This is a genomic window from Pseudomonas sp. B6002 (genome assembly GCF_013385985.1).
Lineage (GTDB): Bacteria > Pseudomonadota > Gammaproteobacteria > Pseudomonadales > Pseudomonadaceae > Aquipseudomonas.
This window is the reverse complement of the sequence record NZ_JACAOY010000021.1, coordinates 1-57,671: the sequence shown is the minus strand read 5'-3', so window position 1 is coordinate 57,671 and position 57,671 is coordinate 1. Positions and strand designations below refer to the sequence as shown.

The following is a 57,671-nucleotide window of genomic DNA, read 5'->3' as shown; positions in this document are numbered from 1 at the left end:
GATCAGCATTGGCTGTTTCACCGCATTGATTAACCTGTTGATGCTGGTACCGTCGATTTACATGCTGCAAGTGTATGACCGCGTACTGTCCTCCCAGAATGAAACCACCCTGGTGATGTTGACGTTGATGGTCGTGGGCTTCTTTGCCTTTATTGGCACCCTGGAAGTCATCCGCAGTTTTATCGTGATCCGTATCGGCAGCCAGTTGGAGCGGCGTTTCAACTTGCGCGTCTACAAAGCCGCGTTCGAGCGCAACCTGCAACGCGGCCAGGGGCATGCCGGGCAATCCCTGGGCGACCTGACCCACTTGCGCCAGTTCATCACCGGGCCTGCGCTGTTCGCGTTCTTCGACGCGCCGTGGTTTCCCATCTACCTGTTCGTGATTTTCCTGTTCAACGTGTGGCTGGGCGTATTGGCCACGGCGGGCGCCGTGCTGCTGATCGGCCTGGCGTGCCTCAATGAATACATGACCAAGAAACCGTTGGGGGAGGCCAGTGGCTTCTCCCAGCAGTCCACGCAACTGGCCACCAGCCATTTGCACAACGCCGAGACGATCCAGGCCATGGGCATGCTCGGTGCGTTGCGCAAACGCTGGTTTGCCGTGCATTCGCAATTCCTCGGCTTGCAGAACCGGGCCAGCGATACCGGCTCGGTGATCACCTCGCTGAGCAAATCCTTGCGCCTGTGCCTGCAATCGTTGGTGCTTGGCCTGGGCGCGCTGCTGGTAATCAAGGGCGACATGACCGCCGGGATGATGATCGCCGGTTCGATCCTGATGGGGCGCGTGCTCAGCCCCATCGACCAGTTGATCGCGGTGTGGAAGCAATGGAGTTCGGCAAAGCTGGCCTACCAGCGCCTGGATGACCTGTTGCGCGAGTTTCCCCCGGAAGGTGAACAGATGGCGTTGCCGGCGCCCAAGGGGCAGGTGAGTTTCGAGCAGGTCAGTGCCGGGCCGCCCGGGCGGCGCGTGGCGACCTTGCAGCAAGTCAGCTTCAACTTGGGGGCCGGTGAAGTGCTGGGTGTGCTCGGCGCCTCGGGTTCGGGCAAGTCCACCCTGGCCCGCGTGTTGGTAGGTGTGTGGCCGACCCTGGCGGGCATCGTGCGCCTGGACGGTGCCGACATCCACCGTTGGGACCGTGACGACCTCGGCCCGCACATTGGTTACTTGCCCCAGGACATCGAACTGTTCAGCGGCAGCATCGCAGACAACATTGCGCGCTTTCGCGACGCCGACCCCGAGCAGGTGGTCAAGGCGGCTCAACAAGCCGGGGTGCATGAGCTGATCCTGCGCTTGCCCCAGGGCTACGACACCGTGTTGGGGGACAACGGTGGCGGCCTGTCGGGCGGCCAGAAACAACGGGTGGCACTCGCCCGTGCCCTGTACGGCGCGCCGCGCCTGATCGTGCTGGACGAACCCAACTCCAACCTCGACACCGTCGGCGAAGCCGCCCTGGCCAGCGCCATCGTGCAGATGAAAGCCCAGGGCAGCAGCGTGGTGCTGGTCACCCATCGCTCTTCGGCGTTGGCCCAGGCCGACAAGTTGCTGGTGCTTAACGAAGGGCGCCTGCAGGCGTTTGGGCCGAGCCAGGAGGTGCTGCGCGCCTTGTCCGGCCAGCAGGAACCCCCACGGGAAAAGGCTGGCGTAAGCCTCAGCCGTCAGTATCAAGCCGCAAGGAACCCCGGCGCATGAGCAGCCTTACTGTTGAACCGCGTTTTGAACAACGCGACGCACGCTTTTTTGTCCGCATGGGCTGGCTGCTGACCGTGGTCGGTGCGGGTGGCTTCTTTTTGTGGGCCAGCCTGGCACCGTTGGACCAGGGCATTCCGGTGCAGGGCACGGTGGTGGTCTCGGGCAAGCGCAAGGCCGTGCAAACCCTCAGCCCTGGCGTGGTCAGCCGGATCCTGGTGCGCGAAGGCGAAGCGGTGAAGCAGGGCCAGCCGCTGTTCCGGCTCGACCAGACCCAGAACCAGGCCGACGTGCAATCGCTGCAGGCCCAATACCGCATGGCCTGGGCCAGCGTCGCCCGTTGGCAGAGCGAGCGCGACAACCGTGCCAGCATTACCTTTCCCGCCGAGTTGAGTAGCGACCCCGACCCGGCGCTGGCGCTGGTGCTGGAAGGCCAGCGCCAACTGTTCAGCAGCCGTCGCGAGGCATTTGCCCGCGAGCAGGCCGGCATTCGCGCAAACATCGACGGTGCCACCGCGCAACTGGGCGGCATGCGCCGTGCGCGCAGCGACCTGACCGCCCAGGCCCAATCCCTGCGCGATCAACTGAGCAACCTGCAACCTTTGGCCGACAACGGCTACATCCCGCGCAACCGCTTGATGGAATACCAGCGCCAGCTGTCCCAGGTGCAACAGGATCTCGCACAGAACACCGGCGAAAGCGGCCGCGTGGAGCAGGGCATAGTTGAATCGCGCCTCAAGCTGCAGCAACACAGCGAGGAGTACCAGAAGGACGTGCGCAGCCAACTGGCCGACGCGCAATTGCGCAGCCTGACCCTGGAGCAGCAACTGACCTCGGCCGGCTTCGACCTGCAACACAGCGAGATCAATGCACCGGCCGACGGCATTGCGGTCAACCTGGGTGTGCACACCGAAGGCGCCGTGGTGCGCGCGGGCGAAACCTTGCTTGAAATCGTGCCCCAGGGCACACGCCTGGAAGTGGAAGGGCATTTGCCGGTGCACCTGGTGGACAAGGTGGGCACCCACTTGCCGGTGGACATTCTGTTCACCGCCTTCAACCAGAGCCGTACACCGCGCGTGCCGGGGGAGGTGAGCCTGATCTCTGCCGACCAGATGCTCGATGAAAAAACCGGTGCGCCGTATTACGTATTGCGCACCACCGTCAGCGAGGCCGCGTTGGAGAAACTCCACGGCCTGGTGATCAAGCCGGGCATGCCCGCCGAGATGTTTGTGCGCACCGGCGAGCGTTCGCTGCTCAATTACCTGTTCAAGCCGCTGCTCGATCGCGCCGGTTCTGCGTTGACCGAGGAATGAGCATGAAACCTGTGTTCTTCGCCTTATTGCTTCTGTGCTCCAGCGCCGAGGCGGCCATGGGGCCGTTTGATGTGTACGAGCAAGCCTTGCGCAACGACCCGGTGTTCCTCGGTGCCATCAAGGAGCGCGATGCCGGCCTGGAAAACCGCACAATCGGCCGGGCCGGCCTGCTGCCCAAGCTGTCCTACAACTACAACAAAGGCCGCAATAACTCCCAGGCCACCTTGCCCGACGGGCGCGGCGGCAATTACCACGATGACCGCAACTACAGCAGCTACGGGTCCACGTTCAGCCTGCAGCAGCCGTTGTTCGACTACGAAGCCTACGCCAACTACCGCAAAGGCGTAGCCCAGGCGCTGTTTGCCGACGAAAGCTTTCGCGACAAGAGCCAGGCGCTGTTGGTGCGAGTGCTGACCTATTACACCCAGGCGCTGTTTGCCCAGGACCAGATCGACATCGCCCGCGCCAAGAAGAAGGCCTTCGAGCAGCAGTTCCAGCAGAACCGTCACCTGTTCCAGCAGGGCGAGGGTACCCGCACCGACATTCTGGAAGCAGAGTCTCGCTATGAACTGGCCACCGCCGAAGAGATCCAGGCCCTGGATGAACAGGATGCATCGCTGCGCGAGCTGGGCGCGTTGATCGGTGTGCAAAGCGTGAATATCCAGGACCTGGCGCCGCTCAACCCGAGCTTTGCCGCGTTCGCCCTGGCACCGGCCAACTACGACAGCTGGCACGAGCTGGCGCTCAGTAATAACCCGACGCTGGCTTCCCAGCGCCAAGCGGTGGAGGTGGCGCATTACGAGGTGGAGCGTAACCGCGCCGGGCATTTGCCCAAGATCACTGCGTATGCCAGCTCACGCCAGCAGGAATCCGACAGCGGCAACACCTACAACCAACGCTACGACACCAACACCATCGGCGTGGAAGTCAGCATGCCGTTGTATGCCGGTGGCGGCGTTTCCGCTTCGACGCGCCAGGCCAGCCGCGCCATGGAGCAGGCCGAGTACGAGCTGGAAGGCAAGACCCGCGAAACCCTGATCGAACTGCGCCGCCAGTTCAGCGCCTGTCTGTCGGGCGTCAGCAAGTTGCGCGCCTATCAGAAGGCCCTGGCCTCGGCCGAAGCGTTGGTGGTGTCGACCAAGCAAAGCATCCTCGGTGGCGAGCGGGTCAACCTCGATGCGTTGAACGCCGAACAGCAGCTCTACAGCACCCGTCGCGACCTGGCCCAGGCGCGTTACGACTACCTGATGGCCTGGACCAAATTGCATTACTACGCCGGCAACTTGCGCGACACCGACCTGGCCAAGGTGGACGAAGCCTTCGGCCATTGATGTTCCGTAGGAGCCGGCTTGCCGGCGATAGGGTGTCCCGCACGCCGCAATCGCCAGCAAGCCGGCGCCCACAGTGGGGTTTGTACAACAACAAAAAGAGGCGCTGCGATGGGAATCTTCGACTATAAAAACCTCGGCTCCGAGGGCTCCAAAGCGTTGTTTGCCGATGCCATGGCGATCACGCTGTATTCCTACCACAACCTGGATAACGGCTTTGCCGTGGGCTACCAGCACAACGGCCTGGGGCTCGGCTTGCCGGCCACCTTGGTCGGTGCGCTGCTGGGCAGTACCGATTCCCAGGGGGTGATCCCGGGCATTCCCTGGAACCCGGACTCGGAAAAAGCTGCGTTGGAAGCCGTGCAAAAAGCCGGTTGGACGCCGATCAGTGCGAGCACCCTGGGTTACACCGGCAAGGTGGATGCGCGAGGCACGTTCTTCGGTGAAAAGGCTGGCTACACCACCGCGCAAGTCGAGGTGCTGGGCAAGTACGATGACGCCGGCAAGCTGCTGGAAATCGGCATCGGCTTTCGTGGCACCTCGGGCCCACGGGAAACCTTGATCAGCGATTCCATCGGTGACCTGGTCAGTGACCTGCTGGCGGCGCTGGGGCCCAAGGATTACGCCAAGAACTACAGCGGCGAGGCGTTTGGCAACTTGCTCAAGAACGTCGCTGACTATGCCAGCGCCCACGGCCTGAGCGGCAAGGACGTAGTCGTCAGCGGCCACAGCCTGGGCGGATTGGCCGTCAACAGCATGGCCGACTTGAGCAACAACAAGTGGTCGGGGTTCTACAAGGATGCCAACTACGTCGCCTATGCCTCGCCGACCCAGAGTGCCGGGGACAAGGTGCTCAATATCGGTTATGAAAACGACCCGGTGTTCCGTGCGCTGGATGGCTCATCGTTCAACCTGTCGTCGCTGGGCGTGCACGACAAACCCCACGAGTCGACCACCGACAACATCGTCAGCTTCAACGACCATTACGCGTCGACCTTGTGGAATGTGCTGCCATTTTCCATCGTCAACCTGCCCACCTGGATTTCCCATTTGCCTACCGGCTATGGCGATGGCATGACGCGTATTGTGGAATCCGAGTTTTACGACCAGATGACCCGCGATTCCACGGTAATCGTCGCCAACCTGTCCGATCCGGCGCGGGCCAACACCTGGGTGCAGGATCTCAACCGCAACGCCGAGCCCCATAAGGGCAATACCTTCATCATCGGCAGCGACGGCAATGACCTGATCCAGGGCGGCAAGGGCGCTGACTTCATCGAGGGCGGCAAGGGCAACGACACGATCCGCGACAACAGCGGCCACAACACCTTCCTGTTCAGCGGGCACTTTGGCAACGACCGCATCATCGGCTACCAGCCCACCGACACGCTGGTGTTCAAGGACGTGCAAGGCAGCACCGACCTGCGCGACCACGCCAAGGTGGTCGGCGCGGATACGGTGCTCACCTTTGGTAACGACTCGGTCACGCTGGTGGGCGTGGGTCATGGGGGCCTGTGGGCCGACGGTGTGGTGATCGGCTGATCAACGCCAGTGCTGCCCCCGCCAGCCACCCCAATAGGGCCGGTGGGGGTAGCCATAGCCGTAGCCGTAATAGTGATGCGGGTAGTAATAGGGCCGTGGGCCGTAACCCCAATGGCTGTAATAGACCGGTGGTGGCGGTTGCTGCACCACGATTACCCGGGGAGGTTGGCGGATGATGATGGTGTCGGCAAACGCCGGCGCGCTGGCCAGGGCCGCCAGGGTCAGGGGAATGAGTAAAAGAGCGCGTACCGTTCGGGACATGAGTGCCATGGCCGTCGTTCCTCCGTTCTGCCGCCTTCGACGTTGAAGGGGCTTACCGGTTAAACGTGGGGAGAGGGGCAAATCCTTCGGTAAATAAATCTTCACTGATCAGTGGTAAATGCACCGACGGATAACCCGGGGCTCACACGTTCAATGACTACCTGCGAGAGGTTTCGCGCGTCATGTGTGAGGAATTGAGCATGTCCCGACTTCGATTGTTACTCTGCGCCGTGGTGTTGTTGGGGTTGGGCGGGTGTGCGGTGTACCCGGCTTATCCGGGGCCATGCTGCTACCGGCCGTACTACCACTCCTACTACTACCATCCCTACTATCACCCGTATTACCACCCGTACTACCGGTATTGATCGAGATGCGCTTCAACAAAAAGCCCCGCAGATGCGGGGCTTTTTCATGTTCAGTTTTCCTTGCGGACGGTGGCGACGTCGGACGCCTTGACCCGCACGTGCTTGCCGGCGATGTCGATGAACTCATAGAAACCGTCAGCGGTGTTTGTCTTGGGCAAATCCTTGGTCAGGTACTGCGTACCGTTTTGCAGCGTCACGACGGTTTGCGTTGCGCAACCGGCCAAAACCAGAAAAGTGAGTGCAACCAGCGGCAGACCCAAATTCTTCATGCTCATAACCCTACCTTTAACCTTGAAGAGACCCGCACCAGAGGGCCGCGGGCAACAAATGTTACGCGATCAATGCTTGTATCTGATCACTTTAAAACTAAAAGTTGCGCGCGCCACTTATCTATTACCGATTGCAACAACGCCTTTGGGGCGGCAATCTGTATGCATAACCAGTGTCCGAATACCCCGTGAAATGGCCAATCCCCTCGACGATCCGCTCTATTACCTGCATAACTTCCGCCAGGTGCTGCTCTGGCTGGGGCAACGTTATGCCGATTTGCTCGCCCCTGACGAACAGCATTTCATTCAGCATTTTGACAGCTTGCCCCAGGCGTCCCAGGCGTTATTGGTGCGCATGGTGATGCGCAAGGGCATGCATTTTCGGGCGAGCAAACTCAATTACGTGGAAGTCGGCTGCACTCACGCGGCAACCGCACCGCTGGTGCAGTTGGGTTGGGTGGATGAGCACAGCCCGCTGACCTTTGAAACACTGTTCGCCTTGCTGCAAAAAGGCGAGGTCTTGGCAGCCTTCAAGCCGTGGATTGAGCAGCCCAAGGCCAACAAGGCCGATTGGCTCGAGGCCTTGGCCGCACAGTTCACCGAGCTTCGCAGCTTTACCCAGTGGTGCCCGCACACCACCGACACGCTGTACAGCCTCACCGTGATGGACCTGTGCGACCGCCTGCGCCTGATGTTCTTCGGCAACCTGCATCAGGACTGGTCCGAGTTCGTGCTGGCCGACCTGGGCATCTACACCTACGAAAAAGTCGAGTTCTGCGCCGAGTCCCGTGGCTTGCGCAGCCGTGACGACGTGCACGGCTACCTGTTCCTGCACGGGTGTCAGCAGGCGTTTGAAGCCGGGCTGGCACTCGACCAGGTGTTGGCTCACATCGCCACGCTGAACACCGACAACCCCTGGCTGGAAAAACGCCGCGCCAAGCTGTTGTTCCAGATCGGCCAGTACTGCGAACGCAGCGCCGAGTTGGACCTGGCCGAGCAGATTTACCGGCAATGCGCCTATCCCGGTGCGCGTTCGCGGCTGATCCGCGTGCTGGAGCGCCGCGAGGACTATGCCCAGGCCATGGCCCTGGCCTGTGCCGCACAGCAGGCCCCGGAAAGCGCCGCTGAACAGCAGCACCTGTTGCGCGTTTTGCCCCGGCTGCGACGCAAGCTGGGTGAGCCACCGTTACCCAAGGCCAAACCCCGGGCGGTTACCCGGCTGGATCTCGCGCTGGCGCCTCCCGATGAACTGATGTCAGTGGAATATTGCGTGCAAGCGCACCTGAACGAGCCGGACGCGCCGGTGCATTATGTCGAGAATGGCCTGATCAACTCGCTGTTCGGCCTGCTGTGCTGGGAGGCGATTTTCGCACCGTTGCCGGGTTCGTTTTTCCACCCGTTCCAACGCGGCCCGGCAGACCTGCACAGCGAAGACTTCCACCTGCGCCGCGCCGCGCTGTTCGCCGCCTGTTTCGAGCAACTGCAGGATGAACGCTACAAGGCCACCATCCGTCAGCGCTATATCGACAAGTGGGGCATCCAGTCGCCGTTCGTGTTCTGGAACCTGCTCAGCGACGAACTGCTGGAGCAAGCCCTGGCCTGTCTGCCCGCCGAGCACCTGCGCTACTGGTTCGAGCGCCTGCTGCTGGACATTCGCGCCAACCGCGCCGGCATGCCGGACCTGATCCAGTTCTGGCCGGCCCAAAAGACCTACCGCATGATCGAGGTCAAGGGCCCGGGCGACCGTCTGCAAGACAACCAACTGCGCTGGCTGGAATTCTGCGGCGAATACCAGATGCCCGTGACGGTGTGTTATGTGCGCTGGGCAGAGCCCGCTTGAGCTACAGCGTGGCGGTGCGAGCGCTGTGTGAGTTCACGGCCAAGGTGGGCGACCTGGACCTGCGCTTTACTCCGTCGCCCAGTGCCCAGGAAGGTATCGTCGGCCACCGCACCGTGGCCTCGCGGCGCAGTGCGCACTACCAGAACGAAGTGGCGCTGGAAGGCGAGTACCTGCAACTCAAGGTACGGGGCAGGGCAGACGGCTACGACCCGGACGCCAATCGCCTGGAAGAAGTGAAGACCTATCGCGGCGACCTCGACGCCCAGCCCGCCAACCACCGGCAACTGCACTGGGCCCAGGTCAAGGTGTACGGCTGGTTGATGTGCCAGAAGCTGGGGCTCGACACCATCGACCTGGCGCTGGTGTACTTCGACATCGTCGGCGAGGGCGAGACCCTGCTGAACCAGCGCTACCCGGCGGCCGAATTGGAGGTCTTCTTCAATCAGCAATGTGCGCTGTTCCTCGACTGGGCCACGCAGGAAATGCAGCATCGCGACGCACGCAACAGCGCAGCCACCACCTTGGCGTTTCCCCATGCCGCGTTCCGCCCCGGCCAGCGCGTGCTGGCCGAATCGGTCTACAAAGCCGTGAGCACCGGCCGTTGCCTGATGGCCCAGGCGCCCACGGGTATCGGCAAGACCATCGGTACGATCTTCCCGCTGCTCAAGGCCCTGGCGCCCCAGCAACTGGACAAGGTGCTGTTCCTCACCGCCAAGACCCCGGGGCGCAAGTTGGCCCTGGACGCGGCGCAGGTGCTGTACGACAGCCGCCCTGACTTGCCGCTGCGGGTGCTGGAACTGGTGGCGCGGGACAAAGCCTGCGAACACCTGGACAAGGCCTGTCACGGCGATTCCTGCCCGTTGGCCAAGGGCTTTTACGATCGCCTGCCAGCTGCCCGTGAGGCGGCTTCCCAAGTGCGCCTGCTCGACCAGCGCAACCTGCGCGAGGTGGCCCTGGCCCATGACGTCTGCCCCTATTACCTGAGCCAGGAAATGGCGCGCTGGACCGACCTGGTGGTCGCTGACTACAACTACTATTTCGACTTCGGCGCCATGCTCTTCGGCCTGGCCCAGCTCAACCAATGGCGTGTTGCCGTGCTGGTGGACGAGGCGCATAACCTGGTGGAACGTGCGCGCTCGATGTACAGCGCCAGCCTCGACCAATACAGCCTCAAGACCCTGCGTGACACCGCCCCCGAAGCGCTGAAAAAGCCCCTGCAACGCCTCAACCGCGAGTGGAACGCGTTGCACAAAGAACAACTGGCGCCGTATCAGGCCTATGCCACGCGGCCCGACAAACTCCTGCAGGCCTTGAGCCTGTGTACCAGCGCCCTGGGCGACTACTTCAACGACCATCCTGACGCCCTCACCGGCGACCTGCAGGCGTTCTATTTCGAAGCCCTGCAATTTGCCAAGGTGGCGGAGCTGTTCAACGAACACTTCATCTTTGATATCAGCAAGCGCCAGTTCAGCGGCAAGCGCAGCAGCTCGACCCTGTGCCTGCGCAACGTGGTGCCGGCTGAATTCCTGCGGCCCAGGCTGACGGCGGCGCGCAGCAGCGTGCTGTTTTCCGCCACCTTGAGCCCACGGCACTACTACGCCGACCTGCTCGGCTTGCCGCCGGACACGGCGTGGGTCGACGTGGAGTCGCCGTTCAAGGCCGAGCAACTGACGGTGCGCATTGTCGACCAAGTGTCCACACGCTTTGCACACCGTGAGGCGTCGCTGGCGCCCATCGTCGCGTTGATCGCCGCCCAGTTCGCAAAAACGCCCGGTAACTACCTGGCGTTTTTCAGCAGCTTTGATTACCTGCAACAGGTGGCGCAGTTATTGGCCGAAACGCACCCGCAAATCCCCTTGTGGCAACAATCACGCGGCATGGCCGAGGCCGAGCGTCAGGCGTTCCTCGACCAGTTCACCGAGCACAGCCAGGGCATCGGTTTTGCCGTGCTCGGTGGCGCCTTCGGTGAAGGCATCGACCTGCCAGGCGCGCGCTTGATTGGTGCCTTTGTCGCCACCCTCGGGCTGCCGCAACTGAACCCGGTCAATGAGCAAATGAAGCTGCGCATGGGTGCCATCTTCGGCGCCGGCTACGACTACACCTATTTGTACCCGGGCCTGCAGAAGGTGGTGCAGGCCGCCGGCCGGGTGATCCGCAGCCAGCAGGACGAAGGCGTGGTGATGTTGATCGATGACCGCTTTGGCGAGCCACGGGTGCGCCAGTTGTTGCCGCAGTGGTGGGCAGTCGGTTGATGTATTCCTGGCATCAATGATGCTGGCCTCGATCCACCCGATGCGCCAGGCTGTGGCAAACCCTTTGCCAGGCTAAACCCATGAGCCAGCACACCCTTCGCGTCAACGGTATCGAGCTGAGCGTACACATCGCCGGCCCTGAACACGGCCAGCCGGTGTGGTTGCTGCACGGTTTTCCTGAATGCTGGCATTCCTGGCGCGAGCAGATACCGGCGCTGGCGGCGGCGGGCTACCGGGTTTTCGCGCCGGAGATGCGCGGCTATGGTCGGTCGAGTTCGCCCGCCGAGATTGCCGATTACGACTTGCTGACGTTGTGCGGCGATATCCAGCAAGCCATGGACCATTTCGGCCACCGCGAGGTGGTGATGGTCGGCCACGACTGGGGCGCCGTTGTGGCCTGGCACCTGGCATTACTGGAGCCCGAGCGTGTCACGCGGTTGATCACGATGTCGGTGCCGTTCGCCGGGCGTGCCCGCCGGCCAGTGATCGAGATCATGCGCGAGCTGTACGCCGACCGATTCAACTACATCCTGTACTTCCAGGCGCCCGGCGTGGCCGAACGGGAATTGAATGCTGACATCGAGCGCACCCTGCGGTTGTTCATGCAGGACCAGGACGTGTTCTTGCAGAAGAAATCCCCCGATGCCACCTTGCTCGACGGTGTCTCAACCCCCGCCACGCTGCCAAACTGGTGCCGCCAGCAAGACCTCGACGTCTACGTGCAGACGTTCACCGAGCACGGCTTTCGCGGCCCGTTGAACTGGTACCGCAACTTCGAACGCAACTGGCAGCGCACCGAAGCCCTGGCGGGCCGGCAGGTGCTGCAACCGACGCTGTTCCTGATCGGCGACCGCGACCCGGTCGGCGTGTTTGAAGCCCATACGATCAAGCGCATGCCCGATTCGGTGCCCGTGCTGGAGCAACACGTGCTCGCCAACTGCGGGCACTGGATCCAGAACGAGCAGGGCGCTCAGGTCAACGCGCTGATGCTCGGGTTTCTGCGAGCGGCATTGGCAACTGACGCTGGTTGAAACGAGCAACATTTACGTACGAACTGTTCAAACGCTTTTCAGAAATGGCGCCACTTAAGTGTCGTCCATTCGAAAGGTACCTTGCCCATGCTCATTTCCCAACGGCCGTCCCTCAGCGTGCTCACTATGGGGGCCCCATCCGATGCCCTCCTCACGCTGCGTCGGGCGCCTCGATCTGCCTCCGACCCTGCGGATGAAGACACTTATTCCCGTACTGCTGGGGATAAAGTCGTTGTGTCGAATTACATCAAGGCGCTGGAAACGGCTCAGTCGAACAATGCCGAGGAGTACGAGCGCACCCCCATACCCGTTCCTGCCTACTCGACACTGGGTCAATGGTGGCGACAGTATCGCGAGGCACTGGCCAACCCGGCGTTCCTCGCTTGGGCACAAGCGCGGGGCCTGGATCCATCCAGTATGCTTCTGGAGCCTCACAGTGGTTTCCTGACAGGCTCCTTTAACGGCAAGACACTTTACCTGAGGCCGGAGTCGGACCCTGGCTGGAAAGCCATTTCGCCACCCATTCTGGAGGCGGCGAAAGTCGTGGCGCCCGTGCGGGCTGGCGACGCCCTCGTACTTGAATCCGCCGCTGAAGATATCCCCCTGGAAGTCGTGGGTAATTTTTATGGTGAAACTGCTGAACACATGACTAGAGAGCAGGCGCCGGTACGGGCTCGGGCCTTGAGCAAAACAGGTCGCTTTCCCTCCGATCTGTCGACGGATCCCCAGCGGACAGATGCCGCGCGTAGCCCTGAGAAGCTCGCCACCCAGCAACAGGTGCTGGCGGGTATTGATGACCGCTACAGCCTTATGATCGGTGGCCCCAGCCAGTCCGCACAGGCCAGGGCCGACAGGGAGCTGGCAGCGCGGTACAGCGCGTTGTTGCAAGAGGGGGCATGGGGAGAAATCCTGGGCTACGGCACACGCTTGCCGAATGTGCCAGGACATTCTTCCTTTGGTCAGTGGTGGCATTATTATTGTGAAACCTACAAAAGCCCGGATTTCCTCGCGTGGGCCGCCGCCAAAGGCCTTGATCTGTCGACCATGGTGATCAGCAAGCGGGACGGCACGATGTATGGTGAATTCAACGGCGAGTTCCAAACACTCACGCTCAAAGATGACTCGGGTTGGGCTCAAGTAGCCGAACCGATTTTGAAAGCGGGAGCTGCCATTGCTGCCAACCCTCGCTTTAATCACCTTCGTCCTCCGATTGGCTACCCGCAAGATGCGCCGCCGTTGTTATTGGTGGGGCTGTTCTACGGCGAAAACACCCGGGCATTGAGCAAAGAGCAGGCCAAACCGGACGCTCAGCGCATTGGCGCCAATCCCGCGTTGTTCAATCGGACCTTTGACGACACTGATCCGCGCTCCAGCCGGCGGCTGGCTGACCTGCAATTGTCGGCTGGCAAAGCCCAGGATCGGTTCAATCTGATCGAAGGGCTGGAGCACGTAAAGCGTGCGATAGACATGGGTGCAGGAGGAAGCACTGAAAGGCTTCTGGCTGGTATATCCATGCCGATTCACCCCCATTCTGCCTACGCTCAGGAGGCTCGCACCGCAAAACCTGCAACGGTGAGCCTCAAGCAGTTTCTGGAGGGCAGCGGGTTTGATGTGCCGACAACGCGGGCGCAACTGTTGAATCTACTCGCAGTCTTGTCCTTCACGCTGCCTGACCCGGCACCGCACGGTAATGGCTGGACATTGCTGGGCAGTGGATTGTTGAGTGCGCAGCAGCGTGCTGACATCGTTGCCCAGCTCCCGCAGGTGCTGGCGACACTGAAAATAAGTGGCCGCGTCAGTGACGCATTGGCGCCGACTGCAGGCAGCACCAAAGCCTCTCGCCAACCTGAGAACGTACTGGAAAGCATGTTGAGCGGCGCTCAGGCTCAAGCACTGGGCAAGGCACTTGAGACGACCCTCCAAGGCAAGTCAACGCCAGGCCGTGCCGCGCAGTGGGCAATGACCGCCCTGGTGCTGGATCTCGACCCCGACGCAGGCGTACTGCGTCATAAAGTGGCCGGATACGATTTGGCTCAGGAGAAGAACTGGGGGAGATCACCCGCATTAATTCTTGAAGAGCTGACTCGACATCTCGTGGCTCAAGGCAAAGTGGGCCTCTCGCAAGCCGGTGCGGCCGCAAGGTTACTTCTGGCCGGAACGGCACCGGCATTTCTTGTAAGGGAGTTGCCCTCCAATCTGATCTTTGGGTCACAACCCTGGGCGATCTTGAGCATGGCCGTGGCACGTATCGAGCAGATGGCGCCAGGCTCCTCCAGTGCGATGACGTTCACGCAAGTCATGGCCTTCAGCAACACGCAGCCGGTGACCGTCACCGAGCGTCAGGCACAAGCCAGCGCTCAGCGCGATGCTTTGGTGGATTGGGGGATCATCAATGGGGTCATATCCAGGCGCCCGGACGATGCCTACCCCAGCGAAGACATTGAGCGAGCTCGTGTCCGATTCAATGTTCAACAGGGCCAGCGGTTAGCGGCCAGCGACGCGCAACAGGCCGAGGTGCCTTCACGTCGCACCATGGCACTGGCTGAGCTAAAGGCAGCGTTGGGTGAGGGGGTCGATGTCGAGTCGTTGTCTGTCACGTCCGAGCACCCGTTCAGTATCGCCGAGTTGTTGATACCGCCGTTCGGGCTTCTGGAAAGGCTCAGTGACACGACGGCGCAACGATATTCCATCCTTGAGTTGTACATGGCAGGCGCTTTCGCACACCCGACTGTGAACTGGATCTGTAAAGACTCGAACGTACCGTTTGAGTCAATCAAGGAAAAGTTGAAAAAACTGCCCGATATCAAAAAGCGATTTCATGAAAAATTCCAGCGCTACATCGGCGGCCTGGAAGACAGTATTGCGGTCAATATCCGCAACATGATCGCTCAACTCCCTCTGGAGGATCGGAAAAATCTTGCGTTCGGGAAGCCTGAACTGTTTACGGTGCGCCAGGGGCTCTTCGTCAACCCGCGCAGCGACTATGGCAGCCAGGCCGAGGTGCGAAAGGGGTACTTTGGCGTCTTGATCCGAACCACTCGAACGTCTCCGGCCACCTGCTATGAGCTTTTTCCCGGGCGTGGGGAGTTGCGAAAAAATATCGAGTTGCCGGACCCCTTTGAGTTAGGTCCCAGTAACGCCAACGAACAGCCTATGGTTTTTCAAGGTGGAGTCACTCAGGGCGTAGAGGCTGGCTGGCCGCTGAACCTTGATTATGACGCCTATTTCAAGGGGACAACGCCTCGCGCCGGAGCCCGAAGTACGGACGTTATTATCGACAGGTTGTCGGTTTCTCCTGGGGACGTTCCGGCAGATCGTCCAAACCTGGATCAGGATAGGGTGCCCGACAGTTATTTTTCCTCGTCTACCACCACGCTGGCATCTGCCGTGGCAGGATTTCTGGTCTCCAACATCAAGGCAATGGAGACGACTGCGCAAGGCACCACCCTTTTCGAGAAAAACCAACAGTTTGAGCAGCGGGTGGAAGAAACACTGCTCAATATGCTGCCTTTTGTTTCTGCCTATAAAAAAGCCCGTGCAGGGGATACGGTTGGCGCGTTTACCGACGCCGAACTGGATGTGTTCGGCTTTCTCATGCCTGAGTTGAAAGCGCTCGATACGGGTGAGGGCGTCGTGGAGAAATGGGGAAGCAGAAACCTTGAGGCCGAAGCACTGGCGCCGGAAGCAGCCCAGGGTGACGGTTTACTGGTGATGGGCAACCGGCTAGGCGTGTTATCGGCTGCAGGCCATGGGTTGAACCGGCAGCATTTGCTCACGCCCTCGCAACTGGAAGCCCTGTCACGGCGCGAAGATATCGCGGTCGGCTCGGTACAGGTTGATTCGCGAACGCGGGAGGTCATTGCGCAATACGATGAAACCTCTGCGCAGTGGTACGCCTACGACGTCCAGGGAGGAGGATCCTACGGGTTGCCGCTGAGCAACTTCATTCCCAAAGCCTCGACAGCCTTGCGCAACGTCGTTGGCACATCGAGTGCTTTGGTCAGTCTGCTCGGTCGCCACCTGCAAGGCAGTCACCAGATCACGATGAGCACCACCATGGAGGCCATCACGCAAATCGACGGTGAACTGTATACGTTTGAAGACACTGTACAGGGCGTCAAGCGCTTGAACATATGTGCCCATGGCAAAGAGCTGGACATTCTGGAAACGTTAAAAGGGGAACGTTCGAGCGTACTGTTGAACGGGGTCGAACATTCACCCTCCGACCTTTTGGAAAAGCTCAAAGGGAAAAATATCGATCCGAGTCGTTATGACAATGTGCGCTTATTGATCTGTTATGCGGGGAATGGGCGCACGCCGTTTGCTCAAGAGTTCCAACGCCTGATCAAACGGCCGGTTCATGCGTTTGTTGGGCCTGTGACAATGACGCACGGCTCTACCACCATGGACAAGGTTTTCGCCGCGGCCAGGGCTTCCCATGGTTCCGCTGGGGAGGCGTTGGTGCGCTCGAAGTTCTCCAATGCCCAACACCGTGTGGTCAACGTCAACCCGTACTCGCTGATGAGTGAACCGGCCCAGTACCTCAAGTTCACCCATAAACCGGTGACGTTCACATAGGTCCTGCGCCGGGGCTGTGGATACCCAAGCTAAATCTAAACGTTGCGCCGCGACCAGGAGCGTCCATCAGGTGAATGTCCTGGCCGTGCAACTGAAGAATCCGATGCACGATGCGCAACCCTAGCCCGCCATCCCGGCGGGCACCGCCAATGGTGAAAGCTCGCAGGAAAAGCCCTTCCCGCAGGTCACTGTCGATCCCGGGACCGCTGTCACTGACGGTGATGTCAACGCGATCCTTCAAGGGCGTCAGCGTTACGGCTATGTCACCGTGTAAAGGCGTATGCCGCAACGCATTGTCCAGCAGATTGGTCAGCACCCGCTCGATCAGCCCTAGGTCGGCGAGCACTGTCGGAACCCTGGGGGGCAGGTTGGCGGTGAGGGTGATATTGCGTGCTTCGGCCGTTAGTTCGAACTTCTGGAATATGTCCTGCACCAGGTCGGGCAGCGAAAAGCCTTCGATCACCGGCTGCACAAAGCCATGTTCCAGGCGCACCAGCTCCAGCAATGACTGGGCGAGGCTGCCGACCTTGCGGCTCTGGTCCAGGGCGATGCCCAGGTAACGGCGGCGTTCTTCGGGGCTCAGGCTGGCGTCCTTGAGGGACAGGGTTTCCAGGTAGCCGTGCAACGACGCCAGGGGCGTGCGCAGGTCATGGGAGATGTTGGCCACCATTTCCCGGCGTTCCTGGTCCTGGTGAGTAATGGCGCGCCATTGTTCGCCCAGGCGGTTTTCCATCTGCACGAAGGCGTGGTCGAGCACAGCGATCTCATCGCCGCTGGTGAGTTCGGGCGTCAGCGGCGCGGGGGGGTTGGGCGCGCCGTTGATATCGAACTGGCCGACCTTGTCGGTCAACTGGCGCAGCGGCCGGGTGATCCAGGCGAACGCAATCAGGCCCGCCATCAGGCACAGCAGCGCGACCAGGCCGATGGACCACAGCGCGATCTTGAGTGCCATGCCGGTGGCGTCCTTGGCGTCGTACACGTCATGGGCTTCGCCCAGCAGCACCACGTAGAGGAAACCGGTTTGTTGCCCGTTGGCCTTGAGCGGTGCGGCACTGAACACTTTGCGCCCATCAACGCTGCGCGGGTCGTCGCCGAGGATCGGCAGCATGGCGCCGCTGAGGAAGCGGCGCACCGGCGTCAGGTCGACACGATCACGCAGCAAATGCCCGCTGGGCGCGGCATTACCGACCACACGGCCGTCGATGTCGAGCAGGTACACCTCGACACTCGGGTTGACCAGCATCAGTTGGCTGAACAGGTTGCGCACGGCGTCAGGCTTGAGGCCGTCGGCGTCCATCAATTGGGTGTCGCGGGCGATGTGCGCCGCCAGGTCGCGGGACAGGCCTTGCACCACTTCCAGTTCATGCATGTGGTTGGAGCGCACCTGCAACCACGCCGACGTGCCGCTGCAAATCACCAGCAACACAGCGAACACCACCGACAGGCGTTGGGTCAGGGTGAGTTTCATGGCGCGCTCTCGGCAAATTTGTAGCCACGGCCCCACACCGTGAGGATGCGTGTCGGGTTGGCCGGGTCGACTTCGACCTTGGCGCGCAGGCGGTTGATGTGGGTATTGACCGTGTGTTCATAGCCTTCGTGGCTGTAGCCCCACACGGCATTGAGCAGGTCCATGCGCGAGAACACCTTGCCGGGCTGGCGGGCGAAAAAGTACAGCAGGTCGAATTCACGCGGGGTCAGGTCCAGGCGCTGGCCCTGCAGCGTGGCATCGCGAGTCAGCGGGTTGATGAACAGCTGGCCGAGGTCGAGGCTGCCGGCGTCCATCTTCAGGTTGCGCGCCATGGCGTCCACCCGGCGCAGCAGGGCTTTGACCCGCGCGACCAGTTCCGGCATCGAGAACGGTTTGGCCAGGTAGTCGTCGGCGCCCAGTTCCAGGCCGAGGATGCGGTGCAATTCGCTGGAGCGTGCGCTGGTGATGATGATCGGCGTGTAGCGCGCCATGGCCCGGGCGCGGCGGCAGATTTCCAGGCCGTCGACGCCGGGCAGCATCAGGTCGAGGATCAATGCATCCCAGCCGCCTTGCTCCAACAGGCCCAGGCCTTCGGTGCCATCGGCGCTGTGCACCACCTCGAACTGCTCGTCCCGCAGGTGCAGGCAGATCAGGTCGGCAATATGGGCATCGTCCTCGACCACCAGGACTCGTTTTGGCTGATCCATGTAGAGAAACCTTTACGTGTAGTCCGCGCATTGTGCGGGTTTTGCCACAGTGTAGTTATCACGAATTGTTTAACTCTGCGTGAGGATTCCGCGACCGTAAAAGCCGCAGCATGGCCCCAATGCCCAATGGTAGGAGCCGGCTTGCCGGCGATAGCGATCATCCTGATAGACCGCCATCGCCGGCAAGCCGGCTCCTACAGGGGATCGCAATGGATCGAAGAGGGGAATGCCATGTATTCACGTCGACAAATACTGCTGGCCGGTGGCGGCCTGGGTGTCGCCGTCCTGGCCGGTGGCCTGCTCAAGCAACTCAACGTGGTCAGCGACGCTGAAGCCGCCGAAACCTTTGAGGTGAGCCATACCGAGGCCGAGTGGCGCAGCCTGCTGACGGCCGAGCAATTCGACGTGCTGCGCGAGGAGGGCACCGAGCGCCCTTACAGCAGCAAGCTCAACGATGAACACCGCACCGGCACCTTCGCCTGTGCCGGCTGTGCGCTGCCGCTGTTTTCCTCGACCACCAAGTTTGACAGCCACACCGGCTGGCCGAGCTTCTGGCAACCGCTGGACAACGCCGTCGCCAGCCACGTCGACACCTCCTACGGCGTGGTGCGCAAGGAAATCCACTGCCGGCGCTGCGGCGGTCACCAAGGGCACGTGTTCGACGACGGCCCGCAACCCACCGGCCTGCGCTATTGCATGAATGGCGCCGCCATGACGTTCACGGCGGCGTAAGCCGATGTCTATTCATTCGTATAAGGGACGATCCCATGTGGCTTCTGGTTCTCGCGTATCTGGGCGGCGTGCTGACGATTGTCAGTCCGTGCATCCTGCCTGTTCTGCCTTTTGTCTTCGCTCGCACCGGGCAGCCGTTTATGCGCAGTGGCTTGCCGCTGTTAGCGGGGATGGCGGTGACGTTTGCCCTGGTGGCCTCGCTGGCGGCGGTGGGCGGCGGCTGGGTGGTGCAAGTCAATCAGTACGGGCGCTGGCTCGCGTTGCTGTGCGTTGCCCTGTTCGGACTCACGCTGCTGTTGCCGCAACTGTCGGAACGGCTGACGCGCCCGTTGGTAGCGGCCGGCAGTCGCCTCTCGGAAGCCGCCGGGGCCGACGCCAAGCCGCGTCCGGGCGCTTCGTTCCTGATCGGCGTGGCCACCGGTTTGCTGTGGGCGCCGTGCGCCGGGCCAATCCTCGGCCTGGTGCTCACCGGCGCGGCGCTGCAGGGCGCCAGCATCGGCACTACCTTGCTCTTGCTGGCCTACGCCGCGGGGGCTGCCACGTCCCTGGCGTTGGCGCTGCTGGTCGGCGGTAAAGTCTTTGGCTTCATGAAAAAGTCCCTGGGTGCCGGTGAATGGCTGCGCCGTGGCCTGGGCGCGCTGATGCTGGCCGGTGTGGCGGCGATTGCGTTGGGCCTGGACACCGGCGTGCTGTCGCGTTTGTCGACGGCTTCGACCGGTGGCCTGGAACAAAGCCTGGTCGACAAGCTGAGTGCCAAGCCTGAACCGAAGGGCGGGGCGATGATGGCCGGTGGCGCGATGATGATGGCCGCCAACCACAGCGACACGCTGCCGATTGAGGGCGCGCTGCCGCCGCTGGACGGTGCGGTGCAATGGCTCAACAGCCCGCCGCTGACGGCCGAAGGCTTGAAGGGCAAGGTGGTGCTGGTGGATTTCTGGACCTACTCCTGCATCAACTGCCTGCGCACCTTGCCGTATGTGAAAGCCTGGGCCGAGAAGTACCACGACCAGGGCCTTGTGGTGATAGGCGTACATGCACCGGAATTTGCCTTTGAGCGCGACGTGAACAACGTCACCAAGGCTATGAAGGACCTGGGCATCACCTACCCGGTGGCCATCGACAACAACTACAAGATCTGGCGCGCATTCAATAACCAGTACTGGCCGGCGCATTACTTTGCCGATGCCAAGGGCCAGATCCGTTATCACCACTTTGGTGAAGGTGACTACGCCGAGTCAGAGCGTGTGATCCAGCAACTGCTGCGTGAAGCCGGGGCCAAGAATGTGGCCGGCGGGTTGATCGAGGCCGACGCCAAGGGCGTGCAACAGGCGCCGGACATGAACGAGGTGCAGTCGCCGGAAACCTACCTGGGCTTCCAGCGCGCCGAGAACTTCGTCACCACCGGCACCCTGGGCACCGACAAGGTGGTGAACTACCCGGCGGCTGGCACCCTGGCGCTGAATAACTGGACGCTGGAAGGGCAGTGGAACGTCGGCGGCCAGCAAGCCACCCTCGATCAGGCGGGTGGGCGCATCGTCTACCGCTTCCATGCCCGCGACCTGCACCTGGTGCTGGGCCCTGGCGCCGATGGCAAGCCGGTGCGGTTCAAGGTGACGGTCGACGGCCAGGCCCCGGGCGACGCCCATGGCACCGACGTGGCGCCGGATGGCAGCGGCACCGTGACCGAGCAGCGCCTGTACCAGTTGGTGCGCCAGCCAGGTGCGGTGCAGGACCGTACCTTCAGCATTGAGTTTCTGGACCCGAACGTATCGGCTTACGCCTTCACTTTCGGCTGAATTGAAAACCCAATCACTGTGGGAGCTGGCTTGCCTGCGATAGCGTCGGGCCAGCCGCTTCATCTGGCCCTGATGCACCGCCATCGCAGGCAAGCCAGCTCCCACAGTCGACCGTGTTCTAGAGTGATAGTGATGAAACGACTCAAGTTTTTACCGGTGCTCGCTTTCGCGGTTTTTGTCGGCCAAAGCTCGGCGTTCTCCTTCGGTGGTGCTGAAGACGCGGTGATGATCGCACCCCCCGCCCTGGACCTGCCTGCCACCTCCGGTAACCTGCAGACCGCCGTGTTTGCCGGTGGCTGTTTCTGGGGCGTGCAAGGGGTGTTCCAGCACGTGCAGGGCGTGAAAAACGCCGTGTCCGGCTACGACGGTGGTGCGGCGAGTACCGCGCAATACGAGAGCGTCAGCGGCGGCGATACCGGGCATGCCGAATCGGTGTCGGTGACCTATGACCCGAGCCAGGTCAGCTATGGCAAGCTGCTGCAGATCTACTTCTCGGTGGCCCACAACCCCACCGAGCTGAACCGCCAGGGCCCGGACAGCGGCACCCAATACCGTTCGGAAATCTTTGCGCAGAACGCCGAGCAGCAAAAAGTTGCCCAGGCGTATATCGCCCAGCTGGACGCGGCCAAGGCCTTCGACAAGCCGATCGTGACCAAAGTGGAAACCGGCAAGGCGTTTTACCCGGCGGAGTCCTACCATCAGGACTTTCTCACCGAGAACCCGTCTTACCCCTACATCGTGATCAATGACCTGCCGAAGGTAGCGCAGCTGAAAAAACTGTTCCCCGACCAATACCGCGCAGAACCGGTCCTGGTGAAAAACCAATAACCACCACCGCCCACCCGTAGGAGCCGGCTTGCCGGCGATAGCAATCTTTCAGCCAATTAATCACTGACTGATCAACCGCCATCGCCGGCAAGCCAGCTCCTACAGGTGGGTGTCATCAAGCCTGGGAGTTGGCCTTGGCCAGGTACGGCGCCAGGCGTCGGCCCATTTCCTCACCCAATGCCTGTAACCCGCTCAAGGGGCGGACCATCACTTCAAACTCAATGATCTGCCCTTGCTCGTTGAAGCGAATCAGGTCGATGCCCTTGAGCTGCTTGTCGCCCACCCGGGCGCTGAACTCCAACACCACGCTCAGGCCATCGCCGGTCGCCAGTTCACGGTGGTAGGTGAAGTCTTCGAACACCTTGATCACGGTGTTGAGGATCATCGACACCACGGGCGCGCCAGGGTAGGGCGTGTGGGCCATGGGCGAGCGAAACACCGCGTCGGCGGCCAGCAGCTCGGGCAGGGACTTGAGATCACGGGCGGCCAGCATGGCGTGCCAACGTCGCAAGGTTTGGGCCGCAGCGGGGGTGAGGGTCAGTTCGGACATGCTCTGTACCTGTTCTTATGGTGGGAAGGCGTTGCACCTGCCCAACATAAGAGCGGTATCAAAGAGGGGTCAATCACCCGAATTGACAGTTAAGTGCCCCAATTGCACTCACACCACTTCCAGGTAAGAGCTGTGAATGGCCCGCGCCAGTTCGCGCACGGTGTCGATAAAGTCGGTGAGGCGGCTGTGCAGGCCGTCTTCGAGGATTTCGTCGATCCCGGTGTAGCGCAGCCTCGCTTCGAACTCGGCGGCCAGGCGCTGAGCGGTGCGCCCGTAGCTGCCGGGCAGGTCGGCGAGGATGTGGCTCAACTCCTCGATGCAGGCGTGCAATGAGCGCGGCACGTCACTGCGCAGCAACAGCAACTCAGACACCGACCGCGCATTCAACGCATTCGGGTACAGCTCGGTGTAGGCCTCGAACGACGACAGCGCCCGCAGCAGCGCGCTCCACTGGTAATACCCGCGTGCCGACAGGTCGCTGACTTCTTCCGATTCCTCGCCAAACATCTCATAACGCGCATCGAGCAGGCGCAGGGTGTTGTCTGCCCGCTCGACAAAGGTGCCCAGGCGAATAAAGCGATAGGCGTCATTGCGCATGATGGTGCCGGAGGTGGCGCCGCGAAACAGATGCGAGCGTTGCTTGACCCAGTCACAGAAGTGGCTGATGCCGTGCCGCGCCAGGCCGCCGGCGGCGATGCTGCGCATTTCCAGCCAGGTGGCGTTGAGGTTTTCCCACATGTCGGCGGTGATGCGCCCGCGTACCGCATGGGCGTTGCCCCGGGCGGCGCGCAGGCAGTTGTAGATGCTGGCGGGGTTTTCTTCGTCGAGGGCGAAGAAGTGCAGCATGCGTTCGGCGTCCAGCTGCTTGTGGCGCTCCAGGTAGCTGTCCAGGGTGCCGCTGCTGAGCAACGACATCGCCAGTTCATCCAGGCCATCGCTGCGCCCGGCCTGGGGCATCAGCGACAGCGAATAACTGACTTCGAGCATGCGCGCCAGGTTCTCGGCGCGCTCCAGGTAACGGGACATCCAGTACAGATCTGCGGCGGTTCTACTCAACATGATTCAGCCCTCCACCACCCAGGTGTCCTTGGTTCCGCCGCCCTGCGACGAGTTGACGATCAACGAGCCTTCCTTCAGCGCCACGCGGGTCAGGCCGCCCGGCACCAGGCGGGTTTCCTTGCCCGACAGCACGAAGGGCCGCAGGTCGATATGCCGGGGGGCGATGCCGTTTTCGACAAAGGTAGGGCAGGTGGACAGGCTCAGGGTGGGCTGGGCGATGTACGCGTGTGGGCGCGCCTTGATGCGTTGGCGGAAGTCCTCGATCTCGGCCGCCGTGGACGCCGGGCCCACCAGCATGCCATAGCCACCGGAGCCCTGGGTTTCCTTGACCACCAGTTCCGGCAGGTGCGCCAGCACGTGGGACAGTTCATCGGGTTTGCGGCACTGGAAGGTCGGCACGTTTTGCAGTACCGGTTCTTCGTCCAGGTAGAAGCGGATCATTTCCGGCACGTACGGATAGATCGATTTGTCGTCGGCCACCCCGGTGCCAATGGCATTGGCCAGCACCACATTGCCCGCGCAATAGGCGGCGACCAGGCCGGGCACGCCGAGCATCGACTCGGGGTTGAACGCCAGCGGGTCGAGGAAGGCGTCGTCGATGCGCCGGTAGATCACGTCCACGGCCTTGGGGCCGTCGGTGGTGCGCATGAACACCTTGAGGTCCTGCACGAACAGGTCGGCGCCTTCCACCAGTTCCACGCCCATTTCCCGGGCCAGGAACGCATGTTCAAAGAACGCGCTGTTGAAACGCCCCGGCGTCAGCACTACCACGTTGGGGTTGTCCAGGCGGCTGGAACTTTTCAGGGTCTTGAGTAGCAGGTTGGGGTAGTGGTCCACCGGCGCGATGCGCTGCTTGGCGAACACTTCGGGGAACAGGCGCATCATCATCTTGCGGTCTTCGAGCATGTAGCTCACGCCGCTGGGCGTGCGCAGGTTGTCTTCGAGCACGTAGTAGGTGCCATCACCGTCACGCACCAGGTCGACGCCGGAGATGTGCGAGTAGATGTCGCGGTGCAGATCCAGGCCCACCATGGCCTTCTGGTAACCCTCGTTGCCCAGCACCTGGTCGGCGGGGATGATCCCGGCCTTGATAATGCGCTGGTCGTGGTAGATATCGGCGAGGAACATGTTCAGTGCGTTCACGCGCTGGATGCAGCCGCGTTCGATCACGGCCCATTCACTGGCGGGGATGCTGCGGGGGATGATGTCGAAGGGGATCAGGCGCTCGGTGTCTTGTTCGTCGCCATACAAGGTGAAGGTGATCCCGGCCCGATGGAACAGCAAATCGGCTTCGCGGCGCCTCTGGGCCAGCAGTTCCGGCGGCGTATTGGCCAGCCAGCGGGAGAAATCCTGATAATGCGCGCGGCATACGCCTTGCGCGTCATTCATTTCGTCAAAGAAAGATCGAGCCATTCCAGTACCTTGTCAGTGCCGAGGGAAGCCTGGGTGGCACTGCCGCTTTAAAAACCGCATTTTTTATGAGCCCGTGGCTGAGGGTGCCACTGGGCTTGGTCCTTACTTTCTTATGGGGTGGGCTCTGGGTCGGGGGGTAACGAATGCTCCTGTTTCCGGGCAGATGAATGGATAAAGCAATGCTTGTGCCGAAACGGCGTTTCAGGCGTCGTTTACCGGTTTGCGGGTGACATCGGTTGTGTAGGAGCCCGGCTTGCCGGCGATGGCGGCCGTGAGATCGCCATCGCCGGCAAGCCGGCTCCTACAGTGGGTGCATTGCAGGTATCCATAACGGCGCATCGCACGCACCACACCAGTGCACCAACTAACTTGAACTTCGCCCGGGCCCGTTTCTTCTAACGGGATTCGAACCTGTGTGGAGCACGGCCGTGCCCAGAATCATTTCCCCCCAAACGCCGGAAGCGGCATTGACAGATCACAGCGAACACACCGCCAAGATCTTCGGCTCGCCCAAGGACCGCCTGGACTTCTACCGCCGCGAGATCCAGTACGAAACCACCATCCTGGCCAACCGCACCGACGCCTACCTCACGGCGCAATCGTTCCTGGTCATCGCATTCGTATCCGGCATGGGCAACCTCAACCCGGAGTGGGGCAAGTTGTTCACGCTGGTGGTGCCGGTGTTCCTGGTGATGCTCGGCATTCTCAGCTCATTGAATGCCTGGCCGGGAATTCGCGCGGCGTACGAAATCATCGACCACTGGCACTACAAGCAAAGCGAACTGCTGCGCAGCGAGCCGGTGATGGGCCTGGCTTACGATGATTCGCCGCTGTTCTGTGAGACCGAGTCGTCGCACAAGGGCTATCGCAAGTCGCTGCTGTTTTCCATGCGTGCGCCGTGGCTGTTCATGGTGTTCTGGCTATTGCTGGGGGCCTACGCGTTCTACATCCAGGTGGATAACCCGGGGTCCTAGACAAATGGAACTTCGTCGTCGGGAACGTGACCTTAACTTTACGCAGGCAATAACGTTGCAGAGGTGAACCATGAGCACGCACAAACAACCCGCGACGGGCGCAGACGCCCCCAAAGACCCGGCCCTGAAAGATCCCAAGGCCAAAGACCCCAAGGCGCGGGAAAACGACTACAGTCCAGACTTCAAGCCCGAGCGCGAGCCCAAGCCTGAAACCGATGCCGATATCGATACCCAAGGGGGTTAGGGAGACGGTCATGTCAGAAGAACGGGAAGAAGAATGTGAAGAGGAGCTCAACGACCCGGGCAATGAAGACCCGGGGTCGTTGATGGATGATGCCGAGGTGCCGCTCTTAGAACCAGACGAAGAAGCGTGCGCAGGTTGAACGAGTGTCAGAGTTGTGCCTGGTACTCTGTTGTGGTGAGCGGTTACTTGGCGTTGGCGGACGGCAACGTCTCGTTGTCGCCGCTTTAGGTTTACTGACAGTCTTCAGGACGTAAAATGCCGCGGTTTGTAGTTGATGGTGGTTAGTTTGGTAGAACTCGAGCCGTTTGGAAGGTCGATTGCAATCTGTATCTTTGCTCCGTCATTTTTAATAATGTGTTGCGTCGTCTTGCGCGCGTGAAATTGGCTATACCTCAATTCTGCAAGCAACTGGATTTGATCCGGCGGCAGGTTTGGGTGAAACCGTTTAACGTTTTCCACGAAGCGTTCATGAAGCACGTCCAGCCTTTCCGGGGACGCATTCGCGTAAACCGGTCCTTCAAAAGCTTTTACCGGTTTTTTGATTGCCGTCTGAAACTGCTGGGCAAATGATGAAGCTCCACCATCTGCGCCGTAACACGAAATAAGCCGCACGTTATCGTAGTCTGCCGGCTTGATGCCTTTGGACTTGAGCAAACTGATGAGGCTCGTGGCGTCGTGAGGTTTGCCGTCTGCGTACAAAAAAGTGCCATTTTTCAAAAAATCATTGGCACTATCAGGCCCTTCGCCGTGCGCAATGATATTCAGGCGTTTGACGCCTTTATAATTATCGACGTAAGTGTGCAGGCCTGAAGCAATGACTTTAAGTTCTTGCATGGTGCCGCCAAGCTGGATCACGTTATTACGAGCAAGGCCTGTGTTTAACAAACTTGAATCTTTGCTGGCAAGCGAAGATGCGGTGCCCCTGAACTGCTCCAGTGGCTTTCCATACGCTTGGCTTGTGCGCGGGTCATAGGCATGCCAATTACCGGTGGCCGGATCGTATTTAGCCAAGGATCCAACGTCCTGCGTCGCATTGATGGATTTGTAGGTGCCCTGCGCAATGTCCGGGTTTTTAACTACGTCCAACAGGTTGCCGCTGCGGTATGAGCCGCGTAAGTGCTTGAAGCCGTTGTACGCTACTCCCGGAATCCGCCGCACGCCATTCACCACACCACGTGCCAGATTATCCAGCCCATTCACCGGGTTGAGCGCGCCAACTGTGGCGCGCCCCAGGATCTTGAGGTTGTGCCCGACCCTGGCCAGAGCACCAATCCCGCTTGCCGCTGCTTTCGCGCCTTTGATCGATGCCCCGAAACCAACGAGAAAGCCGAATATGTCCCACGACAGATCACCCACCCCCTGGGCAATCTTGCCGTTCTGAAAATTGACGATCGCCGATCTGAACGGGATGAGGTTAAGGGCGATCTGCGCCGCTTTTTCGTGGGTTGGCACTTCGGTATCAAAGGTTGTCTGGCCCCTGGCTGTCTTCTTCAGCCCGGGAATATCCATGTCATGGAGAACGGCGTCCGCAAGGTAGGCGGTCCTTGCGCTGCCGAAGCTATCGGGAATACCGCTCGCGTTCGAGGACTCTTCCGTTAGCCCGGCTGGGTAGTGGCCTTCAGGTTTGATTACTTTGTATTCGTAGAATGGACGGGATTCTTTGTAGTAGGGCTGGCCAGTCTTGAAATCACCTTCGTCCGGCTGCCGAGTGATGCGGCCTTTCAGGCGGTCCAACTGGTAAGTGTGGATTTGTCCATCGCGCTTGATCTTGATCAGCACGCACCCTTCAGTCTCTTTGTCGTATTCACTGGCGAGTTTGCCGCCCCATTCGAAATGGGTTTTCCTGGCAATGGTGATTTCTCCGAACTCAAAATTCTGACGGTCTGCCAAAGGCAGCTTTGCCACCATGTTTTTTACTTGCGCGGCAGTTGCTGTCCTGATCGCCTCGGAATAAGCCGAGAATGCTTCAGTGAACTCAGTGGATAGATCCGGCAGTTGTTTGAGTTTTTGTAAAACGTCATTGACGTTAAATGCACTGGACGAAGAGACCCAGGCACCCGGCCTGCCGTCATCGGGCAGGTCAACCTGCCCGAATGTGTAAGTGCGTATCAGGTCTCTGCCCGCTTCCCCCCAGTTATCCGCAGAACTCGGTGCGCCCAGGATGCCCCGGCCATCGATATACAGGTCCAGGATTGAGTAGGGCCCTGGGAAATAACGGTTGGAAGGCTCAACACGGATACATTTTTCTTCGAAGTGCTTCGGGTCCACGCCTGGCAAAGCCTTTTTCAGGCGTTCCAGTGCCATGTCCCTGGCTGTCGGCATCACGGCCGTGGAGGCGTGCGAAGCTTTCGCGAGTTCGCTGATCTGCGCTGCAAACGCCTTGCGCACGCTGCCCATTGCAGCCTCGGTTACCGGGTACGGCAACCCGTTGGCAACGGCCCATTGCTTGAGCGCAGCGCTTTGGGCGACAAACTCAGTACGTTCTTCTTCGTCGGAGATGGGCGCGATGCTGGCCTGGGTCATGACTTGGGCGTAGCTCATCGTTGCGGTCGCCCCGGGGGCAGTCGCTTCTATACGGGCAACGGCGGTGGAAAAACTGACCCAGCTGTGAGTGCCCAGGACTAGATCTTGTGGAATGTCCTTGACCAGAAATTCCAGTGCCCGGCTGGACACCATCAGCGTGGCTTGGATCCTGGCGTGTTCAGGTGATGATCCCTTTGCCAGTTCGTTGGTTAACTCATTCAACACTGCCGCAGCGGTCTTGCCCGAGTTCTGCGCGGACAACAGCGTATAGCCCGCGATACGGGTTTGCGCCGCGCCCGCAGCAGCCTCCGGCGATTCAGAGAGGTCCAGCGTCAGGGCCGCCAGCAACCAGTCATTGACACTGCCTTTGACCGAGCGCGCCTCAAACTGGGCCTGGATGGCCCGGCCCACGGCCTGCCCTGTGGGCGATTCGATCAAGCTGTCAATCAAGCGCCTTGGATCACCGGTTTGTGCCGGATGCCCCTCCAGCAAATACTCCAGAACGCTGCTGGACGGGCGAAAATCAATATCGCCGACCTTGCCCTGAAGGATATCGCCTCTCAATTGTTGCTCGCTCGCGGCATCCAATGGCTCGGGCCAGGCACGTGCTCCGCCGTAGTTACCGTTGGCCGGCGCCTTGGGGGCAGGGGTCATCAACGCAGTGACCAGGTTGTCCAACTGATCAAGCGTGGTGGGGATTTTCCAGCCATGGTCCTCAACGAACTGCTTCAGGCTCACGCTGTTGTGCTTGCCTGCCATCGAAGGCATGTAGGTACTGGCGCTGTCGACATAGACAACTCGGGTGTCGAGTTCGTGGGCTATTTCCGACTCTTCCCGGCTGCCCTCCCTGACAAAGTTGGCGAGGTGCTGCAAGTCGAAAGCAGCCTGGTAGCGGTTGCGGATATCGGCCAACTGCGCCTGTTGCTCTTCCAGTCGATCTTCACTGCGACGGGTGTGCAACCCGGTAAAGGTCGGCGGTGTCAGTTCGACGAAGGTCTTGTCTCGCAGCAGTTCGGCCACGCGTTGCTTGATTGCGTCGGGGGACAAGAGCTCGGGCTCTTTGTAAAAACGCTGCACAAGGTTGAAGGGCGCGCTGTTGGCCTCGGAAGACAGCGGCGGAGCAAACGTGGTGAAGGCGTATCCCGAAACGATGATTCGGCCTGCATTCAGAATCGGCCCGCTGACCGCTGCCCAGCCCGGGTTGTCGAGCCCCAGTGTATGGACCTCCCGCCCAGTGCCTGTTTTAAGCGAAAAAGATATCTGGCCGGAGGCCGGGTTGATTTTGATCGAGTCGGGTTTTATGCCGCGTTCCTGCATCCACTGTTGCACGTCGGGCGACTGAAACGCTTGGCCCAGCTGGCTCCACCATTGGCCGAAGGTCGAGCTGGCTGGAATGGCGTCGAGCCTGAGGTTTGATTGGGGGGCCGAGGGGCCGGCGGTCTTCGCCAGTGCGATGCGATACAGCGCTGCCAGCTCACTGTCGCCTTCGACACGGGAATTGGGGGCGTAAGTGTCGAGGTCAGAGGATTCACCCGTCGCACGTTGTCGCCTCGTGGAACTCGCTTGAGATGCATCGGTGGGCAAGGTGTAGCGGGTATTGACGGTGCTTGGATTGATCATCAGGGATTGGCTCGTCGTGTGATGGGCAGTTGGCGGCATGGTCTGCCGTGCGATCAACTTGCGTGTCACAAACGTCCCTGATGATTCCGCTCGCGGGCCGGTTTTTCGTTGCTGTATTTATCCCCGCCGGCTGACTAGGACTCGATCAACTGCGATCCAATGGTTTTCATACGGATCATGTCCATCAACTGCCGCAACCCCGGCTGCGATTGACGTCGGCTGGGGTAGTACATGCACAACGGCTCACCCAGGCAAGCCCAATCGGGCATCACTTCCACCAGGCGACCGTCCTTCAGTTCCTGCTCAACGCGGTTGGACAGGCAGTTGGCAATCCCCACCCCTTGCAGCGCCGCATGGACGATGGTCTCGGTGTCGGCTGCGCTGAAATGCCCCGGCACGTCGATGCGTTGCTGGCGCGCGCCGTTGCCCAGTTCCCACTTGTAAGTGGTCTTGTCACCGAGGTACATGCGAATGCACGCGTGTTGCAGCAGGTCCTTGGGCTCTTTTGGCGCGCCACGGCGGGCGAGGTAAGCGGGGGAGGCGACCATGATCCAGCGCAATTCACCGGTCAGCGGTACGGCGACCATGTCCTGGGGCACCGTGGCGCCGTAGCGGATACCGGCGTCGTAGCCCTCGGCGATGATGTCGATCATCTGGTCCTGCACGATCAGGTCCAGGCGCAGTTGCGGGTAGGCTTGGGTGAATTCGCCGAGAATCGGCGCAAGCAGCAACACCGCCGCGTCGCGAGGCACGTTGAGGCGCAGGCGGCCGATCGGTGCTTCGCGGTACAGCTCGAGAGTGTCTAGACCGTCCTGGATCGTGGCGAAACCCTGGCTGAGTTTTTCCGCGAGCAGGTTGCCCGCGTCGGTGGGTTCGACGGCGCGGCTGCTGCGGTAGAGCAATTTCACGCCCAGGCGCGTTTCGAGGTTGCGCATGGTGTGGCTCAACGCCGAGGTGGTCACCCCCAGTTCATGGGCGGCGTGGCGGAAACTGCGACGCCGGATAATGGCCATGAACACATTGAGATCGGCGAGTTCGGAGCGGTTAAAAGCGGCCATATCAAGACTTTTTTAGGAGAATTCGGTTGTATGCGGCGTTGAGCCCTATTCAATCAGGGATGACCTAGAGTAATTGCTTTTCAAAGTATTGCTATGGGCAGCGTGATTTTTTATGAGTATCGAAACCCTCAAGATCCCCGGTATCGAAAAGGCTGTGTCAAGGATCGCCCTCGGTACCTGGGCCATGGGTGGCCGACTGTGGGGTGGCTCGGACAATGAACTGTCCATCAAGACTATCCGGCATGCCCTGGCCAGTGGCATCAACTTGATCGACACAGCGCCGGTGTATGGCTTCGGTTTGTCCGAAGAGTTGATCGGCAAGGCCCTGCGCGGCGTACGCCATACCGCGGTGATCGCCACCAAAGCCGGTCTGCAGTGGGATGACGGCACCACACGCCGCAATGCCACCGCCCAGCGCATCCGCAAGGAAATCGAAGATTCTTTGGTGCGCCTGGAAACCGACTACATCGACCTGTACCAGATCCACTGGCCCGACCCCTTGGTGGCCCAGGAAGAAACCGCCGATGAACTGGAGCGTTTGCGCCGTGAGGGCAAGATCCTCGCCGTGGGGGTGAGCAACTATTCACCGGCGCAGATGGATGACTTCAGCCGCTACACCGCGCTGGCCACTGTGCAGCCGCCCTACAACCTGTTCGAGCGCGCCATCGACAGCGACATCCTGCCGTATGCCAGGAACCACGGGCTGGTGGTATTGGCCTATGGCTCGCTGTGCCGGGGGTTGCTGACCGGCAGCATGCATTCGGCCACCAGCTTCGGGGGCGACGATGTGCGCAGGATCGACCCCAAATTCAAGGCGCCGCGTTTCGAGCAATACCTGGCCGCCGTCGGCGCGCTGGAGGTATATGCCCGCGAGTGCCACGGCAAGTCAATATTGGCGCTGGCGCTGCGCTGGGTGCTGGATCAAGGCCCCACCGTTGCCCTGTGGGGCGCACGCCGGCCGGAGCAACTCAAGGGCTATGAAGAGGCGTTTGGCTGGCATTTGACCGCCGATGACCTGACACATATCGACCGTATTCTGGCCAGCACGATAAAAGATCCGATCGGGCCGGAATTTATGGCCCCCGCCAAGCGTTAACCCTTACGACAGGGATGTCAGCGACAACAAAAAATGACATCCCCGTACGTTGAGGTTTTTGCATGAAGCGCGGCACCCTATTCACGATCGCTGGTGGTTTGCTCTGTGGGCTGTTAGTGGCAGGCGCCCTGAAATGGCGCGGTGACCCCAATGCCTTGTGGCACATCGTCAGCCAGCAATGCGTTCCCGACCAGCAACAGCAGCACAAGCCCGACCCTTGCCTGGCGGTGGACCTGGACCGTGGTTATACGCTGTATAAAGACCGCAATGGGCCGTTGCATGACCTGCTGATTCCCGTGGATAAAGTCACCGGCATTGAAGACCCTGCGTTGGGGCGCCAGTTGCTGCCGCATTACTTCGCCCAGGCCTGGAAGCACCGTGCAGTGTTGTCCGACGGCCTGAAAAAGCCGATCCCCGACGCCTTCGTTTCCGTGGCCATCAACTCGCGTTTTGGTCGCTCGCAGAACCAGTTGCACGTGCACATCGCTTGCCTGCGCCCCGAGGTGTTTGTCGCCTTGAGCCAGCAGGGCAAAGCGCTGGGTGAACAGTGGCAGGTGTTGCCGAGGCCGCTGATGGGGCACACCTACAGTGCGCGCACGCTGTCGGCAGCCGACGCCGAGCTGCTCGACCCCATGGCGCTGTTGCACGACTACGTCGAGGCCCAGGGCAGCTCGATGAGCCACTACAGTTTGCTGATGACGCCCCGCGCCGACGGCAGCTTTGTGCTGTTGAGCACGCACCTGGCGCTCACCGAACTGAACATGGGTTCGGCCGGTGAACTGCAAGACTATCGCTGTGACCTGATGACCCAGTTGTAAGCCCCCTTTGACCTGATTCGGACCTACTTCCATGCGCTTGACTGTGTTGGCTTGCCTGTTCTTGTCTGTTGGTGTGGCCCAGGCGGCCACCCGCGAAGTGATCCCGATCCACAGCGCCACCATGGCCAATGGTGATTTGCGCTACAGCGTCACCTTGAAGATTGGCGGCACTCCGGTGGAAACCCAGTTCGACACCGGCTCGGTCGGGCTGCGCGTGCTGCCTGGGGTGTTGAAACCCCAGGATGCCGTGGCGCAGAACGTCCCGGCGGCGATTCAATACGGCAGCGGCGTGCGCCTGAATGGCAAGCTGGCGATGGCCACGGTCAGCCTGGGCAACGCCACGGCACACGTGCCGATGCAGTTGGTCGACAGCATCAGTTGCAGCGATGCGCGGCCTAAATGCCCGGCCTCTAAAGTGTCCGCCAAGGACTTCCTCATGGGCGGCAATCCCGAGCGGGGCGAGGGCTTCAAGGCGATCATGGGCGTCGGCATGTTGCGCAATCCGGCAAGTAACCCATTGGTGGCCATGGGCGGCCGCTGGTTGGTGGTGCTGCCACGGCCCGGGCAGAGCACCGGGCAGTTGATCATCAACCCCACGGCGCCGGAGACCCAGGGTTTCCGCCTCCTCAGCCTGCAACGCTTTTCAGTGAAGCCCGGTGATACCAGCGTCTACTGGAAAGACCACGGCGTGCAGGGTTGCCTGCAGCGCCTGGACACTCACCAACAGGTGTGCGGCGACAGCATCCTGGACACCGGCGCGGCGGGTTTTCATATCTATGCCGATGCGCTGCAAGCCAACTGGCCGGTGGGCACCCCGGCGCATTTCAGCCTGGCCCTGGGGGACGGCAGCCAGATGGGCCAGCACTTCAAGGTGGACAACGGCGGTGGGCGCTATGTGCGCTACATCACCGCCCAGGGCGAACACAACTTCCATGGGATCAATGCCGGCTTGCTGACGTATTTCGATAACGCGGTGCTGTACGACCAGTCCGCCGGCACCATCGGCCTGAAGGCCCGCTGATCACTGAAGACAAACACAGCACAACTGTGGGAGCCGGGCTTGCCCGCGATGGCGGAGTGTCAGTCAACCCATTCATTGGCTGATCCACCGCCATCGCAGGCAAGCCAGCTCCCACATTTTGATCTGCGTCCTGCCGAGAAATCGGATACACCGCTAATCCCCTGTGGGAGAGGGCTTGCCCGCGAATGCGGAGTGTCAGTCGACACACCTGCCAGCTGGCCCACCGCCATCGCAGGCAAGCCAGCTCCCACAATTGGATCTGCGTCCTGCCGAGAAATCGGATACACCGCTAATCCCCTGTGGGAGCGGGCTTGCCCGCGAATACGGTGGGTCAGTCAGCATATTCAGTGATTGACACTCCGCATTCGCGAGCAAGCCCGCTCCCACATTTGAATCCCACCTTTCGGAAATTTTTCATTCACGACCTCTTTGCTCGATAAACGACACCCCCTCAGATTTAGCCATTGAACGACTGTTCAGTTTGAACTATGTTGACCGCATCCACCCGTTTGCGCACAAACGGGTTCGCGCTTTTTCTTCTTGAACGAGAGGCTCTGGCATGCGGTTTTCCCCCTTCGTCGAACGAATTGCAGGGCAGGGCGTCGCCGCCTGGGACATCCACCACGCCGCGTTCCACGCTGCCAGCCAGGGCGAAGACATCATCATCCTCAGCGTCGGCGACCCCGATTTCGCCACGCCTTCGTTCATCACCGACGCGGCCGTCAGCGCACTGCGCGACGGCGACACCCACTACACCGAAATCCCCGGCCGCACGTCCTTGCGCGATGCCGTGGCACGGCGCTACAGCCAGACGCTGGGCCGCTCGTTGGCGGCCGATAACGTGATCATCGTGCCCGGCGCCCAGAACGCACTGTTCATCAGCTCCCTGTGCCTGTTGCAGGCCGGGGATGAAGTGCTGGTGCTCGACCCGATGTACGTCACTTACGAAGCCACGCTCAAGGCCAGTGGGGCGACGCTGGTGCGGGTGCCCTGTTCGCCGGAGTCGGGGTTTCGCCTGGACCCGCTGGCACTCGCCGCTGCCATTACCCCACGCACCCGGGCGATCTTCTTTTCCAACCCGAACAACCCCACCGGCGTGGTGCTCAACCCCCAGGAACTGCAAGTGATTGCCGACCTGGCCATCGCCCATGACCTGTGGGTGGTGGTGGATGAGGTCTACGAAAGCCTGGTGTTCGACGGCCAGTACCACAGCCTCGCCGCGCTGGCTGGCATGGAAGACCGCTGCATCGTGATTGGCAGCCTGTCCAAGTCCCACGCGATGACAGGCTGGCGTATCGGCTGGATCATCGCCGCACCGCCGATGATCGCCCATGCCGAAACCCTGGTGCTGAGCATGCTCTATGGCCTGCCCGGGTTTGTCATGGAAGCCGCTGCAGCCGCCGTACTGGCCCATGATGAAGTGACCGTGGGCATGCGCGAGATCTACCGGCGCCGACGTGACCTGGTGGTGGCGGGCCTGAGCGCTTGCCCAGGGATCAAGGTGCAGGCGCCACAGGCCGGGATGTTTGTACTGGTGGATGTGCGCGGCACGGGCTTGAGTTCGCTGGATTTTGCCTGGCGATTGTTCCGTGAGGCCGGGGTTTCGGTGCTCGATGCGGCGGCCTTTGGTGAGCCTGCCCAAGGTTTCGTGCGCCTGTCGTTCACCCTGGGCGATGAGCGCCTGGCCGAGGCCTGCCAGCGTATTGCCGGCTTTGTGGGCCAACTGGCGGGCGAGCCACGGATCGCGCCGGCACCCGTCGCAACGATTGAAGTGGTGCAACCGGCCGACGTCAAAAAGATGATCGAGGTGGTCGACCTGCATAAGCGCTTCGGCAATATCGAAGTGCTCAAGGGCATTTCCCTGACCGCACACGAAGGCGATGTGATCTCGCTGATCGGCGCCAGTGGCTCGGGCAAAAGTACCTTGCTGCGCTGCATCAACATGCTCGAAGTGCCCGACCAGGGCAGCATTCACGTGGACGGTGAAAGCATCAAGCTCAACTACGGCAGGCCCGGTGCGCCGCTGGTGGCGGATGCCAAACAGTTGGTGCGCATACGCTCGACCCTGGGCATGGTGTTCCAGAACTTCAACCTGTGGCCCCATCGCACCGTGCTCGAAAACCTGATCGAGGCGCCCACCCAGGTGCTGCGCGAAAGCCGGGCCGAAGCCATCGAGCGTGCCGAAGCCTTGCTCGACCGGGTTGGCTTGGCCGCCAAGCGCAACGAATACCCGGCGTTTCTCTCCGGTGGGCAGCAGCAGCGCGTGGCGATTGCCCGTGCACTGGCCATGCGCCCCAAAGTCATGCTGTTCGATGAACCCACTTCGGCCCTCGACCCGGAACTGGTGGGCGAAGTGTTGCGCGTTATCCGCTCCCTGGCCGAAGAAGGCCGCACCATGATCCTGGTCACCCATGAAATGGCCTTCGCCCGGGATGTGTCGTCCAAAGTGGCTTTTCTGCACCAAGGCATGATCGAGGAGACCGGCTCGCCGGACTCGGTGTTTATCGACCCACGCAGTGAGCGTTGCCGGCAGTTCGTCAACGCGCATCAAACTCGCTAACTCCATAAAAAGACGGGGCAACTCATGAAATGCAAACGCATGGCAACGTGGTTGGGCAGTGCAGTGTTGATGCTGGCCGCAGGTTTTACCTGGGCGGCGGAAAAACCCATCGTGTTCGCGGTGGCGGCCGAACCTTACCCGCCGTTCACGGTAAAAGGCGGCAATGGCCAGTGGTCCGGGTTTGAAGTGGACCTGATCCACAAGCTGTGCGAAGGCATGAAAGCCGAGTGCCAGATCAAGGAAGTGGCGTGGGACGGCATCATTCCGTCGCTGCTGGCCAAGAAGATCGACGTGATTTTCTCGTCGATGTCGGTGACCGACGAGCGTGAAAAACAGATCGCCTTCAGCCGCGCCTATTACGACTCGCTGCTGGGCGTGGCCGGGCCCAAGGGCGCCACCGTGGACATCACGCCTGAAGGCCTGAAGGGCAAGTTGATTGGCGTGCAGATCTCCACGGTCAGCGCCAACTACCTGAAGAAGTACTACGAGAACATCGCCGACCTGAAGTACTACGACACCCAGGAATCGGCCAACGCCGACCTGATCGCCGGGCGCATCGACTACATGATGGCCGACGACACCGCCATCGCGATGATGGTCAAGACCCCGGAAGCCAGTGGCCTGGCCCACATCGCCAGCGTGCCCTATGACCCAATCATCGGCCGTGGCGTCGGTGCCGGGTTGCGCAAGGAAGACACCGCGCTCAAGGCGCGCCTGGACAAGGCCATCGGCGAACTGCTGGTGAGCAAGGACTATGACGACCTGTCCCAGCACTACTTCGGCCTGTCGGTCAGCCCGTGCAAGCGCGGCGATACCCCGGCCTATGTCAGCAAGACCTGTGACAGCCCCTACCCGCAAATCGCCCAGAAGAGCGAATAATGTTCGACCTCTTAAGCTTCGGCGAACAAGGATGGGGTAACGCGCTGCTCAAGGGGTTATGGATGACCCTGCAAATCTCCGCCGGCTCCTTTGCCGTGGGGTTGTTGATCGGGCTGGTGGTGGCGTGCGCCAAACTCAGCGCTCCACGCCCGATTGCACTGCTGATGCGCGGCTACACCACGGTGTTTCGGGCGGTGCCGGAACTGCTGCTGATCCTGCTGTTGTATTACGCCGGTGCCATGGGCCTGAATGCGTTGATCGTCAGCCTGGGCTTCGAGCAGCTGAATATCAGCGGGCCGTTGGTGGCAATTTTGGTGTTGGGGTTGGTGCAGGGCGCGTATGCCTCGGAGATTTTCCGCGCGGCGATCCTGGCCATTCCCCATGGCCAGATCGAAGCGGCGCGGGCCTTTGGCTTGAGCGGCTTTGGCCTGTTCCGTCGGGTGACGTTGCCGATCATGGCACCGTTCGCCTTGGCGGGCATGTCCAACCTGTGGATCAACCTGATCAAGGACAGTGCCCTGATCAGCGTGGTCGGCACCAACGAGTTGCTCTACACCGCCAAGCAGGCGGCGGGTTCCACCCGCCAATACCTGCTGTTCTACCTCACGGCCGCCGCCTTGTATTACCTGGTGACGCTGGCTTCCAACTACCTGTCCGGGCGCCTGGAGCGACGTATTCGTCGCTGGATGCCGGTTGTCGAGTGAGGGGCCCATGCCTGAGTGGATAAGTTACTACGCGGGGTTGATCGCCAAAGGCTTGCAGACCACCTTGTCGCTGCTGGTGATTTCGGCGGTGCTCGGCTTTGCCCTGGCGGTGCTGGTGGCGCTGGCGCGCTTGTCGCGGCGCAAGTGGCTGGCCCGCAGCGCCCTGGCCTACACCAGCGTGCTGCGGGGCACGCCGTTGCTGATCCAGATCTACATTTTCTATTACGGCCTGGGCAGTTTGTTCGCCCAGTTCCCGATGATTCGCGGCAGCTTCCTGTGGCCGTTCCTGCGCGACGGCTACTGGTACATCGTGTTTGCCCTGGTGCTGTCGGTGGGCGCCTATGTGGGGGAGGTGATTCGCGGTGGCCTGCTGGCGGTGCCCAAGGGTGAGATGGAAGCTGCCTCGGCATTCGGCATGACGCCGCGCCAGGCCTTGCTACGGGTGCGCCTGCCACGGGCGATGCGTTTGTTGCTGCCGACCCTGGCCGGTGAAACGGTGATGCTGCTCAAGTCCACCGCGCTGGCGTCGACGATTGCCGTGGTGGACCTGCTCGGCGCGGCGAACGTGGTGCGTGCGCAAACCCTGCAAATCTATCAACCGCTGCTGTTGGTGGCCGGGGTGTACCTGTGCCTGACGTTCCTGATCGAAGGCGTCTATGCCATTGCCGAACGGCGTGGCACGCCGCTGCGCAGGTCGGCGGGATGAACAAGGACCGTTCGCTGCAAGGGATTGCCCTGTGCTCCCTGGCCTATGCGTTCTTGGCGTTGCAGGACGCGGTGATCAAGTGGCTGGTGGCCGATTATTCGGTGTTCACCATCCTGTTCTGGCGCAGCCTGGTGGTGGTTGCCGCGTGCGTGATCGCTGGACGAATGGGTTTGCTGCGCCGCGCCTGGACCTCGGTCAGCCGAAAGTTGCTGGTCGTGCGCGGGTTGCTGTCGTTGCTGGCGTGGTTGCTGTATTACACCGCCGCCAAGGACCTGACCCTGGCGGAAATGACCACCTTGTATTTCTCGGCGCCGATCATGGTCACCTTGCTGGCGGCGTTGATCCTCAAGGAGCGCGCCAGTCGCGGCCAGTGGATCTCGCTGATCATCGGCTTTGTCGGCGTGATGATCGCATGTCGCCCAAGCAACATGGTCGATCCCTTGCCGATTGCCCTGACGCTGGCCGCCGCGTTGTGCTGGGCGTTCACGTACATCCAATTGCGCCAGGTCGACCCGACCACCTCGGTGCTGGAGCAGATGCTGATCACCAACGTGGTATTCGTGATCTGCATGGCCGTGACCTTGCCCTGGACCCACACCCCCGCGCCCACACCGTCCTGGCTGGGCATGCTCGCGGCGGGGTTGGTCGGCGGTATCGGTCAGTTCCTGTTGTTTGCCAGCTTCCGGCGCGCCACGGCGACCTTGCTGGCACCGTTCGAATACACCGGGCTGATCTGGGCGTTTCTGTTGTCGAGCCTGATCTGGGGCACCTCGATGGACGCCTCGCTGATCATCGGCGCGGTCTTGATCGCCGTCAGCGGCACCCTGGCCATGCTCAGTGCACGCCACCCCGAATCACAAGACGTGGTCGGCGCCGAATGCTCCGTGACGCAACCCCTGTACCCAGCAGCGACAGATGTGCAGCCCGTTGGCGGGGCTGAAGGTACCGGGGTTGAGACACCCCTCGAGCCACAGCCCGTCGAGCATCGCCGATAGGCCGATGGCCGCGAGGTGGCTGTCATGGATGATCAACTGCTCGCTGCGGGCGAGGTCGTCTAGCAATTGCTGGATCAATGCCAGGTAGGCGCGGTAGCTGTTTTCGTGGGACTGGTTCACGTGGGGCGAGTGGCGGATCAGGCTCCAGAACACCACCCATACACCGAGCAGGTCCGGGTCCATCACCCGGGGCGAAAAGGATGCACTGAGAAACGCGTCCAGGCGCGCGGCGGCGCCTTCGACGGGTTCCACTTGCGCCCACAGGGCGGTGGTCAGCTCGTTGGCCAGCTTGTGGTAGGTCTCGGCGATCAACGCATCGATGCTGCCGAAATGGTGGTTGAGCAAGCCCACCGACACGCCGGCCTCGGCGGCGATACGCCGTACGGAAATCCCCGCATGGCCATCGCGGGCGAGGCTGGTGAGGGTCGCGGCAATCAACAGGTCCCGGCGTTCATCGGGGTCGGCACGGCGCAGTTTGGGAGGGTCGACGGTCACGGGAATGCCCTTGAAGAAACACCAGAGTGCCAAGGTTAGTTGAACATCTGTTCAATCTCTACCGTTTAAATCATCAGAGGAGGGCAAGGCATGGCAAAAGACCTTTCGTGGCAAGTGGCGGGCGATGCCGGCAACCTGTTGCACATCGGCGCCTGGCGGTTCGAAGGCGATGGCAGCGGCCCCTGGGTGCACCTGCAAGCGGGCGTGCATGCCGATGAGATCGCCGGGATGTTGGTGTTGCACCAACTGCTGCCACGTTTGCAGGCGTGCCAGGACCAAGGGCGTTTGCGCGGCACCGTGACGGTGGTGCCGCAAGCCAATCCGTTTGGCATCGGTCAGTTTCGCCAGGGCAAATTGCTCGGGCGTTTTCACGAGGCCACCGGGCAGAATTTCAACCGTGGCTTCGACCATTCGCTGGCCCAGGCACGCCCGGCCAACAACTTCGCGCAGTGGCAAAAAAACCTGGTGCAACTGGCGCAGGACGCCGACTTGGTGCTGGACCTGCACACTGACGATGAAGCGCTGCCGTACCTGTATATCCACCGCAGCTTCTGGCCGGAACAAGGTCTGGCGTTGGCGGCGGCGCTGCAGGCCGAGGTGGTGATCGTGTGGGACGAGGGCGGCGATGGCGCGTTTGAAGAAGCCATCATTCACCACGGAACGCCGCGCTTGGCCGCCACTGTCGAGTTGCGCGGCCAGGCGGATGTCAGCGACGTGCTGGCCAAGCAGGACGCCGATGGAATCTGGGCATGGTTGTGCATCAATGGTGTGATCGATGAAGTGGCTGTCATCGCCGAGTGGCAAGGCGAAGTGGTCGACATGGGGTGTATGGAAACCGCTCTGGCGCTCTGCGCCGGGGTGCTGGTGTTCGAGAAAAACCTCGGCGATCAGGTGCAAGAGGGCGAGTGCTTCGCACGGATAATCGGGCGTCCTGGCGACGCCCATTCCGAAGTGATCCTGCACGCCGTACAAGCGGGGCGCATGGTGACCCGTCACCGTGAACGCCTGGTGGCGCAGGGGGCAGTGGTAGCGAAGTTCACCGGTACGCGCCTGTCCGACAGCTACAGCGGCGGAGTGCTGGACCCGTAGTCGTAGGCGAGGCTGGACACATTCGGAATTGAGAAGTGCTGGAACAAATTCGTACGTCAGGATCACACAAGGGAGGACAACGGCCATGGATTATTCCCGCGCCGACAACCCACTCCTTTACCTTGGCCATTTATGCTCATCACATCCTCCAGCCAATCCAGCGCTACGGCAAACAGTGTCTCAGTGCGGGAAAAACGGTCGCAAAAAAACGCTGATCCGCACGTGTACAGTGATCACAAGGCCGCGTTCAGCGAGCGCGTGACAAGCGACCTGAACAACGGCCGCCTCGCGCCTGATGCCAATGCCATGGTCGATGCCGTGTTGTACCCGGGTAAAGCGACCTTGCCCAAAGTGCAGGTCAAGACATTCGCGGTCAATGGCATCCAGGCGAACGACATTCTCTTCATACAGCGTGTACCCCCGGTGCCCGATGGCCCGAATATCGTGCTGTATGTGCCGGAAAAAGATGGTGGCTCCTTTCAAGCGTTCAACACTCGCGAAGAAATGAACACCTGGTTGAAAACCCTCGCGGGTGATCCCCAACGCTTGGAGGCATTCGCCAAGCACTTCGCAGAAAGCGGATACCCAGGCAGGACGCAAAGCGTCCTCGACACGATGGCCCAGTTCAAAAACAACGACATCAATGCCGTGGTCGGGCCCTTTGCCAATGAACACAGCGATATCTTTGGCCGCCTGGACAAAGGTGCATCGGCACCACCGGTGTCGGTCAATGGGTTGAGCAACCTTAAAACGGAGCGTGAGTCGCCAGAGGGACGTGTGCTGTATTCCGGTCTGCGGCCGGACGGTGAAAAAGTCTATTTCCAGTTTGACGCCTATGGGAATTTGTTGGGCGATGGTGACAAAGGCAATTTCTATTTCTTGAACAACGGCGTGAACAGCGGCCGGCCGCTGGTGCCTCTTTCGGAACAAGCGTTCAAGCAAAAGGTTACCAATCAGTCCCTCGACAACGTGGGCGCCAATGATATTCGCGGGTTCTACGATGAGCTGCTCAATCACCTTGAGCACCCATTTTCCGGCTTGGGTGAAGCGTTGCAGGTGTTCGGCGTCAACCAAAATACCGCTGATACCGTTGAACGCTACTTCGATAACCCTTTCAGCGCACTCCTGTTGGACCTGAACAAAAACAACCAGATCGGCAACGTATTCGGTGTCGATAAGCCGACCATGGACGGCGTGCTCAAGGGCGTGGGTGACGTCGCCCAGGGCTTTGTGCCTGTTTATGGTCAAGCCCGGGGGCTCGCGACGCTATTGACGAAGGCTATTCACAATGAGCCGATGACGGACCAGGAAGTTCGCGACCTGGGCGATGCGCTGGGCTTGAAACCGGACAGTCCGGCCAGGAAAAACCTGCCGATGCCTGGGTCGCCCGGTAAACCCGCAGGATCATTGCCGGGTTCCAAGACGGCTGAAGTGAACACGCCGACTGAAAATACGCCTGTCACTGAGGTTGAGGAGCCCTCACCGGCAGCCCCTTCTGCAACGCCCCAATACCCGGGTTTCAGAAGCGTTTCGTTCCAGGGAGAAAATCGTTACTTCGCAGCTGAGACGCCGGATGCGGGCGATGGTGAGCACTACCTGCTGCGAGTCAAAGACCCGAATGATCCGGCCCGATTGGTCAGCAGCGGCATCATTGCCAAGCCAGACAATACGGGGGGCTGGGTACGCAGAGGTGTCAGTGGCGGAGGTGGCAGCAGTTCAAAATCGGCCGCGCCGCAGGCATCCGCAAGCGGCGGTGGCTCGACGGGCTTCCTGGAAAACCTGCTGAAACAGCGTAACGAGACGCCTGGGGCAACGCCCGGGATCACGTCTGTCGCCCAACTCCAGGCTGAGAATTTTCCCGTACCTGCCAGGATCTATCGGGCTCACACCGGGACCGAAAATCCATCTGTTACCGGCCTGCGTCGTGCCGCAGGCACAACAACGTCGGGTGATGACTACCTGGCGGCAATTATCAAACACACGGCACGCCAGGGCGGCAGCAATGGCGAGGTCATGTCCTTCAGTACCCGTGAGATGAAGGCAGAAAGTTTCGCCAGGCAGTACTCCACCAACAACAACAAAGTGCCGGTTTACACTGTGGACACCACCCAAGACCCCTCCGCGTTTCGAACCGTGCCCGATATCATCCTTAAAGATGGGGAGCGCCTGGTGAGGGAAGGGAAAATAACCAAGGCGACCTTGCTCCAGGCTATCGATAAAGTTCAGCTCAACGAGCAGGAGGTATTTTATGTGAAGGGCGACGTGCCCCCGCAGTATCTGATTCTCTAGCTGTGCAATGCATCGGCCTGGTGTGCCAAGTCCTTGAAATCACTGCTGCTGCACCCACTCCCGCGGGCTGGTGCCGATCTTGCGTCGAAACGCCCTGGCCAGCGCCGATGGGCTTTCATAGCCCACTTCATCGGCAATCAGCGCGATGGGCCGGCCTTCGCGCAGGCGTTTCTGCGCCAGGCTAACGCGCCAGCTCAGCACATAGTCGGCCGGGGTCTGGCCGACGACTTTGTGAAAGTACGCGGCGAAGCTGGCGCGGGACATGTTCGACTCCACGGCCATTTCCTGCACGGTCCACGGGCGTTCCGGATGGTTGTGCAGCAAGGTCATGGCCCGCGCCAGACGCAGGTCGGCCAGGCCCGACATCATCCCTGTGGTCATGCTGTGCTCGGCCATCATGTGGCGCAGGAACTGGATCACCATCAATTCGAACAGGCGGTTCATCACCGCTTCGCGGCCACAATGCTCGGCGAAGGCTTCGCTGAACAACCAGTCGAGGGTGCCGGCAATCATCGGAATCTGGTCGAGGGGCATGACGATGGTGTCGGTCAAGGCTACTGACAACGGGTTGTCCAGGCCGCCGTCGAAGCGCAATGAGGCGGCAACCACCTGGGCGCCGTCCTCCGCGCTCGCCAGTAGCCGATGAGGCAGCGGGCGGGGCACCAGCACCAGGCTGGGCTTGGGAATGCGCAACGGCCCGTCGGGCATGTCCAGGGTGGCCTGGCCTTCCTTGAGCAGGTAAACCCGGCCGCGTTGCTGCAGGTCCCGGGTGTCGATGGCGCCGCGCAGCGGGCCACTGTGGAAGGTATCGGCACCGATGCCGAAGTGCACGAGCAGGGTGGACAAACGATCCATGACTCACCTGAGTGTAAATAATCTGTTTAGACGATCTGCGCCATATCGTCGACTAATAGCCTCCATTTGTAAATTCGGTTTCGGCATCATGGCTCCACGTTCAACGCCTTGAGCGCCTAACCCAACGGAGCAAATGCCCATGAAAACCTTCAAGTTCTCCCGTGTTGCCGCCGCCCTGTTCACCGGCGCACTCGCCCTTGGCGCTGCCTCTGCCAGCTTCGCCGATACCCAGAAAGCCACCGTGGTGCTGGTGCATGGCGCCTTCGCAGACGCCTCCAGCTGGAACGGCGTGATCGCCGGGCTCAAGGCCGAAGGTTATCCGGTGGTTGCTGTGGCCAACCCGCTGCGCAGCGTGAAGACCGACTCTGACTATGTGGCCGATATCGTCGAACACACCCCCGGCCCGGTGATCCTGGTTGGCCATTCCTACGGTGGTTCGGTGATCACTAATGCCGTACACGGCAGCGACAAGGTCAAGGCCCTGGTGTATGTCGCCGCCTTCGCCCCGGAAAAGGGCGAGACCGCCTTTGAACTGTCTGGCCGCTATCCGGGCGGCACCCTGGGGCCGACCCTGGACAAACCGGTGGTGTCCGGGGACGGCGTGACCGACCTGTATATCCAGCAGGACAAGTTCAACAGCCAGTTCGCCGCCGACGTTGCGCCGAAGGACGCACAACTGATGGCTGCCGGTCAGCGTCCGATTACCGAGGCCGCACTGAAGGAACCATCGGGTGATCCGGCGTGGAAAAAACTGCCGTCCTACTTCATATACGGTTCAGCCGACAAAAATATTCCCGAGGCTGCGCTTAAATTCATGGCGGACCGTGCCGGCTCCAAGGAAACCATCGACATCAAAGGCGCCTCCCACGTGGTGATGGTCTCCAACCCCGCGCGAGTGGTGGCAATCATCAACGATGCGGCCAAGGCCAATGCTCAATGAAATAGGCCCCTCAAGCCCACGGCCTGAAACCCGATGCCGCATTCTGTCTGACAGGATGCGGCGTTTTCATTGGGGCGGGCTCGCACCTATCGATCAAAATGCGAACCGCGCAACTTCAATCGGCGCATCGCACTGTCCAGATGGGCCCGCGCGCTGGCCGGATCACCTTCGCGCATCTGTGAGGAGGCCAACTTTGCCACCTGTGGATCGATCGGTTTTAGCACCCCGCCGCAGGCCATGGCCTTGAGTTGTACCTGGGCGGCACGTTCCAGGTAATACAAGTCATCCCAGGCTTCGGCGATGTTGGGCGCGGTTACCATCACGCCGTGGTTTTTGAGGAACAATACGTCGGCGTCGCCCAATTCCGCTGCAATGCGCTGGCCTTCACGGTTGTCCAGGGCCAGGCCGTTGTAGTGCTCATCCACCGCCGTGCGCCCGTAGAACTTCAACGCGGTCTGCCCCAGCCACAGTAGCGGTGGGCCTTGCAGCAGGCACAGCGCAGTGGCATTGGGCATATGGGTATGGAACGCCGCCTTGATGCGTGGCTGCTGCTGGTGCAGTTGGGCGTGGATGTAGAACGCAGTGGCTTCCGGCGTACCGTCGCCATCAATCACGTTGCCGGCGTAATCACACACCAACAGATGCGAAGCGGTGATTTCCTCGAAGGCATAGCCGAACGGGTTGACGAAGAACAACCCGTCATGCCCCGGCACCGTGGCCGAAAAGTGGTTGCAGATGCCTTCTTCCAGGCCATGCAGCGCCGCCAATTGCAGGCAGGCGGCGAGCTCTACCCGGGCTTCGATGGCGGCAACCGTGTCGAGGTTGAAGCGCCCGGCGTGGGGGCCGAGCGAGGAGGGTGTGAACGTGTGGGCCATGGCTTACCACCCCAGGGACTTGAACAGCTCGGGCACGCCGTCGAGGGTTGGCAGGGTTGCGTCCGGCGTGTAGTCGGCGAGCAGTTGCCGGCCGGTGCCACGGTCGATCCACACGCAGCGAAAGCCGATATCCCGCGCGGCGGCGTGGTCCAAATGCGGGCTGGCGCAGATGTGCACCACCTGGTCGAGGCTCACCCCAAGTTGCGCATGGGCATGGTCGAACAAGCGGCGATCCGGCTTGTAGGCTCCCGCCTGCTGCGCGGTGATTACGCGGTCGATATACCCACCCAACTGCGCGACATTGCCGGCAATCACGTCATCGTCGGTATTGGAGACGATGCACAGTTTGTAACCCTGCTGCTTTAACTGCTTGAGCGTGCCCAGCACCTCGGGGAACGGCGGCATGGCACCGATGCTGTCGGTCAGGATGGCGGCATCGTCAGGGCTGGCGCTCAGGCCCAGTTCTTTGAGCGCCAATTGCAGACTCAGCCCGGCCAAGGTGCGGAAGCTGCGATGGGGCGGCGTTTGTTCCAGCGCGTGTTCGTGGTGGTCGTAGACGCTGATCAGGGTCTCGCGGTCCACCTGGTGGTCGCCCTTGGCCTCCAGGATCCGGTCGACGGCGGCGCGCAGGCCTTCATCCCATTGGATCAATGTGCCGTAGCAGTCAAAGGTCAGCCAGAGCGGGCGAGGGGAGTGTTCGAGCGGCATGGGGTTCACCTGTTGTGTCGTGAGTGATGGAGACAGCATAGAAAGCGTGGCTGTCAGTTGGAAATTAAATTAACATCTGTATCACAGTTGAATAGTCGATATGAAGGCCGCCGCCATGTTTGATCTGGAACTGCTGCAAACCCTGGTCTGTGTCGTGGACGAAGGCAGCTTCACTCGCGCCGCCGAGCGGGTGCACCGCACTCAATCCACGGTCAGCCAGCAGATTCGCAAGCTGGAAGAAAACGTCGGTCAGGTGTTGCTGGTACGCGACCGCTCCGGTCAACAGGTCAGCCCCACGGAGCATGGCGAGTTGCTGACCCACTATGCCCGCCGTTTGTTGAACCTGTCCCGCGAGGCTCGGGATGCGTTGAACACCGAAACCCACGTGGTCCCTGTACGCCTGGGCGTACCTGAAGATTTCGATGCCACGCGCATGGCCTCGATGCTGTCCGGTTTCGTGCGCGCCCGGCCTGAAGCGCGACTGGAAACGGTCAGCGGCATGAGTACCGATCTTCGTCGGCAACTGGAGGCCGGCGAAATCGATGTCGCCCTGATCAAGCGCGAAGCCGGCAGCGGCGAGTGCCATGGCAGCTGGCCGGAGTCGTTGGTGTGGGTGTGCGGCCAGCACCAGGACCTGCAGGTTGAAACCCTGCCATTGGCGCTGTTCCCCCAAGGCTGCATCTACCGCCAGCGTGCCATCCGCACCCTGGACAAGGCCCGGCGCAGCTGGCGCGTGGCGTTCGGTAGCCACAGCCTCACGGGCATCCAGGCGGCGGTGGCGTCCGGCTTGGGCGTCAGTATTTTGCCCACCAGCGCGGTATTGCCCAGCCACCGCATCTGCACGGAGTTGCCGCCGGTGCCGGCCTCGGAACTGGCATTGATCAGCAGCGCAGAGCGCTTGAGTGCCACCCACCGCAGTTTGATCGACTGTCTGCGCGAAGAGCTCTCACGCGCCCCGAGTGCCCAGGAGCAAGCGTTCCAGTTCGGGCACCGGTAAGGGCCGGCTGAACAGATAACCCTGGACCTGATCACACCCGGCCTCTTTCAAGAACGCCAGTTGTGCCGGGGTTTCCACGCCTTCGGCCACGGCGCGCAGGTTGAGGCTGTGGGCCAGCTCGATGATCGTGCGGGCAATGGCAGCGTCCTGGGGGTTGGTGGTGACTTCGCGGATGAAGGCGATATCGATCTTCAAGGTGTCCAGCGGGAAACGCCGCAGGTACGCCAGGCTGGAATAGCCAGTGCCGAAATCATCGATGGCAATTTTCACGCCCATGTCGCGCAGGCGCTGCAGGCTGGTGATGGTGTGCTGGGTATTTTCCATCAAGGAGCTTTCGGTGAGTTCCACTTCCAGCCATTCAGGCGCCACGCCGGCATCGGCCAGGCACTGGCGGATGTCGGCAATCAGGTCGCCTTCGATCAATTGCTGGCCAGACACGTTCACCGACACCTCGATGGCCCCGATGGCGCCGCGTTGCTAGGTTGCGATCTGCTGGCAGGTGTGTTCGATCACCCAGCGGCCCACGGCAACGATCAGGCCCAGTTGCTCCAGGATCGGCACGAACACTGCTGGCGACACCGCGCCATACCCCGGCCGCTCCCAGCGCAACAAGGCTTCCAGGCCACACACTTGGCCGTCGGCCACTGCTCGCTTGGGTTGGTAGTGCAGTTGGAACTCACCGGCGGTGACGGCCTGGCGCAAGGCATTTTCCAGGTCCAGCCGTGCCAGGTCGTGCACGTTCATCTTCGCGGTTTCGGTGCCGCGCTCGCGCAGTTGCTGTTCGAGCATCAGGCTGTGAGTTTTCAGTTGATCGCCATAGGTTTTCAGGCGCAGCAGGTTGCGCACGCGCAGCCACAGCTCCACACGCTCCACGGGTTTGCTGATGAATTCTTCGGCCCCCGTCTGCAGGCCGCTCAGGCGCGCGCTGGGTTCACTCAGCGCCGAGAGCATGATGATCGGGATATTCGCCGTGGCCGGGTTGTTCTTGAGACGGTTGGCCACTTCGTAGCCGTCCATGCCCGGCATCATGATATCCAGCAGGATCAGGTCGGGGGGCTGCTTTGCCACCAGGACCAGGGCCTCTTCGCCGCTGGCAACGCTGTGGGTGTGGTAGCCCTCGTATTGCAACAGGGTCTCCAGCAGTTTGCGTACCGGAAGTTCATCGTCGACGATCAGCAGCGTTGCCATTGTAGGTTCATCCAGGGGGTGGGGAGAGCAGCAGCGTGTCGATCACCTGATACAGCGCCTTGTAGCGCAGCGGTTTGATCACATAGGCGTCGCAGCCCGCCCGGCGTGTCTTCTCGCGGTCTTCCTTCATGGCCATCGCGGTCAACGCGATCACCGGGATATGTGCTGTGAGCGGGTCGTTTTTAAGCAGCGCCGTAGCGGCCAGACCGTCCATGCCCGGCAACTGGATGTCCATCAGGATCAGCGCCGGTTGCTGTTCCCGGGCCAGGGTCAACCCGGTTTCGGCATCGGCGGCCCACAGCACGCTATGGCCGGCAGTCACCAACAACAAGCGGGCCAGGCGCATATTGGCCTCGTTGTCTTCCACGATCAGGATGCAGGCCATGGTACCTGCGCCTCCAACGCTCGGTGCAGCGGCAGCCACACCACAAAGCAAGCACCCAGGCCTTCGCGGCTGGCCACTGCGACACTGCCGCCGTGCAGCTCGGTGAGCTGCTTGACCATCGCCAGGCCCAGCCCGGTGCCTTCGAATTTGCGTGCCAGGCTGCTGTCGATCTGGCTGAACGCCTGGAACAACTTGCCCATGTCGTCCTGCGCGATGCCCAGGCCTGTGTCGCTCACGCTCAACTCGAGGAACTGTTGCTGCGCACTGGGTTGCAGTTCAAACCCGTGCAGGGGCCAATCACCGGCAATGTGCCCAACCTGCCCACGGCTGACTTCACGCACCGCCAGGGTCACGCAACTGCCGTGTTCACTGAACTTCACCGCATTGGCCAGCAGGTTGTAGACGATCTGCTTGGTCTTGCGCAGGTCCAGTTGCAGCAGGCCCAAGTCATCGGGGCTGTCGAGTTTTAACTGAATACGCTGCAGCGCGGCTTTCTCCCGCACGATCAGCAGACTGTTGGCCAACAGCGCGGCCAGGTCCACGGTTTCCAGCTCCAGGCCCATCATGCCGGCCTCGACTTTGGACAGATCGAGGATGTCGTTGATCAAGGACAGCAGGTGTTGGCCGCTGGTGAAAATGTCGCCGATGTATTCGCGTTGGGTGTCGCTCATCTCGCCCACCAGTCCATCCTTGAGCGCTTCGGAAAACCCGATCACCGCGTTCAATGGGGTGCGCAGCTCGTGGGACATCGTGGCCAGGAACTCGGACTTCATGTGGCTGGCGTGTTCCAGTTCCAGGTTCTTTTCCTCCAGCGCCCGCTCGAAACCTTTGCGCTCGGCTTCTTCCTGCTTGCGGGCGGTGTTGTCGGTGCCGATCAACAGGTAGCCGATGATCGTGTCATGGCGGTTGCGCAGGGCCGTGACCGACACCATGGCCGACAGGCGACTGCCGTCCTTGCGGATGTACGTCAGCTCGTAGATGTCCTCGATACCCCGCGAAGCCTTGAACACCAGCGCTTCGAAGCCCGGGGTGATCGGTGTGTCCAGTTCCCGGCTGAGGGCGGCTGCGCGGGTGATCAGCTCGGCCGGATCGGAGATGTCGGCCGGGGTGATGCGGTTGACCACGTCGGCGGCCGCATAGCCGAGCATGCGTTCGGCGCCGACATTGAAGATCTGGATCACCCCTTTTTCATCGGTGGCGATGCTGGAGAAATAAGCGCTGTTGAAGATGGCGTCTTGCAGGGCGCCGGTCTTGAGCAGGGTTTTCTGACGTTTGAACTCGACGATCTTTTCGGCGCGTGATTGCGGCAGGTCGGTGGGGCGTGTGTCCATCGCGGCGATGTTCCGTGGTATCAGGCCCGCCATCGTCAACGGCGATGGCGCAGAGCGTGCTCACAGAAGATCGCCACAGGGCGACGAGGAGGAGATGAGGTCACTGGACCTTAGCAGAGTTTATGGCGTTTTGATGGCGGGCTACACAGGGCGGATGACAGATATTTCATCCAACTGCACGTGATGAAACGTTTAATCAAACGATAAACGGCACACGCAAGCGCTTGCGTAAGGAAATGTAACTGGCATAGAGTCGGCAGCACTCGACAACAAAAATAATAAAACCAGGAGCTCATTCATGAGCCTTGAACCCTTGCTTGAGATGCAGGGCATCAGCAAAACCTTCAACGGTGTGCGGGTGCTCAAGTCAGTCGGCCTGAAGGTCTACCCCGGCGAAATCCACGCCTTGATGGGGGAGAACGGCGCCGGCAAATCCACGCTGATGAAAATCCTTTCCGGCGCCTACCAGGCTGACCCCGGTGGTCAGATCCACATCGACGGCCAGCCCGTCGCCACCTTCGACCCCGCCAGCGCCAAGACCCACGGCATCGCCGTCATCTACCAGGAACTGAGCCTGTGCCCCAACCTCAGCGTGGCCGAGAATATCTACCTGGGCCGTGAACTGCGCCGTGGCTGGACCATCGACCGCAAAGGCATGCAGGCCGGTTGTGTAGACGTGCTGCACCGCCTGGGCGCCGAGTTCAAGCCGTCGACGTCGGTCAGCAGCCTGTCGATCGCGGAGCGGCAACTGGTGGAAATCGCCCGCGCCTTGCATGGCAATGCCAGGGTCCTGGTGATGGATGAACCCACCACGCCGCTGTCCTCCCGCGAGACCGACCGCCTGTTCGCGTTGATCAAGCAACTGCGCAGCCAGGGCCTGGCGATCATCTATATCAGCCATCGCATGGCGGAAATCTACGAGTTGTCCGACCGCGTTTCGGTGCTGCGTGACGGCCAGTACATTGGCGAGTTGACCCGCGACGCACTGTCGGCCGAGGTGCTGGTGAAAATGATGGTGGGGCGCGACCTGTCCGGCTTCTACAAGAAGGAACACGCCGCCTACAACCCCGGAGACGTGGTGATGCGCGTGCGCGACATGGCCGACGGCAAGCGCGTGCGCCACTGCAGTTTTGACCTGCACGCCGGTGAAGTGCTGGGCATCGCCGGGTTGGTCGGGGCAGGGCGCACCGAGCTGGCGCGGCTGATCTTCGCCGCTGACCCGCGCACCAGCGGCACCCTGGAAGTGGTGGGCAAGACCGTCACCCAACTGCGCACCCCGGCCGACGCAATCCGCGCAGGCGTGGTGTACCTCACCGAAGACCGCAAGGCCCAGGGCCTGTTCCTCGATATGAGCGTGGCCGACAACATCAACGTCTGCGCGTGCGTGCCGGATGCCCATGTCGGTGGCGTGCTCGACCGCAAGCACGCGGCGCAGCGCTCCAGGGACGCGATTCAGTCACTGTCGATTCGTGTGGCGTCGGGCAAGGTCAACGTCGGTGCCTTGTCGGGCGGCAATCAGCAAAAGGTGCTGCTGGCGCGCTTGCTGGAGGTCAAGCCCCACGTGTTGATCCTCGACGAGCCCACCCGTGGCGTGGACATCGGTTCCAAGTCCGAGATCTACCGCATCATTAACCAACTGGCGCTGGCCGGCGTGGGGGTCGTGGTGATCTCCAGCGAGCTGCCGGAAATCATCGGCACCTGCGACCGCGTGCTGGTGATGCGCGAAGGCCAGTTGGTGGCCGAAGTCGGCGGGGCATCGGGCCACGCCATTTCCCAGGAACGCATTATTGACCTCGCCACCGGTGGCGATCAGGTGGTTGCCCATGGCTGAGTTGAACATTGCACCAACAGGTAAGGCAGAACGCGCACGTGAACTGATGCGCACGGTGGGCATGTTGCCGGTGCTGGTCCTGTTGCTGGTGGGGTTCGCCCTGGCCAGCGAGAACTTCATGACCGTGCAGAACCTGTCGATCATCACCCAGCAGGCCTCGGTCAATGTGGTGCTGGCAGCGGGCATGACCTTTGTGATCCTCACGGCGGGTATCGACTTGTCTGTCGGTGCAATCCTGGCGGCGTCCGCTGTGGTGGCGCTGCAGGTATCGCTGTCGCCCCAGTTCGGCATGTTCGGGATTGCTGCGGGTATCGGCTTCGGCCTGTTGCTGGGACTGGTCAACGGCGGACTGATCGCGTTCATGCGCCTGCCGCCGTTCATAGTGACCCTCGGCGCGCTGACCGCCATGCGCGGCCTGGCCCGCTTGTTGGCCGACGACAAAACCGTGTTCAACCCCGACTTGCCGTTTGCCTTTATCGGCAACGACTCGATCCTCGGCGTGCCGTGGCTGGTGGTGATTGCCGTGGCAGTGGTGGTGCTGTCGTGGTTCATCCTGCGCCGCACCGTGATGGGCGTGCAGATCTACTCGGTGGGCGGCAACCCGGAAGCGGCGCGGCTGTCGGGGATCAAGGTGTGGAAAGTGCTGCTGTTTGTCTACGCCATGTCCGGCGCCCTGGCCGGGCTGGGCGCGGTGATGAGCGCTTCGCGCCTGTTCGCCGCCAATGGCCTGCAACTGGGCCAGTCTTATGAGCTGGATGCGATTGCGGCGGTCATCCTCGGCGGCACCAGTTTTACCGGTGGCGTCGGCACCATCGGCGGCACGCTGATCGGTGCCCTGATCATCGCGGTGCTCACCAACGGCCTGGTGCTGCTGGGGGTGTCGGACATCTGGCAGTACATCATCAAGGGCATCGTGATCATTGGCGCGGTGGCGCTGGATCGTTATCGCCAGTCCGGTGCGCGGACCTGAATCGACTCCCCTAACAATCACAAGAGAGACCGGTATGAACCTCAAACGCATCTTTCCCGTTGTCGCCTTGGCTGCCCTGATGTCCCAGGCCGTAGAAGCCCGCGAACTCAAGGCCTTGGGCATCAGCATGGGCTCCCTGGGTAACCCGTATTTCGTGACCCTGGCCGATGGCGCAACCGCACGAGCCAAGGAGCTGAACCCCAACGTCAAGGTCACCTCGGTGTCGGCGGACTATGACCTGAGCAAGCAGTTTTCGCAGATCGACAACTTCATTTCGTCGAAGGTCGACCTGATCCTGCTCAACGCGGTAGACCCGTCTGCGATGGCGTCTGCGATCAAGAAAGCCCGTGACGCCGGGATTGTGGTGGTGGCGGTGGACGTGGACGCCAAGGGCGTGAACGCCACGGTGCAGACCGACAACGTCGAAGCCGGCAAGTTGGCCTGCCAGTTCCTGGTGGACAAGCTCTCGGGCAAGGGCAACGTGATCATCCAGAACGGCCCGCAAGTGACGGCCGTGACCGACCGCGTGAAAGGTTGCAAAGCCGCCCTGGCCAGTGCGCCAGAGATCAAGGTGCTGTCCGATGACCAGGACGGCAAAGGCTCCCGCGAAGGCGGCCTGAACGTGATGCAGGGTTACCTCACGCGCTTCCCGAAAATCGACGGCCTGTTCGCGATCAACGACCCGCAAGCGATCGGCAGCGACCTGGCGGCCAAGCAGCTTAAGCGCAGCGGCATCATCATTACCTCGGTGGACGGCGCACCCGACATTGAAAACGCGTTGAAGACCCAGACCCAGATCCAGGCATCCGCCAGCCAGGACCCTTGGGCCATGGCCCAGACTGCTGTGAACGTGGGCAACGACATTCTCAATGACAAGGCCCCGGCCGAAGCGGTTACCCTGCTCACGCCAAAACTGATCACCCGTGACAACGTCGGTACGTACAGCGGCTGGTCGAGTCAACATTGATCCACTAAAAAGGAGGTAGCAGCGTCGTGGTCACCATGGATGACGTGGCAAGCAGGGCGGGGGTGTCGACGTCGACCGTGTCCCATGTGCTCAACGGCACCCGCAAAGTCAGCCCGGCCACCGTGCAGGCGGTACAGCGTGCGATCCAGGAACTGGGTTACATCCCCAACACCCTGGCGCGCTCGCTGGCGCGGTCGAGCACCAGCACGATTGGCGTGGCGATCTCGGCGCTGTCCAACCACTACTTCAGCGAAACCGTGCACGCGATCGAAACCGAATGCGCGCGTCACGGTTACATGATGTTGTTTGTCGACCCCCACGACGACCCGGAGCAGGAGCTGCGGGTGGTCACGGCGCTGCACCATCGGCGGGTTGATGGGATCTTATTGGCCCCGTCGACGGGCTCCTTGGCCCTGGATTATTTGCAGGCCAACGAGGTGCCGACGGTGCTGGTGGACCGCATGATGAGTGAGCGGTTTGACCAGATCGGCGTGGAGAACACCCAGTCCACCCAGGCGCTGGTCAGCCATTTGATTGAACACGGCCACCGACGCATCGGCTTCATCGCCGGGCGTGCGGGGCTGGGCACCACCGATGAACGCGTGGCCGGCTACCGCCAGGCGTTGCACGCGGCCGGCCTGGTCTTTGATCCGCAGTTGCTGGTCAACGGCGGCTCCAGCAGCGAGCCGGCGCGGGCCGCCACCGCGCACTTGCTGGCCCTTGAGATGCCGCCCACGGCGATCATGGCCGGCAACAACCTGATGACCCTCGGTGCGATGCACGCCCTGCGTGATGCGCGCATCGAGGTGCCAGGGCAAATGGCCCTGGTGGGCTTCGACGATTTTGACTGGGCGGATTTCTTCGTGCCGCGCCTGACGCTGATTGCCCAGCCTGTGCAGGCCCTGGGCACCCGCGCGGTGCATCTGCTGCTGCAACGCATGGCCTCACCCGACGCGCCGACCCAGAGCCTGCGCCTGGCACCGACCCTGCAACTGAGGCATTCATGTGGCTGTACTGGATTGGAATGACACGCGTATGAGCACACCCATTTCCCTCGGCATCGACCTCGGCACCTCGGAACTCAAGGCTATTTTGATGGACCTTGATGGCCGCGTATTGGCCCATGCCGGCGCGCGCCTGAGCGTGTCGCGGCGCCACAGCGGCTGGTCCGAGCAGAACCCAGAGGATTGGTGGCAAGCATGTATGCAGGCCCTGGCGCAACTGCGCACCCATCCGGCATTTACCCGCGTGGCCTGCATCGGCCTGTCGGGCCAGATGCATGGTGCGGTGTTGCTGGGGGACGATAACCGGGTGTTATACCCGGCAATTTTGTGGGATGACGCCCGCGCCGTGGCCGAAGCCGAACAGCTGGGCCCGGGCTTTGCCGACGTCACCGGCAGCTTGCCCATGGCCGGGCTGACGGCGCCGAAACTGCTGTGGCTGCAACGGCATGAGCCGCAGGTGTTCGCGGCGATTGACTGCGTGCTGTCGCCCAAGGACTACCTGCGTTTGCGCCTGACGGGCGAGCGGATCAGCGAGATGTCCGATGCGGCCGGCACGTTATGGCTGGACGTGGCGAACCGCCAATGGTTCTCCCCCATGGTACGGGCGACGGGCCTGGCCCCGGAGCAGATGCCACGGTTGATCGAAGGCGGTGCTGCGAGTGCGCAATTGACTGCACCCGAGCTGGGTTTGTCGACGCAGGTGGTGATTGCAGGCGGTGGCGGCGACAACCCGGTGGCCGCCGTCGGCATCGGTGCGATCAATGCCGGCGATGGTTTCATCACCCTGGGCACCAGCGCGGCGATTGTCGCGATCACCGATCATGCGGCCGGTAACCCGGCGAGTGCCGTGCACAGCTTTTGCCATGCGCTGCCAGACCGCTGGTACACCATGGGCGCGATGCTGGCCGGCGCCAGTTGCCTGCGCTGGGTGACGAGATTGACCGGAACGGCGGATGAGCTGACGTTGCTGGATCAAGTGCAGGCGCAATTGCCGATTGGGCAGCCGGTGCCGTTGTCGACCCCGTTGTTTTTGCCCTACCTGGCGGGTGAGCGCACGCCGCACAATGATCCTTTGTTGCGTGGCGGCTTCATGAACCTGAGCCATGACTGCACGCCCGCGATGCTGGGTTATGCGGTGATGGAGGGAGTGGGATTTGGCCTGCTCGATGCGTTGCGCGCAGTGCAATCGGCCGGGGCCGACGTCGGCGCTTGCGCCCTGGTGGGCGGCGGCGCACGCAGTGAATATTGGGCGCAATTGCTGGCCAATATCCTGCAGCGGGAGATCTTCACCCTGCACGGCAGTGAACTGAGCGCGTGCATCGGTGCGGCGAAACTGGGCTTCCTGGCCATCGGGCAGGGCGCGGATCTGCTGCAAGCGGGAATGCCCGTAAAGGCGCGGTACGTGCCGGATGCTACTCAGCACGAAGTGTTGGCAGCGCGCTACCACCAGTTCCAGGGCTTGCTCGCCGCCGCCAAGTCCCTGCACGAATAAACCGCCACCGCTCACCTGTAGGAGCCGGCTTGAACTGG

Annotated in this window: 46 protein-coding genes and 2 pseudogenes (1 of these 48 running past the window's edge); 32 read left to right on the top strand and 16 right to left on the bottom strand. The window is 61.5% G+C overall.

Annotated elements, in window-relative coordinates:
* The 4 genes from HX792_RS23430 to HX792_RS23415 all read left to right on the top strand — a co-directional run.
* Window positions 1–1,690: the 3' portion of a type I secretion system permease/ATPase gene (locus tag HX792_RS23430; RefSeq protein ID WP_176998320.1), read on the top strand. The gene continues 62 nt to the left of window position 1, outside the view; the window shows 1,690 of its 1,752 coding nt (coding positions 63–1,752); its start codon lies off the left edge, out of view; the stop codon is at window positions 1,688–1,690.
* Window positions 1,687–3,000, top strand: coding sequence for an HlyD family type I secretion periplasmic adaptor subunit (locus HX792_RS23425; protein ID WP_176998319.1), 1,314 nt, complete (start codon window positions 1,687–1,689; stop codon window positions 2,998–3,000). Before HX792_RS23430 ends, HX792_RS23425 begins: the two co-directional genes overlap by 4 nt.
* Window positions 3,001–3,002: 2 nt before the next feature.
* A complete protein-coding gene (locus HX792_RS23420) occupies window positions 3,003–4,331 on the top strand; it encodes a TolC family outer membrane protein (RefSeq protein ID WP_176998318.1) in 1,329 nt (442 codons plus the stop codon).
* Between the two features lie 108 nt (window positions 4,332–4,439).
* Complete coding sequence (locus HX792_RS23415) at window positions 4,440–5,870, top strand: lipase (RefSeq protein WP_176998317.1); 1,431 nt, start codon at window positions 4,440–4,442, stop codon at window positions 5,868–5,870.
* Here the strand turns inward: HX792_RS23415 and HX792_RS23410 are convergent, their stop codons facing one another.
* Entirely contained in the window at window positions 5,871–6,140 is a 270-nt protein-coding gene (locus HX792_RS23410; RefSeq protein ID WP_176998316.1) for a hypothetical protein, read from the bottom strand.
* Window positions 6,141–6,331: 191 nt separating this feature from the next.
* On the opposite strand from HX792_RS23410, the gene HX792_RS23405 reads away from it, so the two are divergent.
* Window positions 6,332–6,496: a hypothetical protein gene (locus HX792_RS23405; protein WP_176998315.1), complete on the top strand. Its 165-nt coding sequence runs from the start codon at window positions 6,332–6,334 to the stop codon at window positions 6,494–6,496.
* Window positions 6,497–6,546: 50 nt separating this feature from the next.
* Here the strand turns inward: HX792_RS23405 and HX792_RS23400 are convergent, their stop codons facing one another.
* A complete protein-coding gene (locus HX792_RS23400; RefSeq protein WP_176998314.1) occupies window positions 6,547–6,771 on the bottom strand; it encodes a YgdI/YgdR family lipoprotein in 225 nt (74 codons plus the stop codon).
* 187 nt (window positions 6,772–6,958) lie between these two features.
* Here HX792_RS23400 and HX792_RS23395 point away from each other — a divergent pair, with 187 nt between their 5' ends.
* The 4 genes from HX792_RS23395 to HX792_RS23380 all read left to right on the top strand — a co-directional run bounded on the left by HX792_RS23395 (window position 6,959) and on the right by HX792_RS23380 (window position 16,466).
* On the top strand, window positions 6,959–8,605 hold the full coding sequence (locus HX792_RS23395; RefSeq protein ID WP_176998313.1) for a VRR-NUC domain-containing protein: 1,647 nt from the start codon (window positions 6,959–6,961) through the stop codon (window positions 8,603–8,605).
* A complete protein-coding gene (locus HX792_RS23390; protein ID WP_176998312.1) occupies window positions 8,602–10,857 on the top strand; it encodes an ATP-dependent DNA helicase in 2,256 nt (751 codons plus the stop codon). Before HX792_RS23395 ends, HX792_RS23390 begins: the two co-directional genes overlap by 4 nt.
* A gap of 80 nt (window positions 10,858–10,937) precedes the next feature.
* Window positions 10,938–11,888 carry an alpha/beta fold hydrolase gene (locus HX792_RS23385; RefSeq protein WP_176998311.1) on the top strand — a complete coding sequence of 317 codons (951 nt, stop codon included), beginning with the start codon at window positions 10,938–10,940 and terminating at the stop codon, window positions 11,886–11,888.
* A gap of 87 nt (window positions 11,889–11,975) precedes the next feature.
* Window positions 11,976–16,466, top strand: coding sequence for a hypothetical protein (locus tag HX792_RS23380; RefSeq protein WP_176998310.1), 4,491 nt, complete (start codon window positions 11,976–11,978; stop codon window positions 16,464–16,466).
* Here the strand turns inward: HX792_RS23380 and HX792_RS23375 are convergent.
* Together HX792_RS23375 and HX792_RS23370 are read right to left on the bottom strand one after the other, a co-directional pair.
* Entirely contained in the window at window positions 16,459–17,934 is a 1,476-nt protein-coding gene (locus tag HX792_RS23375; protein ID WP_176998309.1) for a HAMP domain-containing sensor histidine kinase, read from the bottom strand. The genes HX792_RS23380 and HX792_RS23375 overlap by 8 nt on opposite strands.
* Window positions 17,931–18,641 carry a response regulator transcription factor gene (locus tag HX792_RS23370; RefSeq protein WP_176998308.1) on the bottom strand — a complete coding sequence of 237 codons (711 nt, stop codon included), beginning with the start codon at window positions 18,639–18,641 and terminating at the stop codon, window positions 17,931–17,933. The genes HX792_RS23375 and HX792_RS23370 overlap by 4 nt, the downstream gene beginning before the upstream one ends.
* Before the next feature lie 231 nt (window positions 18,642–18,872).
* On the opposite strand from HX792_RS23370, the gene msrB reads away from it, so the two are divergent.
* The 3 genes from msrB (at window position 18,873) to msrA (ending at window position 21,997) form a co-directional block, all read left to right on the top strand.
* Window positions 18,873–19,373, top strand: coding sequence for a peptide-methionine (R)-S-oxide reductase MsrB (msrB, locus tag HX792_RS23365; RefSeq protein ID WP_176998307.1), 501 nt, complete (start codon window positions 18,873–18,875; stop codon window positions 19,371–19,373).
* Between the two features lie 35 nt (window positions 19,374–19,408).
* Entirely contained in the window at window positions 19,409–21,169 is a 1,761-nt protein-coding gene (locus HX792_RS23360) for a cytochrome c biogenesis protein DipZ (protein WP_176998306.1), read from the top strand.
* 132 nt (window positions 21,170–21,301) lie between these two features.
* Window positions 21,302–21,997 carry a peptide-methionine (S)-S-oxide reductase MsrA gene (gene msrA / locus HX792_RS23355; RefSeq protein WP_176998305.1) on the top strand — a complete coding sequence of 232 codons (696 nt, stop codon included), beginning with the start codon at window positions 21,302–21,304 and terminating at the stop codon, window positions 21,995–21,997.
* Window positions 21,998–22,112: 115 nt separating this feature from the next.
* Here msrA and HX792_RS23350 read toward each other — a convergent pair whose 3' ends face one another.
* The 3 genes from HX792_RS23350 to HX792_RS23340 form a co-directional block, all read right to left on the bottom strand.
* On the bottom strand, window positions 22,113–22,547 hold the full coding sequence (locus HX792_RS23350) for a nuclear transport factor 2 family protein (protein ID WP_176998304.1): 435 nt from the start codon (window positions 22,545–22,547) through the stop codon (window positions 22,113–22,115).
* Window positions 22,548–22,655: 108 nt separating this feature from the next.
* Window positions 22,656–23,606 carry an alpha-E domain-containing protein gene (locus HX792_RS23345; protein ID WP_017253783.1) on the bottom strand — a complete coding sequence of 317 codons (951 nt, stop codon included), beginning with the start codon at window positions 23,604–23,606 and terminating at the stop codon, window positions 22,656–22,658.
* A 3-nt stretch (window positions 23,607–23,609) separates the two neighbouring features.
* Window positions 23,610–25,019: a circularly permuted type 2 ATP-grasp protein gene (locus tag HX792_RS23340; protein ID WP_176998303.1), complete on the bottom strand. Its 1,410-nt coding sequence runs from the start codon at window positions 25,017–25,019 to the stop codon at window positions 23,610–23,612.
* Window positions 25,020–25,447: 428 nt separating this feature from the next.
* Here HX792_RS23340 and HX792_RS23335 point away from each other — a divergent pair, with 428 nt between their 5' ends.
* From HX792_RS23335 to HX792_RS30420, 3 genes are all read left to right on the top strand, one after another.
* Complete coding sequence (locus tag HX792_RS23335; RefSeq protein ID WP_176998302.1) at window positions 25,448–25,993, top strand: hypothetical protein; 546 nt, start codon at window positions 25,448–25,450, stop codon at window positions 25,991–25,993.
* Between the two features lie 70 nt (window positions 25,994–26,063).
* A complete protein-coding gene (locus HX792_RS23330; RefSeq protein ID WP_176998301.1) occupies window positions 26,064–26,237 on the top strand; it encodes a hypothetical protein in 174 nt (57 codons plus the stop codon).
* Between the two features lie 10 nt (window positions 26,238–26,247).
* Window positions 26,248–26,376, top strand: a complete 129-nt coding sequence (locus tag HX792_RS30420; protein WP_256349888.1) for a hypothetical protein — start codon at window positions 26,248–26,250, stop codon at window positions 26,374–26,376.
* A gap of 104 nt (window positions 26,377–26,480) precedes the next feature.
* On the opposite strand, the gene HX792_RS23325 is transcribed toward HX792_RS30420, so the two are convergent.
* Complete coding sequence (locus tag HX792_RS23325; protein WP_176998300.1) at window positions 26,481–30,449, bottom strand: hypothetical protein; 3,969 nt, start codon at window positions 30,447–30,449, stop codon at window positions 26,481–26,483.
* Between the two features lie 65 nt (window positions 30,450–30,514).
* Window positions 30,515–31,438 (bottom strand): LysR family transcriptional regulator, encoded by a 924-nt coding sequence (locus HX792_RS23320; protein ID WP_176998299.1) that lies wholly within the window; start codon window positions 31,436–31,438, stop codon window positions 30,515–30,517.
* 112 nt (window positions 31,439–31,550) lie between these two features.
* Between HX792_RS23320 and HX792_RS23315 the strand changes: the two genes are divergently transcribed.
* The 8 genes from HX792_RS23315 to HX792_RS30405 all read left to right on the top strand — a co-directional run bounded on the left by HX792_RS23315 (window position 31,551) and on the right by HX792_RS30405 (window position 40,217).
* Entirely contained in the window at window positions 31,551–32,534 is a 984-nt protein-coding gene (locus tag HX792_RS23315; RefSeq protein WP_176998298.1) for an aldo/keto reductase, read from the top strand.
* 62 nt (window positions 32,535–32,596) lie between these two features.
* A complete protein-coding gene (locus HX792_RS23310; protein WP_176998297.1) occupies window positions 32,597–33,352 on the top strand; it encodes a CDP-diacylglycerol diphosphatase in 756 nt (251 codons plus the stop codon).
* 31 nt (window positions 33,353–33,383) lie between these two features.
* On the top strand, window positions 33,384–34,373 hold the full coding sequence (locus HX792_RS23305; RefSeq protein ID WP_176998296.1) for a DUF3443 family protein: 990 nt from the start codon (window positions 33,384–33,386) through the stop codon (window positions 34,371–34,373).
* Window positions 34,374–34,932: 559 nt separating this feature from the next.
* Window positions 34,933–36,933: an aminotransferase class I/II-fold pyridoxal phosphate-dependent enzyme gene (locus tag HX792_RS30490; RefSeq protein ID WP_176998295.1), complete on the top strand. Its 2,001-nt coding sequence runs from the start codon at window positions 34,933–34,935 to the stop codon at window positions 36,931–36,933.
* A 24-nt stretch (window positions 36,934–36,957) separates the two neighbouring features.
* Complete coding sequence (locus HX792_RS23295; protein WP_176998294.1) at window positions 36,958–37,812, top strand: transporter substrate-binding domain-containing protein; 855 nt, start codon at window positions 36,958–36,960, stop codon at window positions 37,810–37,812.
* The gene (locus HX792_RS23290) at window positions 37,812–38,516 is read left to right on the top strand and encodes an ABC transporter permease (RefSeq protein ID WP_176998293.1); all 705 of its coding nucleotides are present in this window, start codon (window positions 37,812–37,814) and stop codon (window positions 38,514–38,516) included. The genes HX792_RS23295 and HX792_RS23290 overlap by 1 nt, the downstream gene beginning before the upstream one ends.
* A gap of 7 nt (window positions 38,517–38,523) precedes the next feature.
* Complete coding sequence (locus HX792_RS23285) at window positions 38,524–39,222, top strand: ABC transporter permease (protein WP_176998292.1); 699 nt, start codon at window positions 38,524–38,526, stop codon at window positions 39,220–39,222.
* Window positions 39,219–40,217 carry a DMT family transporter gene (locus HX792_RS30405; protein ID WP_256349887.1) on the top strand — a complete coding sequence of 333 codons (999 nt, stop codon included), beginning with the start codon at window positions 39,219–39,221 and terminating at the stop codon, window positions 40,215–40,217. The genes HX792_RS23285 and HX792_RS30405 overlap by 4 nt, the downstream gene beginning before the upstream one ends.
* Here the strand turns inward: HX792_RS30405 and HX792_RS23280 are convergent.
* Window positions 40,173–40,712 (bottom strand): annotated as a pseudogene (locus HX792_RS23280) (TetR/AcrR family transcriptional regulator); the annotation flags it as partial. The gene HX792_RS30405 and the pseudogene HX792_RS23280 overlap by 45 nt on opposite strands.
* Before the next feature lie 90 nt (window positions 40,713–40,802).
* Here HX792_RS23280 and HX792_RS23275 point away from each other — a divergent pair.
* Both HX792_RS23275 and HX792_RS23270 read left to right on the top strand, forming a co-directional pair.
* Window positions 40,803–41,801: a succinylglutamate desuccinylase/aspartoacylase family protein gene (locus tag HX792_RS23275; protein WP_176998290.1), complete on the top strand. Its 999-nt coding sequence runs from the start codon at window positions 40,803–40,805 to the stop codon at window positions 41,799–41,801.
* A gap of 132 nt (window positions 41,802–41,933) precedes the next feature.
* Window positions 41,934–44,090: a dermonecrotic toxin domain-containing protein gene (locus HX792_RS23270; RefSeq protein WP_176998289.1), complete on the top strand. Its 2,157-nt coding sequence runs from the start codon at window positions 41,934–41,936 to the stop codon at window positions 44,088–44,090.
* 39 nt (window positions 44,091–44,129) lie between these two features.
* Here HX792_RS23270 and HX792_RS23265 read toward each other — a convergent pair whose 3' ends face one another.
* A complete protein-coding gene (locus HX792_RS23265) occupies window positions 44,130–44,945 on the bottom strand; it encodes an AraC family transcriptional regulator (protein WP_176998288.1) in 816 nt (271 codons plus the stop codon).
* A gap of 139 nt (window positions 44,946–45,084) precedes the next feature.
* On the opposite strand from HX792_RS23265, the gene HX792_RS23260 reads away from it, so the two are divergent.
* A complete protein-coding gene (locus tag HX792_RS23260; RefSeq protein WP_176998287.1) occupies window positions 45,085–45,885 on the top strand; it encodes an alpha/beta fold hydrolase in 801 nt (266 codons plus the stop codon).
* Window positions 45,886–45,971: 86 nt separating this feature from the next.
* On the opposite strand, the gene HX792_RS23255 is transcribed toward HX792_RS23260, so the two are convergent.
* Together HX792_RS23255 and HX792_RS23250 are read right to left on the bottom strand one after the other, a co-directional pair.
* Window positions 45,972–46,760, bottom strand: coding sequence for an aldolase (locus HX792_RS23255; protein ID WP_176998286.1), 789 nt, complete (start codon window positions 46,758–46,760; stop codon window positions 45,972–45,974).
* 3 nt (window positions 46,761–46,763) lie between these two features.
* Window positions 46,764–47,468, bottom strand: a complete 705-nt coding sequence (locus tag HX792_RS23250; RefSeq protein WP_176998285.1) for a haloacid dehalogenase type II — start codon at window positions 47,466–47,468, stop codon at window positions 46,764–46,766.
* 115 nt (window positions 47,469–47,583) lie between these two features.
* Here HX792_RS23250 and HX792_RS23245 point away from each other — a divergent pair, with 115 nt between their 5' ends.
* Window positions 47,584–48,465, top strand: coding sequence for a LysR family transcriptional regulator (locus tag HX792_RS23245; protein WP_176998284.1), 882 nt, complete (start codon window positions 47,584–47,586; stop codon window positions 48,463–48,465).
* On the opposite strand, the pseudogene HX792_RS23240 reads toward HX792_RS23245, so the two are convergent.
* The 3 genes and pseudogenes from HX792_RS23240 to HX792_RS23230 all read right to left on the bottom strand — a co-directional run bounded on the left by HX792_RS23240 (window position 48,415) and on the right by HX792_RS23230 (window position 51,369).
* Window positions 48,415–49,653 (bottom strand): annotated as a pseudogene (locus HX792_RS23240) (EAL domain-containing protein). The gene HX792_RS23245 and the pseudogene HX792_RS23240 sit on opposite strands and share 51 nt — an antisense overlap.
* Before the next feature lie 7 nt (window positions 49,654–49,660).
* Window positions 49,661–50,038 (bottom strand): response regulator, encoded by a 378-nt coding sequence (locus tag HX792_RS23235; RefSeq protein WP_176998283.1) that lies wholly within the window; start codon window positions 50,036–50,038, stop codon window positions 49,661–49,663.
* Window positions 50,023–51,369 carry a HAMP domain-containing sensor histidine kinase gene (locus HX792_RS23230; RefSeq protein WP_176998282.1) on the bottom strand — a complete coding sequence of 449 codons (1,347 nt, stop codon included), beginning with the start codon at window positions 51,367–51,369 and terminating at the stop codon, window positions 50,023–50,025. Before HX792_RS23230 ends, HX792_RS23235 begins: the two co-directional genes overlap by 16 nt.
* A 298-nt stretch (window positions 51,370–51,667) precedes the next feature.
* Here HX792_RS23230 and HX792_RS23225 point away from each other — a divergent pair, with 298 nt between their 5' ends.
* Genes HX792_RS23225 through xylB form a run of 5 tightly spaced genes read left to right on the top strand, consistent with a single transcriptional unit; the run spans window position 51,668 to window position 57,633 of the window.
* The gene (locus HX792_RS23225; RefSeq protein WP_176998281.1) at window positions 51,668–53,200 is read left to right on the top strand and encodes a sugar ABC transporter ATP-binding protein; all 1,533 of its coding nucleotides are present in this window, start codon (window positions 51,668–51,670) and stop codon (window positions 53,198–53,200) included.
* Window positions 53,193–54,170 carry a ribose ABC transporter permease gene (locus HX792_RS23220; RefSeq protein WP_176998280.1) on the top strand — a complete coding sequence of 326 codons (978 nt, stop codon included), beginning with the start codon at window positions 53,193–53,195 and terminating at the stop codon, window positions 54,168–54,170. Before HX792_RS23225 ends, HX792_RS23220 begins: the two co-directional genes overlap by 8 nt.
* A 34-nt stretch (window positions 54,171–54,204) precedes the next feature.
* Window positions 54,205–55,137: an ABC transporter substrate-binding protein gene (locus HX792_RS23215; RefSeq protein ID WP_176998279.1), complete on the top strand. Its 933-nt coding sequence runs from the start codon at window positions 54,205–54,207 to the stop codon at window positions 55,135–55,137.
* 26 nt (window positions 55,138–55,163) lie between these two features.
* The gene (locus HX792_RS23210) at window positions 55,164–56,165 is read left to right on the top strand and encodes a LacI family DNA-binding transcriptional regulator (protein ID WP_176998278.1); all 1,002 of its coding nucleotides are present in this window, start codon (window positions 55,164–55,166) and stop codon (window positions 56,163–56,165) included.
* A gap of 7 nt (window positions 56,166–56,172) precedes the next feature.
* Window positions 56,173–57,633 (top strand): xylulokinase, encoded by a 1,461-nt coding sequence (gene xylB, locus HX792_RS23205; RefSeq protein ID WP_176998277.1) that lies wholly within the window; start codon window positions 56,173–56,175, stop codon window positions 57,631–57,633.
* Window positions 57,634–57,671: the final 38 nt, after the last annotated feature.

Coding starts and splice junctions, on each gene's coding strand:
- HX792_RS23425 (WP_176998319.1), top strand. CDS start 1,687: ATGAGCAGCCTTACTGTTGAACCGCGTTTTGAACAACGCGACGCACGC.
- HX792_RS23420 (WP_176998318.1), top strand. CDS start 3,003: ATGAAACCTGTGTTCTTCGCCTTATTGCTTCTGTGCTCCAGCGCCGAG.
- HX792_RS23415 (WP_176998317.1), top strand. CDS start 4,440: ATGGGAATCTTCGACTATAAAAACCTCGGCTCCGAGGGCTCCAAAGCG.
- HX792_RS23410 (WP_176998316.1), bottom strand. CDS start 6,140: ATGGCACTCATGTCCCGAACGGTACGCGCTCTTTTACTCATTCCCCTG.
- HX792_RS23405 (WP_176998315.1), top strand. CDS start 6,332: ATGTCCCGACTTCGATTGTTACTCTGCGCCGTGGTGTTGTTGGGGTTG.
- HX792_RS23400 (WP_176998314.1), bottom strand. CDS start 6,771: ATGAGCATGAAGAATTTGGGTCTGCCGCTGGTTGCACTCACTTTTCTG.
- HX792_RS23395 (WP_176998313.1), top strand. CDS start 6,959: ATGGCCAATCCCCTCGACGATCCGCTCTATTACCTGCATAACTTCCGC.
- HX792_RS23385 (WP_176998311.1), top strand. CDS start 10,938: ATGAGCCAGCACACCCTTCGCGTCAACGGTATCGAGCTGAGCGTACAC.
- HX792_RS23380 (WP_176998310.1), top strand. CDS start 11,976: ATGCTCATTTCCCAACGGCCGTCCCTCAGCGTGCTCACTATGGGGGCC.
- HX792_RS23375 (WP_176998309.1), bottom strand. CDS start 17,934: ATGAAACTCACCCTGACCCAACGCCTGTCGGTGGTGTTCGCTGTGTTG.
- HX792_RS23370 (WP_176998308.1), bottom strand. CDS start 18,641: ATGGATCAGCCAAAACGAGTCCTGGTGGTCGAGGACGATGCCCATATT.
- msrB (WP_176998307.1), top strand. CDS start 18,873: ATGTATTCACGTCGACAAATACTGCTGGCCGGTGGCGGCCTGGGTGTC.
- HX792_RS23360 (WP_176998306.1), top strand. CDS start 19,409: ATGTGGCTTCTGGTTCTCGCGTATCTGGGCGGCGTGCTGACGATTGTC.
- msrA (WP_176998305.1), top strand. CDS start 21,302: ATGAAACGACTCAAGTTTTTACCGGTGCTCGCTTTCGCGGTTTTTGTC.
- HX792_RS23350 (WP_176998304.1), bottom strand. CDS start 22,547: ATGTCCGAACTGACCCTCACCCCCGCTGCGGCCCAAACCTTGCGACGT.
- HX792_RS23345 (WP_017253783.1), bottom strand. CDS start 23,606: ATGTTGAGTAGAACCGCCGCAGATCTGTACTGGATGTCCCGTTACCTG.
- HX792_RS23340 (WP_176998303.1), bottom strand. CDS start 25,019: ATGGCTCGATCTTTCTTTGACGAAATGAATGACGCGCAAGGCGTATGC.
- HX792_RS23330 (WP_176998301.1), top strand. CDS start 26,064: ATGAGCACGCACAAACAACCCGCGACGGGCGCAGACGCCCCCAAAGAC.
- HX792_RS30420 (WP_256349888.1), top strand. CDS start 26,248: ATGTCAGAAGAACGGGAAGAAGAATGTGAAGAGGAGCTCAACGACCCG.
- HX792_RS23320 (WP_176998299.1), bottom strand. CDS start 31,438: ATGGCCGCTTTTAACCGCTCCGAACTCGCCGATCTCAATGTGTTCATG.
- HX792_RS23315 (WP_176998298.1), top strand. CDS start 31,551: ATGAGTATCGAAACCCTCAAGATCCCCGGTATCGAAAAGGCTGTGTCA.
- HX792_RS23310 (WP_176998297.1), top strand. CDS start 32,597: ATGAAGCGCGGCACCCTATTCACGATCGCTGGTGGTTTGCTCTGTGGG.
- HX792_RS23305 (WP_176998296.1), top strand. CDS start 33,384: ATGCGCTTGACTGTGTTGGCTTGCCTGTTCTTGTCTGTTGGTGTGGCC.
- HX792_RS30490 (WP_176998295.1), top strand. CDS start 34,933: ATGCGGTTTTCCCCCTTCGTCGAACGAATTGCAGGGCAGGGCGTCGCC.
- HX792_RS23295 (WP_176998294.1), top strand. CDS start 36,958: ATGAAATGCAAACGCATGGCAACGTGGTTGGGCAGTGCAGTGTTGATG.
- HX792_RS23290 (WP_176998293.1), top strand. CDS start 37,812: ATGTTCGACCTCTTAAGCTTCGGCGAACAAGGATGGGGTAACGCGCTG.
- HX792_RS23285 (WP_176998292.1), top strand. CDS start 38,524: ATGCCTGAGTGGATAAGTTACTACGCGGGGTTGATCGCCAAAGGCTTG.
- HX792_RS30405 (WP_256349887.1), top strand. CDS start 39,219: ATGAACAAGGACCGTTCGCTGCAAGGGATTGCCCTGTGCTCCCTGGCC.
- HX792_RS23275 (WP_176998290.1), top strand. CDS start 40,803: ATGGCAAAAGACCTTTCGTGGCAAGTGGCGGGCGATGCCGGCAACCTG.
- HX792_RS23270 (WP_176998289.1), top strand. CDS start 41,934: ATGCTCATCACATCCTCCAGCCAATCCAGCGCTACGGCAAACAGTGTC.
- HX792_RS23265 (WP_176998288.1), bottom strand. CDS start 44,945: ATGGATCGTTTGTCCACCCTGCTCGTGCACTTCGGCATCGGTGCCGAT.
- HX792_RS23260 (WP_176998287.1), top strand. CDS start 45,085: ATGAAAACCTTCAAGTTCTCCCGTGTTGCCGCCGCCCTGTTCACCGGC.
- HX792_RS23255 (WP_176998286.1), bottom strand. CDS start 46,760: ATGGCCCACACGTTCACACCCTCCTCGCTCGGCCCCCACGCCGGGCGC.
- HX792_RS23250 (WP_176998285.1), bottom strand. CDS start 47,468: ATGCCGCTCGAACACTCCCCTCGCCCGCTCTGGCTGACCTTTGACTGC.
- HX792_RS23245 (WP_176998284.1), top strand. CDS start 47,584: ATGTTTGATCTGGAACTGCTGCAAACCCTGGTCTGTGTCGTGGACGAA.
- HX792_RS23235 (WP_176998283.1), bottom strand. CDS start 50,038: ATGGCCTGCATCCTGATCGTGGAAGACAACGAGGCCAATATGCGCCTG.
- HX792_RS23230 (WP_176998282.1), bottom strand. CDS start 51,369: ATGGACACACGCCCCACCGACCTGCCGCAATCACGCGCCGAAAAGATC.
- HX792_RS23225 (WP_176998281.1), top strand. CDS start 51,668: ATGAGCCTTGAACCCTTGCTTGAGATGCAGGGCATCAGCAAAACCTTC.
- HX792_RS23220 (WP_176998280.1), top strand. CDS start 53,193: ATGGCTGAGTTGAACATTGCACCAACAGGTAAGGCAGAACGCGCACGT.
- HX792_RS23215 (WP_176998279.1), top strand. CDS start 54,205: ATGAACCTCAAACGCATCTTTCCCGTTGTCGCCTTGGCTGCCCTGATG.
- xylB (WP_176998277.1), top strand. CDS start 56,173: ATGAGCACACCCATTTCCCTCGGCATCGACCTCGGCACCTCGGAACTC.